42 protein-coding genes (1 of these 42 cut by a window edge) are annotated in these 44,680 nt (G+C 68.8%); 9 read left to right on the top strand and 33 right to left on the bottom strand.

Translation table 11 applies throughout. The features are described from left to right. Window positions 1-95 precede the first annotated feature (95 nt). Both VF632_RS11680 and VF632_RS11675 read left to right on the top strand, forming a co-directional pair. Complete coding sequence (locus VF632_RS11680) at window positions 96-308, top strand: hypothetical protein (protein WP_331023067.1); 213 nt, start codon at window positions 96-98, stop codon at window positions 306-308. 1,417 nt (window positions 309-1,725) lie between these two features. Beyond that, window positions 1,726-2,238, top strand: coding sequence for a hypothetical protein (locus VF632_RS11675; RefSeq protein ID WP_331023066.1), 513 nt, complete (start codon window positions 1,726-1,728; stop codon window positions 2,236-2,238). Between the two features lie 873 nt (window positions 2,239-3,111). On the opposite strand, the gene VF632_RS11670 is transcribed toward VF632_RS11675, so the two are convergent. Further along, window positions 3,112-4,494, bottom strand: a complete 1,383-nt coding sequence (locus VF632_RS11670; protein WP_331023065.1) for a M28 family peptidase — start codon at window positions 4,492-4,494, stop codon at window positions 3,112-3,114. 201 nt (window positions 4,495-4,695) lie between these two features. Here VF632_RS11670 and VF632_RS11665 point away from each other — a divergent pair, with 201 nt between their 5' ends. After that, window positions 4,696-5,613, top strand: coding sequence for an NAD(P)/FAD-dependent oxidoreductase (locus VF632_RS11665; RefSeq protein ID WP_331023064.1), 918 nt, complete (start codon window positions 4,696-4,698; stop codon window positions 5,611-5,613). 77 nt (window positions 5,614-5,690) lie between these two features. Here VF632_RS11665 and VF632_RS11660 read toward each other — a convergent pair whose 3' ends face one another. After that, the gene (locus tag VF632_RS11660; protein WP_331023063.1) at window positions 5,691-6,773 is read right to left on the bottom strand and encodes a serine/threonine-protein kinase; all 1,083 of its coding nucleotides are present in this window, start codon (window positions 6,771-6,773) and stop codon (window positions 5,691-5,693) included. 228 nt (window positions 6,774-7,001) lie between these two features. Between VF632_RS11660 and VF632_RS11655 the strand changes: the two genes are divergently transcribed. The 3 genes from VF632_RS11655 to VF632_RS11645 are packed head-to-tail and all read left to right on the top strand — an operon-like array spanning window position 7,002 to window position 8,078. Further along, window positions 7,002-7,481: a type II toxin-antitoxin system VapC family toxin gene (locus VF632_RS11655; RefSeq protein WP_331023062.1), complete on the top strand. Its 480-nt coding sequence runs from the start codon at window positions 7,002-7,004 to the stop codon at window positions 7,479-7,481. Further along, the gene (locus tag VF632_RS11650; RefSeq protein WP_331023061.1) at window positions 7,478-7,765 is read left to right on the top strand and encodes a hypothetical protein; all 288 of its coding nucleotides are present in this window, start codon (window positions 7,478-7,480) and stop codon (window positions 7,763-7,765) included. The genes VF632_RS11655 and VF632_RS11650 overlap by 4 nt, the downstream gene beginning before the upstream one ends. Before the next feature lie 28 nt (window positions 7,766-7,793). Further along, window positions 7,794-8,078: a hypothetical protein gene (locus VF632_RS11645; protein ID WP_331023060.1), complete on the top strand. Its 285-nt coding sequence runs from the start codon at window positions 7,794-7,796 to the stop codon at window positions 8,076-8,078. A gap of 200 nt (window positions 8,079-8,278) precedes the next feature. Here the strand turns inward: VF632_RS11645 and VF632_RS11640 are convergent, their stop codons facing one another. The 4 genes from VF632_RS11640 to VF632_RS28235 all read right to left on the bottom strand — a co-directional run bounded on the left by VF632_RS11640 (window position 8,279) and on the right by VF632_RS28235 (window position 10,190). After that, a complete protein-coding gene (locus VF632_RS11640; protein ID WP_331023059.1) occupies window positions 8,279-8,470 on the bottom strand; it encodes a hypothetical protein in 192 nt (63 codons plus the stop codon). 255 nt (window positions 8,471-8,725) lie between these two features. Beyond that, entirely contained in the window at window positions 8,726-9,229 is a 504-nt protein-coding gene (locus VF632_RS11635) for a hypothetical protein (protein ID WP_331023058.1), read from the bottom strand. Window positions 9,230-9,323: 94 nt separating this feature from the next. Beyond that, the gene (locus VF632_RS11630; protein WP_331023057.1) at window positions 9,324-9,809 is read right to left on the bottom strand and encodes a nuclear transport factor 2 family protein; all 486 of its coding nucleotides are present in this window, start codon (window positions 9,807-9,809) and stop codon (window positions 9,324-9,326) included. 162 nt (window positions 9,810-9,971) lie between these two features. After that, on the bottom strand, window positions 9,972-10,190 hold the full coding sequence (locus VF632_RS28235; protein ID WP_414682892.1) for a hypothetical protein: 219 nt from the start codon (window positions 10,188-10,190) through the stop codon (window positions 9,972-9,974). A 432-nt stretch (window positions 10,191-10,622) separates the two neighbouring features. Here VF632_RS28235 and VF632_RS28055 point away from each other — a divergent pair, with 432 nt between their 5' ends. Beyond that, window positions 10,623-10,946, top strand: coding sequence for a hypothetical protein (locus tag VF632_RS28055; RefSeq protein ID WP_349263993.1), 324 nt, complete (start codon window positions 10,623-10,625; stop codon window positions 10,944-10,946). Here VF632_RS28055 and VF632_RS11625 read toward each other — a convergent pair. From VF632_RS11625 to VF632_RS11595, 7 genes are all read right to left on the bottom strand, one after another. Continuing rightward, entirely contained in the window at window positions 10,907-11,719 is an 813-nt protein-coding gene (locus tag VF632_RS11625; protein WP_331023056.1) for an alpha/beta hydrolase, read from the bottom strand. The genes VF632_RS28055 and VF632_RS11625 overlap by 40 nt on opposite strands. 94 nt (window positions 11,720-11,813) lie before the next feature. Further along, window positions 11,814-11,972, bottom strand: coding sequence for a hypothetical protein (locus VF632_RS11620; protein ID WP_331023055.1), 159 nt, complete (start codon window positions 11,970-11,972; stop codon window positions 11,814-11,816). A gap of 91 nt (window positions 11,973-12,063) precedes the next feature. Next, window positions 12,064-12,486 carry a hypothetical protein gene (locus tag VF632_RS11615; RefSeq protein WP_331023054.1) on the bottom strand — a complete coding sequence of 141 codons (423 nt, stop codon included), beginning with the start codon at window positions 12,484-12,486 and terminating at the stop codon, window positions 12,064-12,066. A gap of 59 nt (window positions 12,487-12,545) precedes the next feature. Next, window positions 12,546-12,920: a hypothetical protein gene (locus VF632_RS11610; RefSeq protein ID WP_331023053.1), complete on the bottom strand. Its 375-nt coding sequence runs from the start codon at window positions 12,918-12,920 to the stop codon at window positions 12,546-12,548. A 220-nt stretch (window positions 12,921-13,140) separates the two neighbouring features. After that, window positions 13,141-13,278, bottom strand: a complete 138-nt coding sequence (locus VF632_RS11605) for a hypothetical protein (RefSeq protein WP_331023052.1) — start codon at window positions 13,276-13,278, stop codon at window positions 13,141-13,143. 108 nt (window positions 13,279-13,386) lie between these two features. Next, window positions 13,387-14,145 carry a hypothetical protein gene (locus VF632_RS11600; RefSeq protein WP_331023051.1) on the bottom strand — a complete coding sequence of 253 codons (759 nt, stop codon included), beginning with the start codon at window positions 14,143-14,145 and terminating at the stop codon, window positions 13,387-13,389. A 110-nt stretch (window positions 14,146-14,255) separates the two neighbouring features. After that, window positions 14,256-14,468 (bottom strand): hypothetical protein, encoded by a 213-nt coding sequence (locus VF632_RS11595; RefSeq protein ID WP_331023050.1) that lies wholly within the window; start codon window positions 14,466-14,468, stop codon window positions 14,256-14,258. Window positions 14,469-14,827: 359 nt separating this feature from the next. Between VF632_RS11595 and VF632_RS11590 the strand changes: the two genes are divergently transcribed. Next, entirely contained in the window at window positions 14,828-15,376 is a 549-nt protein-coding gene (locus VF632_RS11590; RefSeq protein ID WP_331023049.1) for a hypothetical protein, read from the top strand. A 16-nt stretch (window positions 15,377-15,392) separates the two neighbouring features. Here the strand turns inward: VF632_RS11590 and VF632_RS11585 are convergent, their stop codons facing one another. The 16 genes from VF632_RS11585 to VF632_RS11510 form a co-directional block, all read right to left on the bottom strand. Then, window positions 15,393-18,614, bottom strand: coding sequence for an error-prone DNA polymerase (locus VF632_RS11585; RefSeq protein WP_331023048.1), 3,222 nt, complete (start codon window positions 18,612-18,614; stop codon window positions 15,393-15,395). 58 nt (window positions 18,615-18,672) lie between these two features. Then, complete coding sequence (locus VF632_RS11580; RefSeq protein ID WP_331023047.1) at window positions 18,673-20,070, bottom strand: hypothetical protein; 1,398 nt, start codon at window positions 20,068-20,070, stop codon at window positions 18,673-18,675. Window positions 20,071-20,734: 664 nt separating this feature from the next. Further along, window positions 20,735-21,496, bottom strand: a complete 762-nt coding sequence (locus VF632_RS11575; protein ID WP_331023046.1) for a hypothetical protein — start codon at window positions 21,494-21,496, stop codon at window positions 20,735-20,737. 696 nt (window positions 21,497-22,192) lie between these two features. Beyond that, window positions 22,193-22,375, bottom strand: coding sequence for a DUF1540 domain-containing protein (locus VF632_RS11570; protein ID WP_331023045.1), 183 nt, complete (start codon window positions 22,373-22,375; stop codon window positions 22,193-22,195). 185 nt (window positions 22,376-22,560) lie between these two features. Next, window positions 22,561-24,879, bottom strand: coding sequence for a DUF2723 domain-containing protein (locus VF632_RS11565; protein ID WP_331023044.1), 2,319 nt, complete (start codon window positions 24,877-24,879; stop codon window positions 22,561-22,563). Window positions 24,880-25,025: 146 nt separating this feature from the next. Continuing rightward, complete coding sequence (locus VF632_RS11560) at window positions 25,026-27,533, bottom strand: MHYT domain-containing protein (protein ID WP_331023043.1); 2,508 nt, start codon at window positions 27,531-27,533, stop codon at window positions 25,026-25,028. 141 nt (window positions 27,534-27,674) lie between these two features. Continuing rightward, window positions 27,675-27,833 (bottom strand): hypothetical protein, encoded by a 159-nt coding sequence (locus VF632_RS11555; RefSeq protein WP_331023042.1) that lies wholly within the window; start codon window positions 27,831-27,833, stop codon window positions 27,675-27,677. Window positions 27,834-27,944: 111 nt separating this feature from the next. Continuing rightward, entirely contained in the window at window positions 27,945-28,550 is a 606-nt protein-coding gene (locus tag VF632_RS11550; protein ID WP_331023041.1) for a TetR/AcrR family transcriptional regulator, read from the bottom strand. 114 nt (window positions 28,551-28,664) lie between these two features. Then, complete coding sequence (locus tag VF632_RS11545; RefSeq protein WP_331023040.1) at window positions 28,665-31,838, bottom strand: hypothetical protein; 3,174 nt, start codon at window positions 31,836-31,838, stop codon at window positions 28,665-28,667. Between the two features lie 186 nt (window positions 31,839-32,024). Then, window positions 32,025-32,195, bottom strand: coding sequence for a hypothetical protein (locus tag VF632_RS11540; protein WP_331023039.1), 171 nt, complete (start codon window positions 32,193-32,195; stop codon window positions 32,025-32,027). Between the two features lie 134 nt (window positions 32,196-32,329). Then, a complete protein-coding gene (gene deoC, locus VF632_RS11535; RefSeq protein WP_331023038.1) occupies window positions 32,330-33,355 on the bottom strand; it encodes a deoxyribose-phosphate aldolase in 1,026 nt (341 codons plus the stop codon). Window positions 33,356-34,136: 781 nt separating this feature from the next. Beyond that, window positions 34,137-34,673: a GNAT family N-acetyltransferase gene (locus VF632_RS11530; RefSeq protein WP_331023037.1), complete on the bottom strand. Its 537-nt coding sequence runs from the start codon at window positions 34,671-34,673 to the stop codon at window positions 34,137-34,139. Further along, a complete protein-coding gene (locus VF632_RS11525; protein WP_331023036.1) occupies window positions 34,674-35,852 on the bottom strand; it encodes an acetoin utilization protein AcuC in 1,179 nt (392 codons plus the stop codon). After that, on the bottom strand, window positions 35,849-36,520 hold the full coding sequence (locus tag VF632_RS11520) for a CBS and ACT domain-containing protein (protein WP_331023035.1): 672 nt from the start codon (window positions 36,518-36,520) through the stop codon (window positions 35,849-35,851). Before VF632_RS11520 ends, VF632_RS11525 begins: the two co-directional genes overlap by 4 nt. 72 nt (window positions 36,521-36,592) lie before the next feature. Then, window positions 36,593-37,051: a DUF3293 domain-containing protein gene (locus VF632_RS11515; RefSeq protein ID WP_331023034.1), complete on the bottom strand. Its 459-nt coding sequence runs from the start codon at window positions 37,049-37,051 to the stop codon at window positions 36,593-36,595. Between the two features lie 3 nt (window positions 37,052-37,054). Further along, window positions 37,055-37,504 carry a hypothetical protein gene (locus VF632_RS11510; protein ID WP_331023033.1) on the bottom strand — a complete coding sequence of 150 codons (450 nt, stop codon included), beginning with the start codon at window positions 37,502-37,504 and terminating at the stop codon, window positions 37,055-37,057. A 247-nt stretch (window positions 37,505-37,751) separates the two neighbouring features. Here VF632_RS11510 and VF632_RS11505 point away from each other — a divergent pair, with 247 nt between their 5' ends. Then, complete coding sequence (locus VF632_RS11505; RefSeq protein WP_331023032.1) at window positions 37,752-38,876, top strand: RDD family protein; 1,125 nt, start codon at window positions 37,752-37,754, stop codon at window positions 38,874-38,876. A gap of 406 nt (window positions 38,877-39,282) precedes the next feature. On the opposite strand, the gene VF632_RS11500 is transcribed toward VF632_RS11505, so the two are convergent. The 4 genes from VF632_RS11500 to VF632_RS11485 all read right to left on the bottom strand — a co-directional run. Next, window positions 39,283-41,577: a LysM peptidoglycan-binding domain-containing protein gene (locus tag VF632_RS11500; protein ID WP_331023031.1), complete on the bottom strand. Its 2,295-nt coding sequence runs from the start codon at window positions 41,575-41,577 to the stop codon at window positions 39,283-39,285. Window positions 41,578-42,101: 524 nt separating this feature from the next. Continuing rightward, window positions 42,102-43,271, bottom strand: a complete 1,170-nt coding sequence (locus VF632_RS11495) for a PrsW family intramembrane metalloprotease (RefSeq protein ID WP_331023030.1) — start codon at window positions 43,269-43,271, stop codon at window positions 42,102-42,104. Between the two features lie 18 nt (window positions 43,272-43,289). Next, entirely contained in the window at window positions 43,290-43,748 is a 459-nt protein-coding gene (locus VF632_RS11490) for an SRPBCC family protein (protein WP_331023029.1), read from the bottom strand. A 13-nt stretch (window positions 43,749-43,761) separates the two neighbouring features. Then, window positions 43,762-44,680, bottom strand: the 3' portion of a protein-coding gene (locus VF632_RS11485) for a glycosyltransferase family 2 protein (protein ID WP_331023028.1). 242 nt of this gene lie beyond the right edge of the window; the window shows 919 of its 1,161 coding nt (coding positions 243-1,161); its start codon lies off the right edge, out of view — the gene reads right to left on this strand; its stop codon occupies window positions 43,762-43,764.

Here is a 44,680-nt window from a genome sequence, read left to right as displayed (position 1 = left end):
CGCGCGCGATTGGATTCGCGCGCGGCGCTTCTCCATCGGCACCCGCTCCGTCCATCGGTGTACCCGAACGTCCAACATCGGATTCAAGATACGGAATGACGGACGACGAGATCGGGGAGCGCCTCCGCGACCGCGGGCTGGAAGAGGACTACATCCGCGAGCTGCTGGCCAGCCTGGGCTTCGACCCGGCGGAGGGGTTCACGGTGGACAGCATCGACGCGCTGGATACGGCCACCATGCCGCAGCGGCGGAAGGCGGCGCTGCGGACCCTGGCGCTGGCGGATGATGCGGAGGGAGCGGGTGCGTGAGTGCGTTAGTGCGGAAGTGCGTTAGGTGTGGATGGCCCTTCTCCAGTGCGCTGGGGGAGGGTCTTTCGTTTCGTCCCTGGATCGTTGCGGATGTCGTTTTGGGCGGGACCTTCGTTTGCGTCCCCCTTATCCAGATCCCCATCCGCACCGGCTGGACGCCGCGCGGTCCGGAGGGTCCGGCACTCGGAGTAAGTGGAGCCTGTAACCGGTTCACCAAGGGCAGCTACGAATACTTGCGCAGTGACAAAACCAGCCCAATGTATCCAGATGGTTGTCGCCTCACGGGTGTTTGCCGCCCGCCGGGTGCTGGTGTCATTCAGCCCACCCACAGTGGACAATGACAAGCTTCAGCCCACCCTGGATATCCCACCACAGTCGGCTTTCCTCGTATCGGCGTGTCAGGACGCGGGCCACAGGCTTCCTACTGGAGCAGATCCTGGGGCTCGCAACTCAGTTGCTGCACGAGAACAGGCATCTGGCCCCTACGGCTGCTTCATTAGCCAGGCTGTGACCGGCAAACCTTACCCTTACAGCTACTCCCAGTTTGCCCTGGAATTTCCCCCCCGCAGCACTCCGGGATGACGGTGTTACTCTCAGGTATCAGTACCGTTTGCAGGAACCGGGCAAGGAAGCAGTACTTGTGGCCAACTGTACGATCCCACGCACCCGTCTGGCAGTGCGGTTGCTCGAGCAGCGCCTGAAGGTGCCTCGGAATGCTCGCTACGAATATGTTCGCGCTGGCGGGCAGACGGTAGGTACGATGTCAGCGGACGAGCCGTGTAACTCCAAGGTCGGAGACCAGTACGATCCGGATAAGAACTGCTTCATGCTTGAGGGTGTCACCGCGATCGGAACACCTGCTACCGGTCCAGGTACTGGGGAACCCTCGAGCCCGTCGACGGGGCCAATTGTCTCCGTCGATCCCAACTCGCCCGACCGCGGCTCCGGAGGCACCAGTCCTTGTTATGGCCCGATGCTCGTCTGCCCGGCGCAGGTCACGAGGGGCAGCGTGGTCACATGTTCGCTCACCACTGCCGATGAGCTCTCGACGGTTGTGAGCGAATGGGTATATACCGACACGGCGGGGCAGGGGGGCGGTCATCGGGAGCCATCATCCGATCACACGTGGAGCGGGACCGCCGTCCATGGAGGCATCGTTTCCGTCATCGTAGATACGGGCACCGGCCCACAAGAATACTTCTCTGGTTTTGCTGTGACGAACCGCGGGTGGCGCTGGGACTCCAGCAAGTGGAGTTTCCAGCAGGGGGGCGCGCCCGCGTGCTACGGCCAATCCGCGACGACAGCGGGATTTATTATCGGTTGGAACACGGCGGCAAACCGCTGCGACCCCCTGCGCCTCGACCCAGATCCAAACGGATATTCGGTGGCGCAAGTGTCCGGGGGGCCGAATCATGGTATGTGGTATCTTACGGGGGCGAGTTACCGGATGGACCGAGGTTCAAACCTCAATCCGAATGTGCTTCCGGGTGGTCCGCGGTTCCACGTTGCCGATGCGACCCAAGCCCAGGAGTGCCGTAACGGCGGGCTGACCGGGACTTCCATTCATGCGAATTTTTACGAGTTCAACCCGTACTGCAAGGGCGTTGCCATGGACGCGATGATCACTGCTGCGTGGGCGCATGAAGGGTTTGGATCAAATGGTAGCAATGGGCACGAATCTGTCGGTCGATACGCCGCCGGACAGTTGGCGTATGATCCCTACGCTGCGATGGAACCAATAGTCGCAACCCAGGAATTGTGGGTGCGGGAGGGGGCGCGCCAGCAAGCGCTCGATCGCGGCCGCGACCTTTCCAACTATTCCGCGAATCACGTAAACGGTATCAGTGGCAATTGGTCCGGAACCCTGTGGGCCTACAACCCGAGTGACGGCAGTTTCTATGCGATTGCTCCCAATCCCTTCGGCATCTAGTAATCTCATGCGTATCCATCTGCCTCGTGGTGCGGCGACCTCCCTGATCGGTGCTTTGTTGCTTGCCGCAGTCACCACGAAACCGGTCCAGGCACAGTCCGTTGAAGTGGTCCGTACTCCCAATGGGTGGTCGATCACCCACCATCAGAGCGGAGGATCCCGCTCCATCGTAAACGTGCCGTCGGTACCGATTCTCCTTGCCCGGATGGAGCGGGTTGCTCCTGAAGACCCCCCACGGGCGATGATGATCATGTCCAGTGTTTTGGGAGAGTCGGAGCACTTACCCAGTGCGGTGATCGACTCTATCTTCGACGGGCTCCAGCACCTTGCCGCAACATCGAGGTCAGCGGAGGTACGATCAACCTCGGTTAGTCTGTTGACCATAGCCGGAGCCCAGGACGAAGCGACGGGCTCCCGCGTGGCGCGCCGGCTGGTGAGGCTTTACCACCAGACGTCGGACACGGACATCAGGCAAAGACTCATATCTTATAGCTTCCCCGTCCTGGCCGAAGCGAGCTCAGCGCTCGGTTTGATGCGTGTGGTCGCGACTCAGAACGGCTTGCGAGAGGATTTTCCGAATGCCGCCGAGTGGGCAATCAGCGGGCTGTTGCACATGGACGAGGGTGGGCGTGCCGTGCTGAGAGATCTCCATGAGCGAGGCTTGGTAACGGATTCTAAGGCGCGAGGGACCCTAGCTGCTCTCTCGCGCAACGGTTTCCGCCTACCACACCGCAGGCCGTGAACGCAACAGGTGTCATCGGCGGTCGGCGTGCCGAGCTGCGATGGGAGTAGCGTTCGTCGGCAGGCCCGAGCGCGATGACGACGAGCCGCCAGGGGAAGCTCCCCGGCGGCTTCGTGTTTCCGGCAACGCGCCTACCTGCCTGGCACCGGGAAGACGGTGAGGCTCTCGTTGCCGTCGCGGTCCACGGCGGCGACCGCGAAGAACCAGTTGTCGATGACGATGTTCTCCAGCGTGGCCTCGGCCACATTGCCCACCCAGCGCGAGTGCGTCCAGTTGGCGTCCGTCGGCAGGCGCCAGTACACGCGGTAGCCCGCCAGGTCCGGCGCGTCCACCGCCTTCCAGCGCAGCACCGTGTGCGGCGTCACGGCCCCGCGGATGGTCACCGAGTCCGGCGCGGCGGGCGCCCAGGCCAGCGACGCCATGGAGGCGGTGTTCAGCGCCGTGACCTTGGCGTTGTAGACGAAGTCCATCGCGTCGGGAACGTCGCCGTACTCGATGCCGTTCTCCACACGCAGGTCCTGGTGCTGGCGCGTGTAGTCCTCGTACAGCTCCGTCAGCCGCACGGCAGGAAAGCCGGCCAAAAAGAACGGCGTGTGGTCGCCGCCACGGCCGAAGCGGTCCAGGCGGTAGATGATCTGCGCGTCGAGGTTGGGCACGTAGCGGTCGGCGATGCGGTCCACGTAGCGCGCCAGCTGGCGGGTGGGGACATCGAGCTCGCCGCCGCTGTACAGGTACTGGCGCAGCACGGCGGCCGGCGCCTCGGGCGGAATGCCGGGCGACAGGATGCGCACGACGGTGTTGTCGGCCGCGCCGTTGATGCCCCGCGAGTTGCCGATGATGTCGTTGTTCAGCACGCCGGCGATGCGCCAGTTGTTCGCCTGCGCGTGGCGGGTGAGGATCTGGGCTCCGTTCAGTCCCTGCTCCTCGCCCGCCAGCGCGGCGTACACCAGGGTGCCGTCGAAGCGGTGCTTGCTCAGCACGCGCGCGGCCTCGATCACCGCCGCCGTTCCCGACGCGTCGTCGTTGGCGCCCGGCGCGTCAGAGGTGTCGTTCATCACGTCCGTCACCCGCGAGTCGTAGTGCCCCAGGATCAGCACGTGGCGGTCGGGGTCCGTCTGCCCGCGCTGGATGGCGACGACGTTCACCACGCGCGTGTCGCGGGGAATGCGCTGGTTCTGCCCGCCCGGAATCACCTCGCTGACGTACTGCACGTCCAGGCACCCGCCGCACTCGCGCGAGATGCGCTGGAACTCGGCGAAGATCCACCGGCGCGCCGCCCCAATGCCGCGCGTGGCCGAAACCGTGTCCGACGTCGTGTGCCGCGTGCCGAATGCGGCCAGCCGCCGCACGTCGGCCTCCAGGCGCGCGGGCGACACCTGGCGGACGATCTCGTGGATGCGCGGGTTCTCGGCGCCGGGGCCGCTCCCGCCGGTCGAGGCCTGCGCGTTCAGGGCAGATGCGGACGCGGCCAGCGCGAACGCCGCGAGGGGGACGGTTCGGATGCAACGGAGCACGGCAGCCTCCAGACAGCGGTCAGGCACGGGCGGACGAAGGTCGGCCCGGCGGCGGCGGAATCGGTGGATCGTTCGGGAAAATGCAGTATACACGCCACCGCCCCCACGGCAACCGCCGGTGCGTTGGCGCGCACCCGGCCCGCCGATTGCACCCCCGCCGTCCCTCGCTTGCCTGGGTGAAAACGCGCGGAGGGATACCGGATGCCGTACGGCGGGATGTACGACGTGATCGTGGTCGGCGGGGGGCCAGCGGGGCTGGCGGCGGGGCTGTGGCTGGCGCGCTATCGCCGCAAAGTGCGCGTCTTCGACGCCGAAGACCCGCGCAACGCCGAGACCTGGGCTGTCCACGGGTACCTGGGCATCAAGGACCCGCCCCCGGCCGAGTTGAGGAAGGTCGCGCGCCTGCAGGCCATCGACGCCGGCGCCGAGTACGAGCCCGCCGTGGTCACGGAGATCACGGGCACGCAGGACGACTTCACGGTCACGGTGGAGGACGGCCGCACCTTCGGCGCGCGGCGCATTTTGATCGCGACGGGGCTGCGCGACATCCTCCCCGAAATCCCGAACTTCCACGACTTCTACGGCACCAGCATCTGGCACTGCCCGGACTGCGACGGCCCGGGCATCGCCGACAAAAAGGTGGGGGTGATCGGCTGGGGCCGCTCCATCGCCGCGTATTGCATGTACATGCTGACGTGGACGGAGAACCTGACCATCCTCACGCACGGCCACCCGCCCGACATGGAGGAACCCGCGAAAACGGCGCTGGAGCGGTGGAACATCCCGGTGCGGGAGGCCGTGATCGAGCGGCTGGAGGGCGAGGGCGGGCAGATCCAGCGCGTCGTTTACCACGGTGGGGAGACGGAGGAATTCGACGCGCTGTTCTTTCACATTGCGTCAGGCCCCGGCTCCAGCTTTCCCGCGGACCTGGGGTGCGAGGCGGACCTGGACGGGATCCTGGAGGTAGACAAGGAGCACCAGACCACGGTGCCCGGTGTGTACGCGGCGGGCGACATCATCCCCGGCTCACGCCTGGCGCTGCGCGCCGCGGCCGAGGGCGCGCGGGCGGCAGTGGGCATCCACAAGTCGCTGATTCCGGACGACCGTAGACTGAAGTAACTGCGGTCACAACGGTCAGAACGGTAACTACGGTTCGGTCGTGACCGTAGTTACGTTGGTTGCCGTAGTTACCTTCGTTACCGGGTTGCCGTATCCGCCCGGCGCTCGATGGGCGCGTTCTCCGGCCACATGCGGTGGCGGCCCTTGAGCATGGGGGCGAGGGCGGCCAGCATTCCCGAGACGGTCTGAAAGCGGTCGGCGGGGTCGGCGGCCAGGCAGCGCAGGATCAGCTTTTCCAGGTCGCGCGGCACGCCGGAGTTGTGGGCGCGCGGCGGCACGGGCGCCTGCGTGATCTGCGGATAGCGCTGCTCCAGCTCCTTCGTGGTCAGGTCGCGGCCCTCGGTGGGGGGACGGGCCCGCGCCACCGGCCGCTCGTCAGTCTCCTCGTCCTCGTCCAGCTCGTCCCAGAACGCCTCGTCGTCCTCGTCCTCGGGCTCCTCGGTCGGCCACTTGCCGGTGACGCACTCGTACAGCAGCGCCCCCAGGCCGTACACGTCGGTCGCGGCGGTCAGCGGCTGCTTCAGCACCTGCTCGGGCGCCATGTACGGCGCAGTCCCCAAACGGTCGGCGGGGCGGCGGATGGGCTCGATCTCGCGCACCACGTCGAAGTCCAGCAGCACCGGCACGCCCTCGCGCAGGTGCACGTTGCCGGGCTTCAGGTCGCGGTACAGGTAGCCGCAGCGGTGAAGGTAGTGGATGGCGGCGCCCACGTGCATGATGGCGCGGATGGCGTCGGGCACCTGCAGGCGGCGCTGCGTGAGCCCCTCCAGCACGTCGAACAGCGAGGGCCCGGCCAGGTACTCCAGCAGGATGAACGCCCGCCCGTCTGCCTCGCCGCTGCCGAACAGCCGCACGATGTTGGGGTGCTTGAGCTTGTCGAGCACCTCGGCCTCGCGGCGGAACGACACGGGCGCCACGCCGTTCACGCAGTGCTCGGGGAGCAGGATCTTTCCCGTGAGCGCGCACCAGTGGCGGTTGCTCCACACCTGGTACAGCTCGGTCATGCGCCCGCACGCCACGTGGCCGATCACCGTCAGCTCGCCCACGCGGTCGCCCACGGACAGCGTGAACTTTTCCTTCGGCCGCGCCGGCTCGTGCTCCCACCTGCGCGCCGCCGCCAGCCCCTGGTAGCGCGCCCGCGCAATCGCCGGAGATGCCATGTCTCTTTCCTGGAACAGGTTGCGGCTCCCGGGCGGGATGATCCCCGTCCGGCCGCGCCGTGACAGGATTTTTCCAACGCAACGGGCGTACCCTGCACATCGGGGAAAGGCGGCGGGACGAGGCCGTGACATGCTCCATTCCCGTCACAGGTGGACACTCCGCTACGCCTGTGGCCGCTTTGCAGCGCAGGGTTACGCATCCAATGTGGACGCTGTTACCTTCGCCGCATGCCGAAGCCCCGCGTCTACGTCGAAACGACCGTCCCCAGCTTCTACCACGATCCGCGCACCTCGCCAGCGGTGCTGGTCAGGCGCCGCTGGACGCGCCTGTGGTGGGCAGGCGCCGCGGAACGGTACGAACTCGTCACCAGCGAGTACGTGGTCGAGGAGCTCGCAGCCGGGAGTATGGACCTGGCACGAGAACGATTGAGATTGATCCAATCGCTTCGGCTGCTCGGATCGACGGCCCGTATGCTCGAGGCGGCGCAGATATACGTTGATCAGAAGCTGATGCCCGCGTATCCGCCGTATGATGCCTATCACCTCGCGCTTGCGTCGTGCCACGACTGTGATTTCATTCTCACGTGGAACTGCAAGCACCTGGCAAACCCCAGCAAGGCTGGGCGCGTGGAACGGATCAATCTGTCCCTGGGGCTCTACGTACCCCGGCTCGTGACTCCACAGGCTCTCCTCCGGAGGGAACCATGAGCGATGCTTTCGACGCCGAAGATTTCGACGCCATCCTTGAATGGGACGACGAGATAGACGCGATCATCGAAGAGATCTGGGAGGTCCGCCGGAAGATATGGGAGCGGTTCGATCATGATCCGCTCAAGATGGGCCACCACTACATGGCGCTGGAGCGGCAATCCGGAAGGCGCGTGATCTACGGTCCGCGGTTTCCCAGGGCGCGGATATCAACACCAGGAAAAGGGCTGCGCCGCTCGCGGACTACGCGTGCACGTCACCGATCGCCCGGGTTGAACTTGTAACTTCGCGTGACCTGCTCTGGAGGGAACGATGATCGACCCGGACTGCGGCTTCGAGTGGACTGAAGAGATTGACGCCACCATTGAGGAGATCTGGGAGATTCGCCGCCAGATGTGGGAGGAGTTCGACAATGATCCTCACAAGATGTCTGCCCACATGATGAAGCGACACGCCGAACGCGTCGCCCAAGGGCACCCTGAAATCAAGTCGTCGTCGTCGCCAGAAGAGGACGCCCGGATCATCGCCGCTTGCCAGGCGCTATTGAGAGAAATCGAGGCGCAGGAACAATCGCCAGAGGCGCACGCGCATCAGTGATCGTTCGGTGAGGAACGATCTGGCGCGAATCGTCGCTCCACGCGATCTGCCCCCGTGGCGAGATCGCTGCGGGGCCGTGCGCTTTCTCTCACCCTTGGGCCGCTGCCCGTGCGGCAGGAATGGCGAATACCAATGAGCCCGCGGGGGCGTGCCGATCCCCGCGGGCCGAAGGACATGTGGTGCTGCAGAGTCGTGGGATGTCAGCACCCGCCGTAGGTGAGCACCCCGTTGCAGTTGGCAACGTCGTACTTCAGCGTGCTTTGTACCCAGCTACCGTCGATCTTCTGGCAGAGCGCGGTCAGCGTTCCACCTCCACCCCCGTCGGGGGTGAACACGACGTTCTGGCTGGTCTGCTGGTAGGAACCGGGAGGGGGCGTGTTTCCGTTCGACATGATTCGATCCTTGATAAAGTGTTGGCGGCACGCATCAACCTATATAGTGTCCATAAATGAATTGCGCAAGCATCTTGGTATGAGTCTGTGGTTCCGCACTGTCCTAAGCTTCGCCGGTGAGCTTCAACTCGCTAAACGTGGATGCCAGGAGTGGCTACTGCTCATTCACTGACGCGAGCGCAGCCCGGTGCGGCTGAATCTGACCCGACCGATATCGTGGATGGATATGTGCCTGCGTGCGGCGCCCGGAAAAACCTATTTCATGGTAAAGCGCACGGTGCGGTAAACCTGGAGCTGTTGCAAGCGCACAGCCTGGCTCGTCGATTGGCCGAGCAGATAGACCGAAGGACGCGTCCACTGGGCACCGGTGTACAGCGTGCCCTCCAGCTCGTTGTCCCATAGTTCTGCGATGCTGCCCCCAATCGATTCAGAGAAGCGATTCTGGCGGCCCGCGGAAAGTGGCAGCTGACCCGCCGGAACATTCACCGTCGTGGTGGCAATGGCGGTTGGCCGGTACTGTCCCACTCCCCAGCGAATCCAGCCCCCCTCCCCCCTGAAGGTGTTCGCGCCACTCTGACGCCAGGTGGAGGGCACGCAGAAGGTAAAACCCTCCGCCGTGATTTGACGCCAGGTCTGCGGCGAGGAAGCAACTGGCACCTGGCAGGCGACGACCGGAGCATCCTCGTGCGATGAAGCTCCGCTCGACGCGCATGCGGTGAGCCCAATCAGTAGAACTACAGGCGGGAGGCGCATGAACATCCTCGTTAAGGTTAATGGTCCAGCTTGTTGCTGAGTGAACAGAATCGCATGCCGTAGCATCGGGTGCGCGCCTCCTGGCAGTGGCATCGATTCGTCAGGACGGCGGCGCGGCGCCACCCTGGCGCGCCGGCCGGCTCGAGTTATCCATGTCCGAGAAGATGAGCCACCGCCCGTCTGGCCCCCGGCGGAGGGTCAGCGTGAACTTGCCCTGGTCACCCGGCGCATCGCCGTAGCCGTACGCGCCGATGATGTAGCCCACCGTGTCCGCCGTCGCGGCCGCGAGCGCCCGCAGGCGGAGCGGCCCGCCCGCCTGACCGGCGTACGCCGCCTCGATCGCGGCCCGCCCGCGGATGGGCGCGCGCCCGCCCTGCAGGACGAAGCCGTCTTCGGCGAAGAGCGCGGCCAGGCCCGCTGCGTCGCCGCGCCGCCAGGCAGATTCGTAATCGCGGAGCACGCGATCCAGCTCCGGCGACAGTTCCACCGAGGGGAGCTCGGGGCGGGGCGCCGGCGTGGCCTGCGCCTGCGATTCGCCGGCGAGCGCGATCACGAGGAGGGACGTCAGGATGGCTGTGAGGCGCATAGGATGGGAGGTCAGAGGTGAGGGAGCTTCGATACTGCTTACCGTCGCCCAATTGGGCCGCTCCGAAGGCCGCGCTCGCCAAAGCTGCCCTGCTGGACAGCGCCAGTCAAGAAGATGGGAGACCATGATTCGCGGCGCTGAGATCACTCGTCGCCTTCAGGATTACGCGAGGATGCTGTTGCCGTTGATGATCCCGGAAGCAACGAGCCCAATCTCTTTTCTGAGGGGTTGCGGCACGTTCGTCCAGCGCGTGGCGCCCGAAATGTGAAGTTTGCACCCCTGCTCCTGGGCTGCGGCCAGAATCTGGCCGAACCAGCGGGCGTGGGTCCACTCGCGCGGAGGAGGCGAGTGAAGGGTTCGCCGGACCGGATCCCAATTCACCCCATCGCCTCACGCCAAACGAGCGGAAAGGCCACCGATCCCGGTGTCACGTGCAGCCGTCCCTCGGCGTCGATTTCGATTTCGGCAATCAGATCAGCGGCCATCGTCTATCGCTCGCCTCGCAATCTCACTTTAGCTGCGGAAGGATGCCTGAAATTACCAGTGCCCGCGCTGGCCGTCCGCTGCCGAGTTCGGTGGGCTGGCGGGCGATGCTTCCGGTGGAGTGCAACTCGCGCGTCCGAGCGACCCTCATCGAAGATCTGGCCCTGCAGGGACTTAGCGTGTGCCGAACTTGGCGCGTGGCGGAGTGCCCGCGGCCGCGAATTCCTCCCTCAGTCACTCGCCGCCACCTTGCGGAGCACCACGCGGGGAATGAACCCTGCTGACGGCCCGCCGGAGACGCCTGAGCTCAGCTTACGGGACACGGTGCGGATGCGCTACCCGGTCACCCCCGATGGAAGATACTTCGTGGTGCGGGGCCGTCTCTGGCGCTGTACCAACCCAGGGTTGAACCAGGACGAGCGCGGGCAGCTCACGCGGGAGCTGATGCAGGCGCGTGCCGCGGTGGGAAGGGCGAAGCGCGCGGAAGACGAGGAGGTTGTGCGCCTGGCTCGCGCCGCGGTGAACCGGGCGAAAGTCGCCCTGGGAGAGCGAGGGGCGGTCTGGTGGACGGACGGAGCCCCCGATTACAACCGGCACCTGGCGAGGAACACCCCCTATCGGGCGTGGTTCGCAAGCCTCCCGGCTCCGGAGTGACGCTGCGCCTCTGCTCGCGTGAGGTGCTCCCTCAGCAGGGTATTGATCTGCTCGGCATGCTGGATCGTCACTCCGTGCGAGGCATCGCTCACCTCGACGAATCGGGCGCCCGGCACCCCTTCCGCCAGCGCCCGTCCGTACCGCGGCGGTGCGATTGGGTCGTGCGTGGCGCTGACGACCAGTGTCGCCACTCGTGCCAGCCTGCCCAGCCTCGTACTCGCATTATACGCGCGCAGTGCCCGCAGCTGCCGCATCGCCACGGGCGGCTGATCCGCCAGGTCGTGCCCGAAGAGCGGTTCCAGGCGCGCCGCCAACTCCTCCGCCTCGCTCGCGACGACAGCCCCCGGCGGCATGACGATCTCCAGGAACGCACGCCGTCGCATCCGCCGCGTGCCGACCGAGGAGCGAAGCCCCAGCCACAGCATTCGCCGTGAGAGCCGGGTGGCATCGCGCCCGCGGGCCACGGTGCAGAGGAGCGAAAGGCTGCGCACCCGCTCCGGCGCCGAGAGTGCCAGCTCCAGTGCGACCGGCCCGCCCAGGGAGTGCCCGACCACGTGGGCGGAGTCCCACCCCTGGCAGGCGAGGAGTGCCCGCGCATCGTCCGCCATCTGCTCGACCGTGAGCGGCAGTGTGAGAGGCTGGCTGGCTCCCATGCCCCGGTTGTCGAAGGAGAGGCAGCGGAACCCGGACGAGAGCGCCTCGACCTGGGGTGACCAGCCGCCGCCGTGCACGCCGACGCCCTGGATGAAGAGTACGGGCGGACCTTCGCCCACCACTTCATAGGCGAGCCGGCACCCGCTGTGATCGAGAGTGTTTGTGCTCGTCAGATGAACCTGGTCAGGCCCCGGACGCCTCCTGCGTCTCAGGTCATTGGAAGGTCGAAAACAGGTCGTGCGCCGGAATCGACGTAACGCCGGCAAGCGCACTCCATAGCGCGGCCTCCAGCGCGGGCTCGGAGTTGGGCGTCAAGGAGCGGGCGTTGAACAGCCCAACCATCGAAAAGTTGTCATACGAGCGCACGAGCATGGCCGTCGTGCCGGGCAGCTATCCCCCGTGCCACCAGTTCGCGTCGCCCTGGGTCGGGCGGACGAACCATCCAAGTCCGTAGAAGATGACTTTATCTATAGCTGAAAATGATGCTGCTTTCCATGTTATGTAGGTCTACCGAGTTCTCCACACGCCCCCAGGAATAAAGGGCTGGAAGTAGATTCCATACTTTAAGCCATGTGTCATTCTGCTCTTTCTGCTGCGTCATCTTTTCCTCCGTCACATCGGCCCAAGAAGTGCCAAAGCGCGGATGTGCATCAGTCAAGGTCACGCGCTCCAGTTTTTGTGAATGAAAGTACAGCATGATGTAAAACCGTGTACCCGCCACTCCGACAGGAGCAAGGCAATACGAACACCAAGGCTCATTCTGCACCCCTATCTTCGCGCCTTGGGACAAAGAGGACACTAAAAAGCTTTCTCGTGTTAATTCCGGGCCGATCGGGCACTCGGATTCCGGCAGATAGATCTTGCCCGTTTCTCTCCTGATCATCATCGTAGCACCGTATAGTGATGGCAACACTGCGCGCAAAGGCGGAGCCAGAGTCATCCCCGTCAGCGTTCGTATGGGTCGGGTAGCGGCTCCCCCGCCTGCAGGTAATCGTACACGCGGCCGGGATCGACCTGCCCCCAGTAACGAACCTGGAATTCCGGACGCCTGCCCGGCCGAGCCAGGGCCGCGGCGGGCAACTCGGGCGCCACCAGCCACCGGGGTGCCGCCCACTCCTGCGCCACCACCGCCAGTGGCCGCGCTCCCTCCACGATCCACGTCGCATGCCCGCTGGCAACGCTTGCCAGGTAGTGCGCGCGCAGCACCGCCTCGACCAGCGCGCCGATCGACGTGTCGCTCGCCAGCGGGACACTCCACTCATGCGGCGCATCCACGTCGTCGCCCATGGCAACGCTGTCCCGCCAGACCACGATCGGCATTGGGGATCGGCTCCGTGCGCGTGAGAATGCCCTGCTCCGGAACGATGCCTGGCCGTGAGACGGGCTCGCCGACGTCCGCGAGAAGATCCGACCAGCCTCGAACGTGAACGGCCGGATAGCCATCCAATCCGGAGAGTAGTCCTGCTCGGCGGCGCGGGTCAAGATCATGGAACAGCAACGCCCGCCCTCGCCGATGCGGCTCCTGGAAATTGTAGGTTCGTCACGCCGTCCTTCTTGCCCAGCTTCCGCGCACGGCCAGGATGCCGTTGCCGTCGATGATCTCGCGCTCCTTTTCGTAGAGCTGGGGCGGGATGATCACGTCCAGGCGCCCCGTTTCGTCCTCCAGCCCCATGAACACGAGCCCTTCGCGTCACCGGCCGCTGGCGCACGGCTTACTACCCCGCGTCGTGACGCGCTCGCCGTAATCGGGATAGGGATGCGCGCCCGATACACACCTGCCACTCGTTCACAGCCGCCCGGCTTGTCCCCTTAGAGACACCAATACCTGATTGACGCGTGCGGCACGCATCAACTTTCCGGCCGACCACATGAAAAGAGCGCGCACCGAGGTGGGCGACCAATAGTCGGGATGAGTGAGCAGGTAGATGTGCGGGGGAGCAGTCGTCCCCCAAGATCTGCGTAACGCGGCCACGGTACCCACCCCCATGAAGCAGACGCCTACATCGGATATGTAGCTAAGCCCGGAGAAGTCTATCGACGCGTAAGCGTCGCCAACTAGCCCGTTCCGGGGAAGTAGTTCCGGCATACGCAGGATGAGATCTCCGTTCGTACGGTATCCCTGCTTGCGGATGCGAGGGTTGCCATGCGGACAAACGGTCGATACCGAGAAGCCCTCCCCCCGCATGATAGATAATTCGTCCTCAAAGTTGGCCGCTGCGCTCGTCAGGTCACCGCGGCAGCGGTCGAGCGTCTCATAGTGGTACCCAACCTCATGTCCCATCGAAGCGATGCGGTGCATCAGGGACAGGTTGTGCGAGCCAGGATAGTGCGATGATCGGAAGTAGTATGTCGCCCTTACGCCACGCTCTGCTTCAATCTCGGCAATTCGAACGGCCCGTCGAGCATCGTAGTCAACGTCGTGCCGAAGCAGCACCACGCGGTCTGGCTGCGGCAGGCTCAGATGCTCGTGTACTGTGGCTGTGCGATATCCGCGCTGAAACAGATCGTCTAGTAACTGGGCGTAGTGCCGGTGGGTAAAGTCCACAGATCAGAGCTAACGCGCGGGGATTTAGAATGCGGCACTCCAGATTGAGCCGCCGAACGACACAAGGGTTAGTGGTGCGGGGCCAGCGCGCAAGACTCTCGTTCCGTGCGTCAGTGATAGTCGTGTGAGCGGACGATCTCGCGGGCGTCGTCCAGGGTGAGGGGGAAGAACGTCTCGGCCTTCAGGTTCGTCACGCCGTCCTCCTTTTCCAGCTTTCCCCGCACGGCCAGGATGCCGTTGCCGTTGATGATGTCGCGCTCCTTTTCGTAGAGCTGGGGCGGAATGATCACGTCCAGGCGCCCCGTCTCGTCCTCCAGCCCCACGCGCGCTCGCCGTAATCGGGAGAGCGATGCGCGAGCGCCCCCCTTGCAAAATGTGGGAGCATTCGAACCCCAACATTCATCCTCTATTCCCGCCACAGGTGGACACTGCGCTACGCCTGTGGCCGCTTTGCAGCGCGGGGTTACGCATCCAATGTGGACGCTGTTACCTTCGCCGCATGCCGAAGCCACGCGTCTACGTCGAAACCACGATCCCCAGCTTCTACCACGACCCGCGGACCACGCCCGGAGTCGTCAAGATGCGGCGTTGGACTCGCCTCTGGTGGAGGGGTGCTCCCGACCGTTGCGAGCTGGTCACTAGCGATGTGGTACTGCAAGAACTCGCGGCTGGAACCCACGAAATGGCCCGCTCGCGAATGGCGCTCGCTGCGCCTCTCCTGCGCCTGGAAGCCGGGCCCGCCGTGGGCGCGGTCGTGGATGAATACCTGAAGCACAAGCTCATGCCCGCGGTACCACCGTTCGATGCGTGGCACCTTGCCCTTGCCTCGACGCACAAATGCGATTTCATTGTTGACGTGGAACTGCAAGCATCTGGCGAATCCCAACAAGGCGCCTCACGTGGCGCGCATCAACGCGTCGCTGGGATTGTACGTGCCGAGGCTCGCAACTCCGCGGGACCTGCTTTGGAGGGAACGATGATCGATTGGGACTGCGGCTTCGAGTGGACTGAAGAGATCGACGCGACAATCGAGGAGATCCGGGAGATTCGCCGCAAGATGTGGGCGGAGTTCGACAATGATCCCCATAAGTTTTCTGCCTCTATGATGGAAAAGCATGCTGAGAGCGTTCGGCAGGGACACCCCGAGATCAAGCTGCCTGAAGGAGAGGCCGCCCGAATCTCTGCCGCTTGCGAGGCCATGCGAAGAAAACGCGAGGCCCACCAGCGATGATCGAGGCGGTCTCGCGTCAATGATAGTCGTGTGAGCGCACGATCTCGCGCGCGTCGTCGAGCGTGAGGGGAAAGAACGTCTCGGCCTTCAGGTTCGTCACGCCGTCCTCCTTTCCCAGCTTTCCGCGCACGGCCAGGATGCCGTTGCCGTTGATGATCTCGCGCTCCTTTTCGTAGAGCTGGGGCGGGATGATCACGTCCAGGCGCCCCGTTTCGTCCTCCAGCCCCACGAACACGAAGCCCTTGGCCGTCCCCGGTCGCTGGCGCACGATCACCACTCCCGCGGTGGTCACGCGCTCGCCGTGGCGCCGGCCCTCCCCGCGCAGGTCGCCCAGCGCCACCACGCCCAAGCCGCCCAGCCGCTCGCGAAGGTGGCGCATGGGGTGCCCGTCCAGATCGAAGCCGGTCACGTGGTGCGCCATCAGCGTCCGCTCGGCGGGCGGCATCTGCGGCAGCCGCGCCGACGACTCCGGGGCGGGCGCCAGCGGTCCCCCGCTCCGGAGTGCCCGCAGCTCGCCCAGTACCGTCCACAGCGCCTGGCGCGGCCCGCCGTCGATCCACGACCGGAACGCCCCCGCCGCCGCCAGCGCCCGCAGCCCGTGCTCCGACGGGAACCGCTCCACCACGTCGGCGACGGAGGTGAACGGCGCCTTTTGCAGCTCGGCCCGGAGCCGGCGCCCCGTCACGCTGCCGAGCCCGCGTACGTATCGGAGCCCGACGCGAACGGCGGGGGGATCAAGTGCCAAGTCCCCAGTACCAAGTACCGGATTCTCTTGGTACCGTGCACTTGGTACCTGGTACTGCCGTTCCAACCCACAGTCCCACCCGCTCACCGCCAGGTCGATCGGCAGCACCACCACCCCGTGCTGCCGCGCGTCGTGGATCAGCGTCGACACGGGGTAGAAGCCCATCGGCTGCGCGTTCAGGATGGCGCACAGGTACTCGGCCGGATAGTACAGCCGCAGCCAGGCGCTCGCGTACGCCAGCAGCGCGAACGAGATGGCGTGGCTTTCGGGAAAGGTGTAGCTGGCGCACGCCTCCAGCCACCCCAGCACCTTGTCCGCCGCGTGGTCGTCCACGCCGCGGGCGCGCATCCCTTGGCGGATGCCCTCGGTGGCCTGGTGCATCTCGTCACGCGTGCGCTTGCGGCTCATGGCGCGGCGCAGGCGGTCGGCCTCGCCCGGCGAGCAGCCGCTGACCACGATGGCGCACCGCATCAGCTGCTCCTGGAAGAGCGCCAGGCCGTGCGTGCGCCCCAGCACCTCTTCCAGGTCGGGATGCGGATACTCCGTGGGCACCTCGCCGCGCCGGCGCGCCAGCATCTCCTTCACCTGCCCGCCCAGCATGGGCCCGGGACGGATGGCGCCCACGGAGATCACCACGTCGTAGAAGCAGGTGGGCTTCAGCCGGGGAAGGAAGTTGGCCTGCGCGCGGCTCTCGATCTGGAAGAGGCCGATGGTGTCGGCCGCCCCGATCTGCGCGAACACGGCGGGGTCGTCCATGGGCAGGCGGCCGATGTCCACCTCCACTCCCCGCCACTCGCGCACCAGGCGGATGCACTCGCCCAGCAGCTTCAGCATCCCCAGCCCCAGCAGGTCGAACTTGGGAACGGCGCGGTCGGCGCAGTCGTCCTTGTCCCACTGGATCACCGTGCGCCCCGGCATGGATGCCGGCTCGATGGGCACCGACTCGCCCAGCGGCGCGCCGGACAGCACGAACCCGCCGCTGTGAATCCCCCGGTGCCGCGGCAGCCCGTTCAGCCCCGCCACCAGCTTTACCAGCGCCTTGGCCTTCGGTTCCGCCGGGTCCAGCCCAATCGACCGCAGCGCCTTCCCCTCGCCCATCTCCAGCCACTCCGCCGCCGTCTTCGCCGACGCGTAGCCGTCCAGCCGCTTGGCCAGCAGGTCCGCCTGCGCCACGGGAAGCCCCAGCACGTGCATGGCGTCGCGCACGGCCGAGCGGCCGCGGTACTCCACGTGGGTGCACACCATGGCGGCGTGGGCACGTCCGTACTTGGTGTAGACGTACTGCAGCACGCGCTCGCGGTCGTCCAGCGCGGCGAAATCCACGTCGATGTCGGGGGCCTCGGGACGCTCGACGGAAAGGAAGCGCTCGAAGAGCAGCTGGTTGGCCACGGGGTCCACCGCCGTCACCCGCAGGGCGTAGCACGCCAGCGAGTTGGCCGCCGAGCCGCGTCCCTGGCACAGGATGCCGCTTTCGCGCGCGAACCGGCAGATGTCCCACACCACCAGGAAGTGGTCGGCCATCCCCACCTGGCGGATGATGGCGAGCTCGTGCTCCACCTGGCTCCAGTGGCGCGCCGAGGCGTCCGGCAGCCGCTCGCGAAGCCCCTGGCGCACCAGGTGCTCCAGCAGGGCGTCCGCCGAGTCCCAGCCGGGGAGCAGGGGAAAGGAGGGACGCGGGGCGGGCAGGTCCAGCAGCTGAAAGCCCCCGCAGCGCTCCGCGATCTCGCGGGTGCGGCGAATGCCTTCCGGCGCGTGGCGCCAGCGGCGCGCCATCTCGGATGGGGGCTGCAGACACCACTCGGCCGAGGGGCGCAGCCAGCCGCGGCGGTGCGCCTCGTCGAGCGTGGTTTCGCGGCGGATGCAGGTGAGCAGGTCGTGCACGGCGCGCGCGGCGGGGTCGGCGTAGTGCACGTCGTGGGTGACCACCCAGGGCACGCCCACGTCGCGCGCCAGGTCGCGCAGGTCCGCGCACAGCGACGCCTCCTGGTGCGTGCGGTGATCCCACAGCTCCAGGAAGAAGCGGTCGCCGAACACCTCCTTCATCTCCCCCGCCCTGGTGCGCGCCTCGGCGTAGCGCTCTTCGGAGAGCAATTGGGGGATGCGGCCGCGGGGGCAGCCGGACAGGGTGATCAGCCCGGTGGAGCGTTCGGCGAGCGTTTCCCAGCGCAGCGACGGCGTGCCGCGGGGGCTCTCCATCCGGGCACTTGACAGGAGCCCGCAGAGGCTTTTCCAGCCGTCCGGGTTTTCCACAATCAGCGTGAGGTGCGACCCGTCATCCAGAGTAGCTTCCGCGCCCAGCAGAGGGGTGATCCCCGTGTCCCTGCACGCTTTCGAGAAGCGGACGGCGCCCCCCAGATCGTCGTGATCCGTCAGAGATAGATGCGTATAGCCCAGCTCGGCCGCCCGCGCCGCCAGCATCTCCGGCGTGGACGATCCGTCACACAGCGAGAAGGCGCTGTGACAATGCAGCTCGACGTAATCTCCAGCATTCACAACGACTTACCTCAAAATCCGCGCGCATCGCGCCATCGTGATCCCCACCCGAGCCGCCTCAGTCGTACCACCCTTCCAGGTGCCACGAAGCGGTAACGGCATCCCGGTATATCAATCCAAGCCACCCCTCGGGAGACTCCACCCGCCAGTACTCGCGCGCCTCTCCCTGGGCCCACCACCCCCCCGAAATCCTCTCCGGACCTTGGACAACAGTTTTCCACAATCGGGGTGGAAAACCCTCGATCCCCACGCCCGGCAATGCATTTTGCCCCGCAGGAATGTCCACCTGTACGGGGCGGTGTTCCGGGTCTTCGCGAACGCCGATGTCAAGGGGTTCGGGAAGACGCCGAAAGCAGAGCGGCAGGGTGTTGCGAAAGCCGATGGCCCCGTCGCGCGCGGAGGGTTCGGCCGGCGGGCGTGCTCCGGCGAATGGCGCGATCCCGTCGCTGCCGCGCGCCACCCAGGCGGCGTTCTCGCCCGGCAGGTGGGCGCCGTGCAGCACGGCCTGGCTGAGCGCGCCCGCGCCCCAGCGCGCGAACACGGGAAGCAGGGCCGCGTGCAGCGCGCCAGGGTCGGGCGCGGGGGCCTGAAAGGCGTCCAGCTGATCGGCGCGGGCGGCGCCCTCCTCTTCCGCCAGCAGCGCAATGCCGCTCACCGGGCCGGCCAGGGGGTGCTGGTCGATGGCCCGGCGGCACAGGTCGGCCAGGACGCGCACGTCCGCCGTGGGGCGGGCGGGGCGCACCTCCCTCGCGTCTTCCGCCGCGTCGGGCACGCGCAGCGTCAGCCGCAGCCGTGCGGGAATGCGCTGGCGCCGCGCCAGCTGCGCCGCCACCTGCCCGATCAGCCCCTGCAGCACGAAGCGCAGCGGCTCGGACGAGTCCACCGGCGGCTCGAACTCCGCCTCGGCGCTGGCGAGCCCCGGCTCGGGGGGGCGGAAGGGCCAGCGCGCGTCGTCGCCGCCCGCCAGGCGCCATGCCCGCAGACCGTCCGCGCCGAAGCGGAGTTCCACGTCGGCGGGGACCAGCGCGCCCAGGTCGCCGCAGGTGCGCAGCCCCAGCAGGTAGAACGACTGCCGCAGGTCGGGGGTGATGGGCAGCAGCGAGAGCGAGCGGCGGCGCAGGTAGTCGGCCTCGCCGCCGGGCGGAACGACGCGCACCTCGTGGCGCCGCTCGCGCGTGGCGGCCGCCGCGGCGATGCACGAGCCGGCGATGCCCACGCGGGCTTCCCATCCCGCCTGGCGCGCCGCCTCGGCCAGCCGCCGCGCGACGGCCGCGTCGCCGCCCAGCCCCGCCATGCCGCTGGCGTCGGCCCAGAAGGCGCACGGGTACTCGCGGACGGGGACCACGCGGGGCGCGGCGGCCAGCAGCGCACCCGCCAGCGCGGCGCGCGCGCTAGCGTCCGGGGCGGGCGTGTCCGCGGGGACGGGCACGCGGATGCACGCGATGCGGCGGCTCACGTTCCCCCGCCCCCGGCCCCTCCCACGCAAACCGCGCGGGAGAGGGGAGAACTTCGATCGCGGTTCGACGGGACGCCTCGCACGCCGACGGTGCGCCGATGCTCACCCGCTCGGATGGGCTTCGAGAACGGCCGTGCATGCCGCGGCCGCCCTCTCCCCCCGGCCCCCTCTCCCGCAAGCGGGAGAGGGGGAGAATTCACACCGGGTGAGGCTGGGTTTGGCTCATGCCGCGGGGTGGCCCCTCCCCCGGCCCCTCCCCCGGCAAACTGCGCCGGGAGAGGGGAGAGGTTCGATCGCGGGGCGGCTGGCTGCCTTGCATGCCGCGGCAGCCCCCTCTCCCGGCCTCTCCCCCGCAGACTGCGCGGGAGAGAGGTGCACTTCGAGCGCGTCTCGAGTTGCTGCGGGTGCATGCCGCGGCAGCCCCCTCCCCCCGGCCCCCGTCCCCCGCTTCGCAGGGAAGGGGGAGAATTCGATTGCGCTTCGGCTGGCGTTACGCGCCGGACTGGCTCCCTTCCCCCGCGCAGTTTGCGGGGGAAGGGTTGGGGATGGGGGGCGCCGGCCCGAGCACCGGGCCCATGGTCACGCACCACAATTCGAAGTGTACCCCCTCTCCCACACTGTTTGTGGGAGAGGGGGGCCGAGCCTAGGCGAGGCCGGGTGAGGCCTACGCGTCCCATGCGCTGCCTCCGCGGCGTGCGCCGGCGCGGCGGTCGGGGATGCTGTCGGGGCGAAGGCGGACCGCTGGCTCGTGCACCAGCTCCACCTCGCGCTGGCCCGTGCGCGCGCCCCAGCCCTTGGCCATCCCCACGGCCGAGGCGCGGCGGAAGCGCCCACCCTCGCGCAGCCCCACCCGGCCCACGCCCGTGCGCCGGAATTCCAGCTTCACGTCGGCGCGCCAGCCGGGGCCCGCGCCGTCGGTGGAAAGCAGCAGCGCCGCGTCCGTCTCCCGCGCCAGGGCGCGCAGCCGGTGCGCCTCTACCGGCTCGGGTGCCGGGCCGTCGAGCACCACCAGGCCAAAGGCCCCGGTGCGCAGCAGCGTCTCGGCCACCCACGCGCCCTCCATCGCCTGCCCGGCGCTCGGCGGACGCGCCACCCACAGCCCCGGCGCGGAGTGCCCATCATCCCAGCACCACGAGGCCGGGTCCAGTGTGCGCGTGGCATCCACCAGCGCCACCAGCACCTCGCGGCACGCCGCCTCCACCAGTACGCGCAGCGCGGCGGTGCGGCCGGCGGTGGCCTCGCCCGCCCACACGGTCAGCGCGCGCCGGGGAACGCCTCCGGGCACCAGCGCATCCAGCGCCGCCACGCCGGTGCGAAAGCCGGGCTGCTCGCGCGAAGGCGCCTGCCCTGGCAGCGGCACGATGGCGCTGCCGAAGCGCTGTTCCAGGTTGGCGCGAAGCAGCTTGAGGTCGGGTGCGGCACTCACGTCCAATGGTCCTGCCTGGGGGGGTGACAATTCACGGTTCCCGTCACCGGGCAAGCAAGAGTAATACCGAATAAATTCCGAATCAAGGCTCTGCTATGATTTCTCTAAGTAGTTGCCAAACGTGCATTTAAGATGAAGTAAACGGAGTGCGCCGCCGTCCACATTGCAAAAGTTCACGCCCGGCTATTCCGTCCATCTCGCAGGCGTAATGCGGACTGGTTAGCGGCACGTGAACAGGGTGCGCGGGCAGAAGTGGGCGGGTGCGTCCACGAGGGAGATGTTTTCTCCTCCCCCTTCCTGCCGATGCGGAAACCGCCACGGCGGGGGCAGCAGGAGCACTCGGCGGGAGGACAGAAGCCGGGGCGCGCCCCCTCATGGAGGCCACACGACAGCAGGCCAGTCCACGAAGGTGGACATCGTGTGGTCGTTGCAGCGAATTCATTCGCCCGCGGAGGCTTGGGCCGCTCCCCCAGGCGAGGACCAGGACCGAGGCTCAGGGTTCCGTGTCGCTGCCGCGCTCGGGTGAAGTGGCTCCCGCGGCAAGATCCCACGGCCCTGCATGGTATGCACTGCGGGCCGGTTCAGTGCGCTCGGGCCTCTGGATGACAGGCGACGGTGTGGCCGGAGTTGGTGCAAAAAAAAGCGGGCGCCCCTCGCTGGAGGGGCGCCCGGCTCGTGAGGCAGGTCCGTCGCGAACTACGGGCGCGGACGGGTGTTGCCCTCGGGCGTGTAGGTGCCGCACTCGGCGCCGCTGCCGCTCACGCGCACCTCGATCTGCCCGGCGTGGCACTCGTGGTGCTCGTTGAACTTGCAGTCCGTCACGGTGCACGCGCCCACCACCGACGTCTGCGCCTGCGGCCTCTCCAAGGGATTCTGCATGGTGTGACCTCTCCGGTTGAGTATCGGTGTCGTGCCCGGCTTCCCACTCAGGCAAGCTGCGGGCCAGAGACCTCGCAAACTTCGTTCTGGCAATAGCTTGCGAATGATTCTCAATCTGCGGGGATACGAAGCGCCCCTCCGGAAGGTCCGGAGGGGCGCTTTGGGCAGAGCGGGAGCGGGCGCGCTCAGCGCTCGGCGAGCGCCTGGAATTCCTGGGCCCGGACCTCGTCGCGCGCGGCCTGCTGTTCGTTGCGGCGCACCCGCTCGGCGGTAGCCAGCGCCAGCCAGGCGTAGGTGTACTGCATGGGAATGTTGCGCGTGGCGTCGTCGGCCCAGACGGCCTTCTGCGCAAGCCCATGGTACTGCGCCTCGCGCTCCAGCATCGCCCGGTTGCGGTCGATGTCCATGTAGCCGCCGGTGAACTGCATGATGTTGGGGGCCGCCGGCATGGGCGTCAGCTGGGCCGCCTGCGCCTCCTGGGGCGTCACCAGCTTGAACGACATCCCGGTGCGCGCCACGTGTCCCAGCAGCCCCAGCTCGGCATGCGTGTAGGTGGTGGACGCAAAGTGGATGGGACGGTCGCCCCAGGCGTGGTTCAGCATCACCGCCAGGAACTGGTGCGCGGGGCTGAGCACGGTGCCCGGCTCGATGGTGAACGTCTGCCCGCGTGCCTGGTACGTCATCCCCTCGCCCGCCTGCTGGGCGTATCCCGCCGCCACCTGGTCGATCTGCACGTCCGTCAGGGGCACGATGGCGCGGGTGGGCGCCCGGTTGGCCGTGGCGTAGAACGCGGGCGCCTTGGACGCATCGAAGGGGCGCTGGCAGATGATGACCGTGGGATCCGCCTCGGAGGCGCCGGGGCGCGGGCACGCCTGGGTGAGGTCGCGCAGCTGCTTGACGTACCATCCCGTGTTCAGGTACGACATCACGATCACCGTCACGTCGCGGCGGATGCCCTCCACCTCCTGCACGTACCAGAGCGGGAAGGTGTCGTTGTCGCCATTGGTGATCAGCACCCCGTACGGCTCCACCGACTGCAACAGGTTGTACGCGAAGTCGCGGGCCGCGTAGTCCCCCGCGCGGCTGGCGTACTTCCAGTTGAGGCCCAGCGGGATCAGCGCGATCAGCATCACCGGCGCCGCAGTCAGGATCGCCTTGCGGCTGCGCCCGAGGGTGTCGGCCAGGCGCAGCCACAGCGACGTCAGCCCCACGCCTACCCACAGCCCCCAGACGGAGAAGGTGCAGATGTAGAAGTAATCGCGCTCGCGCACCTCGGTATCCAGTTGCCTCTCCTGCCCCTGCACGTAGCCGTACTTGAAGTTCATGTAGAACACCAGCAGGAATGACAGCGAAAAGAACAGGGTTCCGATGTACCAGAAGCTCTTCTTGTCGCGCCGGTAGTGCTCCATGGCGCCCCAGATGCCCAGCCCCAGGAACAGCAGCGTAAAGGGAACCCGCGCCGGCGGCAGGTAGCCAAGGCGCCCCTGTAGCGACCGAGACCACTGCCAGTCGAAATACTGGTAGAAATTCGCCAGCTGCATGCCCAGCGGCGCCATGCGCTGGCTGACGGGCGGCTTCTGGTACTGCTCGCGGCGGAGCACCGAGCCCAGCATTTCGCAGCCGGCGTCGGACCTGCCGTCGGTGAAGATGGTGGTCAGGGCGGCGCCCAGACCGGCATCCTGCTGGCAGGTGGGCGAGGCCTCGTTGATCACCGGGTTCAGCCCCGCCCGGATGGGGAGGTACAGCTGCATGGAAAGCCCCAGCAGGATCACCGGCAGGCCAAGCGCGTACAGCTTCCAGTTGAGCAGCGAGCGGGCCTTCACCAGCAGCACGAAGATGAACAGCGCCGGCGCGGCCAGGAACGCCATCTTGTGGTTGCCGATGGAAAGCGCCAGCACGTACAGCACGAACAGCATGGCGTTGTCGTCGTGCCAGCGGCCGGTCTTCTGCCCGGAGTGCGCCTCTACCCGGTCGCGCCAGCGGAACGCCACCCACGACATCAGCGCGATGGTGAACAGCGTGACGGTGTACACCTTTTCGTTCACGTTGCTCTGGTTCCACACCGTGAACGCCGTTCCCGACACGAACACCGCCGCCGCGGCGCCCACCCGGCGCACCAGCTCGCTGGGGGTGAAGTACGCCAGGATGCGGTGAACGACCAGGAACCAGAAGAACGAGGCGCCGGCCGTCATGAAGGCCGAGAACAGGTTGATGCGCACGGCCACCGGCAGCCCCAGGGGCGACAGCAGCAGCGACCACGCCTTGGCCAGCAGGACGAAGGTGGGGTTTCCCGGCGGGTGCGGAATGCCCAGGACGTGCCCGGTGGCGATGTACTCGCTGGTGTCCCAGAACGCCGTCGTGGGCGCCAGGGTCACGGCGTACAGCACGAACAGCGCGGCGGCCGCGGCGGCCGCCCACAGGAAGGGCGGGCGGTACGTCTCGGCTGCGAAAACGGGCTCCGTCCGCGTCGGGAATACCCGCGCGGTCTGGGCGGCTTGGTTCATCGGGGGCGCTCGTGTGGGACAGGGTGCCTGCTGGGGCAAAATCCCTGCAAACTAAGGGACCGTGCCTGAGTGCGGAAGTGCGTCAGTGCGTCGACGATGCCTTCACACACGCATAGGACGTGGCGGGGCCGAAGATGGTTGCCCGCTCACGCACTCCCCCGCGGAAGGATGAGGGTGAACACGCTCCCCTCGTCCTCGCGGCTGGTGACGCGCAGGTCGCCGTTCATGGCGCGGGCAAGGTCGCGGCTGATGGCCAGCCCCAGGCCGGTGCCCTCGGCAATGCGGGTGAGGGCCGGGTCCACCTGCACGAACGGCTCGAAGATGGCGTCGAGCTTGTCCGCCGGAATGCCCCGCCCCGTGTCGCGGACGTGCACGCTCACCGTGCGCCCGTCCGCCTCCCACCCCATCTCCACCCGCCCGCCGGGCTCGGTGAACTTGATGGCGTTGGTCAGCAGGTTCAGCACCACCTGCTCCATCCGCTCGCGGTCGGCGCACACCGTCACCCCCGGGTCGCCGGGGCGGTAGACGTACGTAAGGCCCCGCGCGCGGATCTGCGGCTCCACCAGCGGCTCCACCGCGGCCAGCACCTCGTCCAGCGGCAGCTCGCGCAGCTGGTACTGCACCTGGCCGGCCTCGAGCTTGGCGAAGTTCAGCACGTCGTTGATCAGCCCCAGCAGGTGCATCTGGTTGCGGCGGATCTTGGCCAGCGCCTCGGCCTGCGCCCGGGTCACCTCGCCGTGGATGCCCATCTCCATCAGCTGCGCGTAGCCGGCGATGGCGTTCAGCGGGGTGCGCAGCTCGTGGCTCATCGTCGCCAGGAACGAGCTCTTGGCGGCGTTGGCCTCGTCGGCCGCGGCGCGGGCGCGCTCGGCCTCCATGGTGCGCGCGGCAAGGTCTTCGTACGCGTGCTGAAGCTCGTCGTGCGCCATCTCCATCTCCGCCTGCGTCTCCTCCAGCTCGGCGGTCTGCTGTTCCAGCGCGTTGCGCGCGTCCTCCATCTCGCCGAACAGCCGCGCGTTGTCGATGGCCACGGCGGCGCGGCGGGCCAGCTCCTCCGCCACGTCCAGCTCGGTGCTCCCGTAGCGGCGGCCGGATTCGGCGTAGACCACGGTCAGCGCCCCCAGGGTGCGGCCGCGGGCGCTGAGGGGAATGCACAGGTACGAACGCAGCCCCAGCGCCAGGATGGCCTCCAGGTGCTCGGAGTCCTGCGCCGCGGCGCGCAGCATGTCGGTGGGGATGTCGGCCACGAACTCCGTCTCGCCCGTCTTCAGCACGTGATACAGCCCGTGGGGCGCGTCGCGCGGGGCGGGCCAGCGCTCCTGGATCTGCGCGACCAGCCGGATCTTTTCGGGATCGGTGTGCTCCACCGCGATCCGCTGCACCTCGCCATCCACCGTCAGCACGTCCACCGCGCACCAGTCGGCCAGGGCGGGAACGGCTAGCTGCGCCACCGTGCGCAGGGTGGTCTCGTAGTCCAGCGACGACGCCAGCAGCCGGCTGGAGTCCGCCAGGAGCTCGCGGCCGCGCTCGGCGGCCCGCCGTTCGGTGACGTCCGCCGCCGCGAACACCCATTCGCGGACGCCGCCGCCGGGCTCGAACACGGGCACGGCGCGCACCGCCATCGTGCGCCACTGCCCGTCGGCCCGGCACAGGCGGTACTCCAGTTCCACCACGCGCGACGCCTCCAGCGCCTCGCCCAGCGCCTGCTCCGTCGGGGGCCGGTCGTCGGGATGGATGCACTCCAGCCAGCCGCGGCCGCCGTAGCGCTCGAAGGGGACGCCGCTGTACGCCGACAGCTCCGCCTGGGGCTCCACGACGTGGCCCCGCGCGTCGGTGGTGAACACCACCCGCGCCGACGCGGCGACGAGAGAGCGGAAACGGGCCTCGCTCCGGCGCACCGCCTCGGTTTCGGCGGAGCGGGCGCGCATCCGCCGGTCCACCATGGCGCCGGCGACGGTAAGGGTCAGCAGCACCAGCGTGCCCACGATCACCCCGGCCGCCAGCCCCTCCGTCCTCAGCACGTGGTCCTGGGGAACGGTCGCCCGCCCGCCGTCGCCCGAGAACACGGCGGCCGCCATGGCCGTGTAGTGCATCCCCGCGATGGCGAAGCCCATCACCACGGCCGCCGCGCCCTTCATCCACCGGCCGTGCGCGGAATCGTCCGTGCGCCAGCGCATGGCCAGCCACAGGGCCAGGATGGACGCGACGACGGCGATGGCCACGGACGCGGCCACCAGCCCCGGCCGGTAGCCGATGCGCCCCGGAATGCGCATGGCGGCCATCCCCACGTAGTGCATTCCCGAGATGGCGGCGCCCATCAGCACCCCCGCGGCGGCCAGCGCGCCGGGGCCCACCCGCGCGCGGCTGGCCACCCACAGCGCGAGCAGCGAGGCGGCCACGGACACGCCCATGGACGCCAGCCAGAGCGGAACGTCGTAGGAGATGGGAACGGGAAGATGGAACGCCAGCATGCCCACGAAGTGCATGCTCCAGATGCCGATGCCCAATGCCACGCTGCCGCCGGCCAGCCACGCCAGGCGAAAGCGCCCCTCGGCGGCGGTCACGCGCGCGGCCAGGGCCAGGGCGGTGTACGACGCGAAGATGGCGATGAGAACGGAAAAGACCACCAGGGCGCTGTGGTACGTGCCCGTCATGAACGGATGTTCGGGAGGAGCGGAGAAGCCCGGATTCAGGGCGGCGTTTCGCAAGAAGGGCGCCGGGTGCGCCGAAACGCGGACGGCCCCGCTCGCGAGCACGCGAGCGGGGCCGTCGGGCGTACGCCGGAGGGGCCGGGGCTACAGGCCGCTCCAGGGGGTGAACGCCACCACCATGATGATAGGCACCATGGGAATGCAGAGGATGCCGACGAGCCAGAGAGCGATCTCCCAGTTCTCGTAATCCTCGCCGTCCACGTCGGTGGTGGCGGCCGTCGTGTTCGGGTCCAGGTCTGCCATCGGCCTCAGCTCAGCTGCCAGGGCCCGCGGAGGCGGGCTCGTTCCGGGTTTCGCCGCGCGGGGGCGGCCGCGGCACAAGCTATCATCCCCGCCCCGCGCTGTCCAGCGGGGCTAGCGGGCGGGGGCGATCCCCCGGTAGAAGGTGCCGGCGAAGTGGTCCGCCCGCGGCGCCAGGGGGCGCGAGCGGTCGCCCAGCAGCCATTCCAGCTCGATCTCCTCGAGCGCGCCGATGAACATCGCGCGGACGAAGGGGATCTCGGCGTCGGCGCGCACCTCGCCGCGCTCCACCCCGCCCGCCAGCAGCCGGTCAATGGCCTGCGCGTACAGCCGCATCACGGGACGCACCGCGCCGCCGAAGAACTTGGACGACTGGCGGGACTCCAGCAGCAGCACCGTGGCCAGGGGCGGATCGGCCTCGATGCTTTCGAACTGCAGGCGAACGAAGCGCGCCAGCCGCTCCTGGAAGGGCGCCTCGGCCTCCATCACCGCCCCGGCCGACGACACGAACTCGTTCACCCGTTCGCGGAACGCCGTCAGCAGCAGGTCGTCCTTGCCCTCGAAGTACAGGTAGATGGTTCCCTCGGCCACCCCCGCCCCCGCCGCGATGTCGCGGATGCGCGCGGCGAAAAAGCCGTGCTCGGCGAACACGCGCACCGCCGAGTCCAGGATGGCCCGGCGCCTGGCTTCGCGGCTTTCGGTGAGTGGGCGCTCATTCATGGCGGAAAGATAGTGGACGGAAGTACCGAGTGCCAAGTACCGAGTGCCAGGAAAGGCAAACGGCACTTGGCACCTGGCACTTGGCACTTGGCACTTGGCACTTGGTACTGCCGTTCAGAACCCCGGCTGCAGGGCGAACTGCCAGTGCCAGCCGCGGTCGCGCTCCAGCGGGTTCACGTACACGGCCTCCAGCACCGCGTACCCGAACAGGTTCACCCGCCCGCCCACGCCCATGCTGGTCATCACGCCACGCTCGTCCGCGCCCGGGGCCACGCCCCGCTTGAAGTTGGGCGAGCTGCGAACCACCTGCTGCTGCCCCGTGCCCAGGTTCTGCAGCGGCGTGTTGCCCCACGCGGTGCCCGCATCGAAGAAGGCGAAGCCCTCCACCGGCGGCAGGCCGAAGGAGCCGCCCAGCACCACCTGCTGGAACACAGGCACACGCAGTTCCACGTTGGCCACGCCCACCCGCGTTCCGATCAGCTCGTCGCCGTACAGGGTGCAATCGTTGCCCTGGGCCTCCTCGCTCTCCACGCAGCTGTTGCGAACGTCGCTCTGCGAGTACCCGCGCATCAGGAACGGCCAGCCCAGGTACAGGTTGCCCACCAGGGCCTCGTCGCGCCCGTAGCGCCCCACGTGAAGGCCGCGGAACGCCAGCGTGAACGGCCGCAGGAAGAAGTAGCGGCGGTAGTCGCCCGTAACGCTGGTGAACTGCGCCGTTCCCAGGGTGGGCGCCACCTCGAAGCGGTACCGCTGCCCCGCGAACGGCGACGTGTAGCCCTGCAGCGCGTTGTCGTACACCAGCGCGGCGGAACCCTCCGCCAGGTTGAACGCATCTCCTTCGTCGCGGCGCTCGTCGTAGGCGGTGACGCCGGTGGTCACGTCGGTAACCAGCTCGCGCACCAGCACGTCAGACGCGAACCGGCGTACGCCGCCGGAAAACTCCATCCGCTGCACCTGCGAGATGGGGTACTGGGTGATGCCCGCCAGCCGCGTGTCGAAGTAGCGGTACCGAACCTCCTGCTGCACGAACTCGGTCTGGCTGCGGTAGCCCTGGGCCCGGCCGCCGTACACGTACGGCACCCGCTGCGCCGACACGCCCCACGTCCAGCGGCTGGCCTGGTTCAGGTACAGGGTGCTGAACCCGATCTCCTCGATCTGCCCCTGCGCCTGCACCGTTCCGAACACCGTGTGCCGCCCCAGCACGTCGCTGAAGATGCCCGTGATGCCGCCGTACAGGCCGCCGCGGTTGAAGCCGCCCCCCGTGTTGGCCGACGCGCCGATCTGCGGCTGGCCCAGGTAGTCCAGCGACAGCCGCGGGCTGTACGGCCGCACCGTCCAGCCGGCCACGTTCGCCGCGTCGGGAAGGCCGAACTGGAACTCGTTGAGGGACAGCAGCACGCGGTTGTACGGCGCGTCCTCCGGGCGCGGCACCGGCGGCAGCAGCGCCGGCAGCGGCACGCCGGGAATTCCGGCCGCCGCCACCTGCACCGGCTCGGGCGCCGTCCCCGCCAGCTCGGTGGGGTTGCTGATGGAGTAGATGTTGAAGCCGCCGCGCTCGTACGCCGCGAACACCAGCCGGTCCATCCGCGACGCGCTGCTGATGGCCGGGCTGAGGTCGGTGATGCCGCTGACGCCGGTGAACAGGTTGGTCACCTGGGTCAGCGCCCCCGTGGCCACCTCGATGCGGTAGATGTTGTTGATCCCCTCGCGGTCGGAGATCACGTACAGTCCCCGTCCGTCGCTCGTCCACTGCGGGTTGATGTTCTTGCCGCCGTCCGCCCGCTGCAGCGTGCGGATCTCGCCGGTGGCGAAGTCCATCAGCCCGATCCGGTATTCGCCGAACGAAAGCTGGTCGAAGTCCGTCTCGCCGCGGTCGGTGGTGAACGCCACCGTCCGCCCGTCGGGCGAGAAGCTGGGCTGCATGTCGGCGAAGCGGTCGTTGGTCAGCCGCCGCGCCACGCCGGTCCGCGCGTTCACCGCGTACAGGTCCGTCACCCCCTGGCTGAGCCCCGACACCACGATGGTCGTGCCGTCGGGCGACCAGGTGGGGTTGGCGATCTCGTCCACGTTGGGAATCTCGAACTCTTGCAGCCGCCCGCCGCGCACGGCGTTCATGATCACCAGCACGTCGCGCCCGCCCCGCAGCGCCGAGAAGGCGAACATCCGCGAATCGGGCGACCAGGTGCCCGCCGAGTTGATGTAGCGAAGGCTGCCGAAGTGCGGATCGAACGCCGTGCCGCGCACCAGCCGCCGGATGATCTCGCCCGTTTCGGCGTTGGCGATGTACAGCTCCACGTCCAGGAACTCCAGTTCCGACAGGAACGCCACCTTGGTGCCGTCCGGCGAAAGCGACGGGGCCAGGTTGATGCGGCCGCCCTCGGTGCGAAGCGTGATCAGCGGGCGGGCCTCCTCGCGCGCCTCGCGCCGGTCGGCCAGCAGCGGCAGGTAGGTGCGGCGGATGGAGGTGCCCCAGTCGTCGACGATGTCTTCCAGCGGCACGTTCAGGATGCGCTGGAACGCCTCGGGGAAGGGCACGCCCTGGCCCACCTGCTTGAGGATCTGCCCGATGGCCGCGTCGCCCCAGCGGCCGCCCACGTAGGCCCAGAACGCCTGCCCCCAACGATAGGGGAAGAAGCTGGGGTCGTACGTCAGCTGCTCCAGCGTGGGAATGCGCCCGGTGAGCGCCGCGTCGCGCAGCCACATGGTGGTGTGCGCATCGACGGGGCCGATGGTAAGGTACTCGGCCATGCCCTCAGAGAACCACAGCGGGACCTGGTACCGCTGCGCGGCCTGCTCCAGCCCGCCCCCGGCGCGGCCCAGCCCCGAGATGTCGTACTGGAAGGCGTGCACCAGCTCGTGGCCCACCACGTGGTCCGTTTCCTCGTACGAGTGGGCCATGGGCAGGATGATGCGCTGCTTGAACGCCTCGGTCACGCCGCCCGTGCCCTCGCCGATGTCGCCGGAAAGGGTCGACGTCTGCTGGAAGTGCGGGTGGCTGGCGTACAGCACGAAGGGCTGGCGGTCCTCGAACTCGTGCTCCAGGATGCGCGACAGCCGCGCGTACCAGCGCTCGTTCATCCGCCCCACGTCGCGGGCGGCCTGCTCCTCTTCGGGATAGTAGTAGATGTCGAAGTGCGTCGTGCGCAGGATGCGGAAGTCGAAGGTGCGGTACTGCACCTTGTTCCTTCCAAAGTACTGTGCCTGTACGGGCGCCGATGCCAGCGCCGTGGTGCCGGCGCACAGCGCGAGCAACGCGGCCGCTGCCCGGAACCGGGTAACTGCGGACATGAGAGACTCCCTCGACCGGACGGAGGTGGATGTAGATCCGCGCTGCGCAGCTCCCCGGGCCGGGAAGCCAGGGATGGCCGCCGGGACTGGAACGCTGCGATGGATGCCGATGGAGACGAATGCACTTCCCGTTCCCACCGGCTGAACAAGGCTTCTACGCAAATGCCAACGCGCGGAGGGCCCCGCTCAGGACACCCGCGCCGCGGCCGCGCGGCCGGAGATGCTGTCCAGCGTCTTGTCGTCGGCGCGCTCGTCCAACAGCCAGAAGGCCAGCGCGGCCACCAGGGCCAGCAGTACGATGCCAATGATCCACGGGCGCGGCCCCGGCCCGCGCGCGCGAAGGTCGCCGTTCTCCATGTAAACGAGTCTCCCGGATGATGGTGGGTCCCTGCCGGGCGGGAACGGGCAGGACGTGTGCCGGACGGCGTCGGACGCAAAAACGCTCCGGCCGTGGGGCCGGAGCGTTCAGGTGCGGGTACCGCGAAGCCGGATCAGGCCATCGGGTGCCGGAAGGCGGCGGAGTAGCGGCCCGTCAGGTGGTGCTCCAGCTGGCGCTCGATGTCGTTGAGCAGCGAGCTGGCGCCGAAGCGGAAGAGGTTGGGCCGCAGGTAGTCGGTGCCCAGCTCCTCCTTCATCATCAGCATCCAGTCCAGCGACTGCTTGGCCGTCTTGATGCCGCCGGCGGGCTTGAAGCCCACCACGTGGCCGGTGCGCTCGCGGTATTCGCGGATGGCGCGCACCATCGTCAGGCCGACCGGCAGGGTGGCGTTCTCCGCCTCCTTGCCGGTGGAGGTCTTGATGAAGTCGGCGCCCGCCATCATGCACACCAGCGAGGCCTTGTGCACGTTGCGGAGCGTCGCCAGCTCGCCGGTGGCCAGGATGGTCTTCAGGTGCGCGGGGCCGCACGCCTGGCGGAAGGCGCGCACCTCGTCGTACAGCGCCTGCCAGTTGCCGGTGAGCACGTGGGCGCGGGTGATGACGATGTCGATCTCCGCGGCCCCGGCCTCGACCGAGGCGTGGATCTCCTCTACCCGCTGCTCCCACGGCGAAAGGCCGGCGGGAAAGCCGGTGGACACCGCGGCCACGGGGATTCCCGATCCGTACAGCGCCTCGACGGCGGTGGGCACCAGCGAGTGGTACACACACACGGCGCCGGTGTGGATGGGCAGGTGCGAAACGCCCAGCCCCTCCAGGATTTCGGGGCGCACGGGCTGGCGGGCCTTGGCGCACAGGCGCCGGACGTTGCCCGGGGTGTCGTCGCCGGCCAGCGTGGTCAGGTCCATCAGCGTGATGGCGCGCAGCAGCCAAGCCGCCTGCCACTGCTTCTTGACGGTGCGGCGGGCGGGGAGCGAGGCGGCGCGGCGCTCCACGGCGCTGCGGTTGACCCGGACGGCCTCTACCCAGTCCAGGTCCAGGGCCGTGCCCGGGTTGCGGTGCTCGTCGTGCCCCGGCTCGGGCTCGTCGGCGGGCCCGCTGGCGGGCACGGCGATCAGTCGGTTGTGCGGTAGCGTTGCCATCGGGTGCTGCGGGTACGCGTGAGCCGGACAATCTAATGCGACGCGGTGCGAAGGGCGAGACGTGCGACTGCCCGGCTTGCGGGAGCGAGTGAACCCGCCGCTTGGAAAGCGGACAGCCCCGGCTCGGCCCGCTCTCGCGTCCCGCTCGGGGCTTCACCTGCACCTGCCGAAGCGCCACTTGTCATCCCGATGGAGCGACCTCGGAGAGCCCTGCCCCGACACCATCGACGGCAGCGACTGAGGGATCCGCCACACACAAGGCGACCCTGCTCCGGAACGGCAGACGCATCATCGCCCAGGTGCCGTTCGCGCATTAGCGCGCATTGGCGTTACGCGCCCGGAAAACAGCGGACCGGCGCATTCCAAGGCCGGCAGCCGTTTGGCCAAGTGTGTGGCGGATCCCTCGGTCGCTGCAGTCTACGTCGCGGAGGCCGATTCGTCGTGGCCGCTCCGTCGGGATGACAGAATGCGCGCGGCACTGGCCGAAGCGCGGTCGAATTCTCCCCTCTCCCGCTTGCGGGAGAGGGGCCGGGGGAGAGGGCAGCCGAGGCATGCGCCGGAGCCCGTCGAACCACACCCAAGCCCGCCAGGGGACCCGGCCCAAGCACCGGTACCGCGCCTCGCGCACGGAACTGGCTCCCTTCCCCCGCGCAGTTTGCGGGGGAAGGGCTGGGGATGGGGGGCGCCCGCCGCATGCGCCGAGCCGTATCGACCCGCGACTGAAGTTCTCCCCTTTCCGCACCGCAGTACCGTGCGGGGAGGGCCCGGGGGAGGGGCCGCCTCAGCCCAGGTCCAGCTCCATCTCCACCTCCGGCGAGTACAGCGTCGGCGCGCGGAAGCGGAAGCCGGCCTTCTGGTACGAGCGCACGGCGGGGCGGTTGTGCGGCTCCACCGAAAGCCACAGGCGCCTCACGTCCATCGTGCGCGCCACCTCGGCCGAAAAGCGGTTGACCTGCGTGCCCACGCCCCGTCCACGCACCCCGTGGTCCAGGAAGATGGCGTACTCGCGCACGTCGTCGTCGCGGGTGGGCATCAGCATGGCATGGCCGGCCAGCTGGCCCTCGCTTTCGACGACGAGGTGCGTCCCCGTCGGCAGAATGGCGTCCAGCCAGCGCGCCACGCGCGCCGCGCCCTCGGGCGGAAGCCCCTGCGCCGCGCGCTTGGGGTGAAAGGCCTCGTAGAACCGGTCCAGGGCGGGCCGGTCTTCGGGGGTGTAGGCGCGTACTGTGAACACGCGGCCGTCCCGGTCGTGAAGGGTGGCGGGAGTAAACGCCGGATCCGGGTCCGGCGCGGGGGGATGCAGCGGGGGAACGTCCATCTACCAGCCCAGGCCGTACCCGCGGATCAGCGGAAGGGCCTGCCTGCGCAGCGACTCCAGCGTGCGCCGGTTGGTCGCCTCGATTTCTTCGCGGCGCGGCACCGGCGCATGGTCCTCCCCCGGGTCGCGCACGCACTCGGGAAGCAGCACCGGCGCCTCGCCCTGCCAGCGGTCCAGCCACTCGCGGGGAACGCGGTTGGGCACCTGCTGCCCCGAAAGGCCGCCCCAGATCAGCGTCCACGCCCGAGGCACCACCTGCCAGATGGCGTACCCGCCGCCGCCCGTCGCTACCACGCGCCCCCCGCAGACCGAATCGGCCACCTCGCAAACGATGCGGATGGTTTCCTCGTACAGCCGGGTGCTGGCGCGCAGGTGCGTGAGCGGGTCCAGCGAGTGGCCGTCGCAGCCGTTCTGCACCACGATCACGTCGGGACGGTACGCCTCGATCACCTCCGGGAGCAGCTTCCGGTGGATGTCGAGCCAGGAGCCGTCCTCGGTGAAGGGCTCCAGTGGCAGGTTCAGCGAGTAGCCGTACCCGTCGCCCTCGCCCAGCTCGTCCACGAAGCCGGTGCCCGGGTAGAGGTAGCGCCCCGACTCGTGCAGCGAGAGGGTGAGCACCTCGGGGTCGGCGTAGAAGATCCCCTGCACGCCGTCGCCGTGGTGCGCGTCGTAGTCCAGGTACAGCACGCGCGCCTGGTGCTCGCGGCGGATCCACGCAATGGCGACGGCCAGGTCGCTGTACACGCAGAAGCCCGATCCCCGGTCGTGGTGCGCGTGGTGAAGCCCGCCCGCGATGCTGAACGACCGCTTCACCTCGCCCGACATCACCAGCTCCGCGGCGCGCAGGGTGGCGCCGGTGACCAGGGCCGTGATGTCGTGCATCCCCGGAAAGATGGGCGTGTCGTCCGTCCCCAGCCCGTAGCGCGCCGCCCCCTCCGTGCTTCCGCCGGCGCTGTAGCGCTTCACGGCGTCCACGTACTCGCGCGAATGGACGGCCAGCAGTTCCTCGTCGGTCGCCATCCGTGGCGCCACCATCCGGCAGGTGGTGCCGTCCAGCAGCCCCAGCGCCTCGATCAGCGAGATGGAAAGGTCCAGCCGCTTGGGGTTGAACGGGTGGTCGGGGCGAAAGCGGTAGCCGGTGACGGCCGGGTCCCACACCAGGGCCGAGGGTACGCTCACGCGCCACCCGCCCGGCGGAGGTCCGTTTCCAGCGACGGCCAGCCCACCTCGAACCCCGCCGACTCCAGCGCCTGGATCACCTCGCGCGGGTCGATGGTGTTCACGTGAAGGATGGCCACGCGGCGGTCGCCGTGCTTGCCGGGGGGCACGAGCATGGAGCAGACGTTCACCTTCAGCTCCTCGCCGACCACGTGCATGGCCCGCGCAAGCTCGCCCGCGCGGTCGGGCATGGACACCTCCAGCCGCGACGACGCGCCCGCGGGGCCCAGCAGCTCCACGAAGGCACCCAGGACGTCGGTCTCGGAGAGGATGCCCAGCAGGCGGCCGTGCGCGTCCACCACCGGCAGGGCGCCGATCCGGTGGCGGTGAAGCAGGCGCGCCGCGTCTTCCACTGCGTCCCAGGGACCGATGGTGATCACCTCGCGCGCCATGATGGCCGACACGGGCGTTTCGCTCACGAAGGCCGTGCTTGCCGGGTCGGCCGCGGCCAGGGGCGAGGGCATGGCCAGGCGGATGTCGCGGTCGGAAACGATGCCCACCAGCTCGCCGCCTTCCACGACGGGAAGGTGGCGGATGCGGTGCTCGCGGGTAAGCCGAAGGGCCTCCGCGAGCGACTGGCCGGGGGAGACGGCGACGGGGTCGCGCGTCATCCGCTTGCTCACCAGCATTGCTGTCTTGTGACGATGAAAGAGGCGCGGGCACGGCGGGCCGCCCGGTGGGGCGGCGCGCCCGCGGTTCGGCTAGAGGTCGATCTTCTGCCCCGGAAGGCGCCCGGCAAAGCCCGCCCGGGTGCACACCAGCGACACCTGCCCCGTGGTGTCGATCCATACCACGGCGTTCTGGCCGAACACCAGCCCCAGCTCCACCAGCAGCGGGCGGACGTCGCCGGTCAGCAGGAACCCGGGCTCGTCCCACGAGCCGTCGCCCCCGCCGTGTGCGTGGCTGCGGCGAAAGGGCACGCCCAGCGAGCGGACGTGCTTCAGCAGCTCCTGGTCGGCGGCGCGGTTCGCGTCGGCGTCGTGCTCGATGGACGCCGGGTTGTAGGCGGTGACGATGCCCCCCGGACGCAGCGAGGCGTCGGGCGAGGTTCCGTCCAGGCGCACCTCGAGCGTGCCGTTCGGGCCTTCGACGGTCCAGACGGTGCGGCCGTAGGCCTCCAGCAGGTCGGTGTCACTCAAGATGGCCGGTGCAGTGGACACGGTTCAGTAGCGCTGTTCACGGGCGAGCTCGCCCGAGGCGTCGTAGACGCGGAGTACGTTGGCGCCGCCGTCGTAGTCGGCGTCGATCAGCTGGTACGCGACGGCACCGTCGCGGTACACCTCGATCATGTCGGCCCGGCCGTCGCCGTTGCGGTCCGTCCACGTGGCCACGGGCCGCGCCCCGCCCACGAAGCGCACCAGGCGGGTGCGCGCGCCGCCGGGACGGGCGCTGCTCACGCCGTCGCCCACGGCGCGAACGCCGTCGAGGGCGCCGGTGCCGCGGAACCACGAGGACAGCGTCCCACGCCACTGGCCCGCCAGCGACGACGGGGCCGGCATGTCGGGCATGTCGCTCGAGGGCGGCGACCAGCTGTCCTGCGCCCGCAGGGTGGCTACCGCCACCAGGGTAAGGCCGACCGCCGCGGCGGCCGCCACACCAATCATGCGTCGCATGCGTCACCTCTTTCGGTTGAAGGGGAACGATAATTCGCTACACGCCCCGGACGCCAGTGTTCCGTTTCGCCCCTCGTCCGGTGCGGTTGACGAGTGCCGGGGCCGAGCGTCACTCCGGATCTGCGGCCCGGCGCGGAAGCGATCTGGTGGACTGGACGCAAGTCGTGACGCAGGTTAGCTTTCAGCGTTCCGGGCCACGTTCGTCCGCAGTTCCTCTCCTGGCTCCCCCGCTTTCCTCAGAAGTGCCATGGCTCGCGACAAGCCCTCGTACGTCATCACTCCCGATTCGTTCTCGCTGAGCCCCGCCGTCATGGGGCTGCCCCTGGCGCGCCCGTCGCGACGGCTGGCGGCCATGCTGCTGGACCTGCTGCTGGTGGGCATCCTGGTGAACCTGGGCGGCGTCCTCCTGGCCGTCGCGGCCGCGTTCGTGGCGTTCCGCCTGGCGGCCCGCCTCGCGCCCAAGGGCGCGGGACGGCTGGCGGGGCTGGCGCGCGTAGGCGTCCGCTCGTTCGGCGCGATCGTGCTGTTCATCGTGGCGCTGAACCTGTGGGACGGCGTCGGCGACTGGTTTCGCGGCTGGGGCGACAACGTCACCGTCACCACGGGTCCCGCCGCCGGGGCGCAGGCCGGGGTGAGCGCCCTTCGCGTGGCCCCCGAGCTGGTGCGCCTGCAGAACGCCCCGAGCGAAGCGGAGGCCCGCCGCATCGCACCGCAGGTGGTTTCGGGGCTTCGGCAGGCCGGCCTGTCGGAGGAGGATGCCGGCGAGGCGCTGCGGGACATCGTGGAAGACGCCGAGCAGCCCTGGATGGGCGCCGTCGTGGACGACGCGCTGAAGGCCGGAGCCCCGGCCAGCGTGGGGGCGCTGACGCTGCGAACGGACTCCCTCGCAAGCAGCTACGCGGCGGCGCTCGCCGCGGGCGACACGGAACGGGCGGAGCAGGTGGCGCCCCTGCTGGCGGCGCGCCTGGCGAAGGATACGCTCGGCCGCATGGACGAGCGCATCGACGAGTTGGGGAACGAGCTGGCCCAGGCCCGGCGGGAGCTGAAGGAGCACCAGAACGAGGGATTGGTGTCGCGGCTGACGGGCTTTCTGGACGAGATGGGGATCGGGTTCGGCTGGACGGGCCTGTACTTCACCGCGTTCCTGGCGCTGTGGAAGGGGCAGACGCCCGGAAAGCGGCTACTGGGACTTCGCGTGGTGCGCCTGAACGGTGAGCCGATGACGCTGTGGACGGGCTTCGAGCGCTTCGGCGGATACGCCGCCGGGCTGGTGACCGGCCTCCTGGGCTTCGCGCAGGTGTACTGGGACCGAAATCGCCAGATGATCCACGACAAGATCGTGGAGACGGTGGTGGTGCGGGAACAGCGGTAACGACGGTCACGACGGTAACTGCGGTCACTACGAAGAACGCGCCTCGGGGCTGGATGCCCGGGCCGAGTATCGGCGCTCGGCCGGGCTGCGCTGGAGGGCTTGGGTGTGGTTCGACCGGCTCCGGCGCATGCCTCGGCCTCTCCCCCGGCCCCTCTCCCGCAAGCGGGAGAGGGGCGAATTCGACCGTGCTCCGGCACATGCGGCTCATGCTGTCATCCCGACGGAGCGGCCACGCCGAACCGGCCCTGGCGACGTAGACCGCAGCGACCGAGGGATCCGCCACACACCCCGCGTGACGAACCGTAGCGGCGGCCCGCTCGAATCCATCCACGTCAGTCATCCAATGAAAATCACCCCCGGCAGGCCAGGCGCCCGCCGGGGGTGATGATGTTTCGCGATCCGCGCGTCAGTCGGCGGCGGGGATGGCCAGGCGCTGTCCGGGCTGGATCTGCGCGTCGGAAGCCAGGTTGTTGGCGCGGCGCAGGGTATCCACGCTCGTGTTGTACTGCCGCGCGATGCTCCACAGCGTTTCCCCGCTCGCCACCGTGTGATGCCGCCGCGCGGACCGGCTCCCCGATTCTGCCGCGCGCGCACTCGATGCCGTCGAGTTCGCCCGCTGGCCGGATGCGGCCGTCGAGGAACGGCGCTCGGACGATCCGGCCGACGACGAGCCGCGCTCGCCCGAAGCACTCCCCGATGCCGAAGTCGAAGCCCGGCGCTCCCTGGAGGCGGAGGAATCCGCACGAGAACCCGTGCGGCGTTCGCCGGAGCTGGACGTCGAAGCCGAAGCCCGTCGCTCGGCCGACCCGGTGGACGGCGTGCGCGCGGACCCGCTGCTGGCGGACGAAGCGCGGCGCTCACCGTCCGAGGCACGTGTGGAGGTGCTGGTGGACCGCCGCGCGGAATCCGGCCGCGACGTGCTCGCGGTGGCGGATGACGATGCGCGCGGGATGCGGAGCGTCTGGCCGGGCTGAATGGATTCGCTTTCCATGTCATTGGCCGCGCGCACGGCTTCCACCGTCACGTCGTACTTCCGCGCGATCCCCCACAGCGATTCGCCGTCTTCTACCTTGTGGGTGCGGCTCGGCGAGGCGCCGCTGGACGATGATGCGTTACGCGCAGACGGCGAGGAAGTGCCGGACGTCCCAGTGCGCGTAGAGGACGCGCCGCTGGACGACGATGCACCGTTACGCGACGACGATCCGCTCGAGTTCCGGGACGAGGCGCCGGACGACGAGTCTGATCGCGTCGTGGAGGAGGCCGAGCGCCCCGGCCGCGACTCGCCCGACTCCGTCCGGCGCGCCGACGACGAGCGCTCGCTGCTCCGCTCCGCCGAATTGCTGCGTTCGGGCGACGAGCGCGAGGCGGACGCGTTGCGCGACTCGGCGGAGCGGCCCTCACGATCCGAGCTGGCGGAGCGCTCGCCCCGGCTCTCCGACGACCGGCTCCTGGACGAGCGGCCTTCCGTGCTCGCCGAATCGCGCTCGGACTCGCGGCTCTCGCGCCGTGCCACACGCTCCGCGGGGCGCGCGTTCAGCGTGCGGGCGGCGTCGGCAAAGAGGCGCAGGCGCTCGCCGGGACGCAGGGCATCCAGGTTCGTGGACAGGTTCAGCGAGCGGATGCGCTCCTGCGAAACACCCGAAAGATCGGCAAGGCGCTGCAGTGAATCGCCCTCGCGGACGCGGTAGTACGAAAACCCGCCGCGCCGCCGGAACTCCGAATCGGCGTAGGCCTGCCGCAGGCCCGCGGCCTGCCCCGCCGGCACCCACACGAAGTAGTTGGCGGGCGCCACCTGCCGAAGCATGTGCGGGTTCAGATCCACCAGCTGCTGCACCGGAAGGTTGCCGGCCTGGGCCAGCACGGAAAGCGGCGTGGCCAGGTCTACCCGAATGCTGTCGTACGAGAAGCGCTCGCCGGGGCCGCTGGGCGCGGGATACCCGAAGCGCGCCGGGTCCTTGGCGATGATGGTGACGGCGTACAGCCGGGGAACGTAGTGCCGGGTTTCCTGCGCCAGGTCGCCGCGCTGCGCGAGGTCCCAGAAGTTCGTCGCATTGAACCGGCCCAGCCCGCGGTTGATGCGGCCGGAGCCCGCGTTGTACGCCGCCGCGGCGAGCGCCCAGTCTCCCCGGAACTCGCGGTTCAGCTGGCGCAGGTGGCGCGCGGCTGCGTGCGTGGCGCGCACCGGGTCCATCCGCTCGTCCACGAGCGAATCGATGCGCAGGCCCATCCCCCGCCCCGTCGCGGGCATGAACTGCCACATCCCCACGGCGCCCGCATGGCTGCGGACGGTGGGGCGGTATCCGCTTTCCACCATCCCCAGGTGGTGCAGGTCGCGCGGAATGCCGTACGATGCAAAGACGTCGCGCACCCACTCGTCATAGCGGTCCGCCTGCCGCAGCCAGCCGGCGACTACGGACTTGCGCTGGTTGACGAGGAAGTCCACCTCCAGACGCACCCACTCGTTGGCCACCACCGGCAGGTCGTACTGGGCCGTGCCCAGCAGGTCGCCGCCGATGGCCTCGGGACGGGTGCCCTGCAGCCCGAACCCCTCGCCGATGGGACGCAGCGTGTCGGCCGGGGGCGGCGGCGCCTGGACGACGGCTGGCGCGGGTGCCGGCGCGGCGGGCGGGCGCCCCCCGGTGCACGCGGCGGCACCGAGCGCGCTCAGCACGACGAGGCCGGTGGAGATCTTCCGGTGCATGTGGACTTCGGTACTGGGGAAAGCAGGAAAGCGAAAGCGCGGCCGGCGCACAACGCCGTCCGCCGCCGAAAGTAGTGCGGCCATTCGACTTCGGCCAGAGTCTTGACGCACTTCTTTGCATCGCAAGCCCCGACACGGGCCGCTGTCGCGACCCGCTCAGGGCTTCACCCGCACGCCCACGCGAAGTCCGGACGCGCCACCCAGACCGCCTCACACCGAAACAAGCCAGTCCGCGCAGGCGTTGACTTCGTGTGGTTGTTGCAGCGACGCAGCGACTTCAGTCGCCCGTGCCGGGGCCGGTGCCAGGCTCTGCTCTGCGGGGCCCCTTGCCGCCGCATTCGAGTCCTCGGGGTCCGTGACCGCTGCCGCGCGCCGGTTGAGAAGTGGCGCCTGGCTAGATCCTTCGGCCCGCGAAGGGGGTGCTGCGGGCAAATTCGGCCGCGCTTGGGCCTCAGGATGACAGGGCTCGGTGTGGCTTCGGGGTCAGGATGACAGGGCTCGTTGCGGTCTGACAGGATGAGCTTTCAGGACGGCAGAGCCCCGCCCGGACCCGCATCACGCCCGCCCTGCAGGGTTCGGGCTACGGCGCACAGCTCGCAGAGGCGGCCCAGGTATTCCGCCTCTCGCTCGGCGTCCGCATCCGGCCCCAGCGAAAGCCCGCGCAGCACCCGCCACCGGTGGAACGCAAGCTCACTCGCGATGCGGTGCATCTCGCGGCGGTCGCGCCAGTGCGTGACCCCGCCCCGGCGCCACGCCGCCATGCTGGCCTCCAGCCGCGCGCGCACCCGGCAGAGTGCCTCCAGCTCTTCACCGGTCAGCACGCCGTCTCCCACAAGCGAGGCGAGGTGCTGGCGCAGCACGCGTCCCTCGCGCAGCAGAGACAGGTAGATCAGCCCCAGCACCGCCAGGAACGCGGGCAGCATCACCGCCAGGTACAGGGCCAGGAACCAGCCCTCGAAGCTCGCCGCCAGGTTCCACAACGAGTGCAGCAGCACGGCTACGAGCAGCCCCAGCAGCGGCGCCAGCCAGCGCGTTCCCTGGCCGTGCCGCTCGCGCACGTACCCCAGCCCGATGCCGAACATGCTGGTGAACAGCGGATGCGCGAATGGCGACATCATGCCGCGCAGAAAGAACGTCAGCACCGAGCTTTCGTCGCCCCGCGCGATGGCGTCGCCGTAGTACTGCACGTTCTCGATCATCGCGAAGCCCAGCCCCACCATCGACGCGTACACCACGCCGTCGATCACCCCGTCGAACTCGTCCTTGAGCTCGCGGTACAGCAGCAGCAGCGCCACGCCCTTGGCCACCTCCTCGATCACCGGCGCGGTCACCAGGCTGCCGAACAGCTCGCCCGCGTCGGGCCCCAGCACCCCGCCTACCGCCTCTTCCGTCACCGAGTTGACGATCAGCGCAACGAACACGGCCACCGTGGCGCCCCACGCAAAGGTCTGCGCCAGGGTACGCGCCGGCTCCGGCTCGAACCTGTCCAGCCACAGGACGAGCACCACGTAGATGGGCACCGGCAGCGCCGCGACGGCAAAGCCCAGCAGGAACGCCCGCGGCCCCAGCTGCGACGCGATGATGGCAAGGCTCAGCACGCCGCAAAGCAGCGCCCCGCGCGTGAGCATGGGGTGCGGCTGTGCCTCGTGCACCAGGCGGGGGAACGCGGGAAAGCCCGTTTCCTGCGAGTTCATCGGATGCGGGAGGGGGGATCAGGCCAGCAGGCCGAACCGGTCATGCAACACCTTGCGCCGGTAGTCGAAGATCTGTTCCAGCTTGGGCGTCACCAGCCAGCGGCGCGCCACGCCGCCGCCCGGCGGCAGCGCGTAGTGCACGATGTCGCGCATCTCCACGCCGCCCGGAATCGCGCGGAACAGGTGCTGGTGATGCCAGAAGCGGTACGGGCCGAAGCGCTGCTCGTCCACGAAGCGCACCTGCTCTTCCACGTGCGTGATCTCCGTCACCCAGGTGACGGGAACGCCCAGCAGCGGGCGGACGCGGTAGATGATGATCATCCCCGCGTACATGCGCTCGGGCAGCGGCGACGTGACCTCGAAGCCCATCTCGGGCGGGGTGATCGTCGCCAGGTTGCGCGCGTCGGAAAAGAAGTCCCACGCCTGCTCCAGCGGAATCGGCACCCGCTGGGTGCGGTCGAGCACGTGCAGCTTCATCGTCGGCCCTCGTTCATCCCCGCGCGGCGGCCGGCGCGTATCGCCGGCCCTTCCACGTCACGCGCCCGCCGCTCAGCAGGCTGCGGATGATGATTGCCGCCATCACCAGCGCACCCAGCGGCGCCAGGGCCGCGTAGAGCGGGTTTTGCCCCTCGCGCCGGTACATGGCCGCCCAGAACCCGAGCGACACGGCCTGCGCCAAACCGGCCGCCGGAACCCACGGCGCGCCCACGATGCCCAGCGCGCCGCGAACCAGCACCAGCGGCGGCAGCAGCCAGAAGAAGAACAGGCCGCTCACCAGCAGCCAGGGCACCAGCACGGCGAGCGGACCCGGCGCCGTCCGCGTGGACGAGCTCGCCAGGTTCTTTCCCCACCCCTCCACGATTTCCGCCAGCGAGCGGTACATCCTCACCCGGAGGTACGGCTCGGCGTGCACCAGCACGGGCGCGTGGCCGGCCGCGTGAAAGCGCTGGGCCAGCGCCATGTCTTCCGACACCTCGTGGCGCACGGCGCGGTGTCCGCCCACGGCCTGGTACGCGTCGCGCCGCACGAGAATGTATCCGCCGAGCGCGATCTTGTCGCGGGTGCGGGGGGAACGGTTGACGCGCCCGGCGTCAGGGTAGCGGGCAAGGAACAGCATTCCCACCTGCGCCATCACCACGCGCTCCCAGAACCCGCCCAGCACCTGGCGCGGCACCGCCGACAGCAGCGCCGCCCCGTGCGCCCTCAGCGCCGCCACGCTCCGCCCCACCAGTTCCGGCTCCACGCGCATGTCGGCGTCGCAGAAGGCGATCAGCTCGCCCTCCGCCTGCCGCACCCCTTGCTCGCACGCCCACGGCTTGCCGAACCACCCGGCCGGCAGCGGCGCGGCATCGATCACGAGCAGCCGTGGATCGCCCTTTCCCGCCCCCAGCGCGACTGCCGCCGTGCCG

This window comes from Longimicrobium sp., from assembly GCF_036388275.1.
Classification (GTDB): Bacteria; Gemmatimonadota; Gemmatimonadetes; order Longimicrobiales; family Longimicrobiaceae; genus Longimicrobium.
Note: the sequence above shows the minus strand (reverse complement) of the source record. Positions and strands in the feature narration are given on the sequence as shown.

Coding starts and splice junctions, on each gene's coding strand:
- VF632_RS11590 (WP_331023049.1), top strand. CDS start 14,828: ATGGCCCGCTCGCGAATGGCGCTCGCTGCGCCTCTCCTGCGCCTGGAA.
- VF632_RS11505 (WP_331023032.1), top strand. CDS start 37,752: ATGGCTCGCGACAAGCCCTCGTACGTCATCACTCCCGATTCGTTCTCG.
- VF632_RS11555 (WP_331023042.1), bottom strand. CDS start 27,833: ATGGCAGACCTGGACCCGAACACGACGGCCGCCACCACCGACGTGGAC.
- VF632_RS11570 (WP_331023045.1), bottom strand. CDS start 22,375: ATGCAGAATCCCTTGGAGAGGCCGCAGGCGCAGACGTCGGTGGTGGGC.
- VF632_RS11530 (WP_331023037.1), bottom strand. CDS start 34,673: ATGGACGTTCCCCCGCTGCATCCCCCCGCGCCGGACCCGGATCCGGCG.
- VF632_RS11665 (WP_331023064.1), top strand. CDS start 4,696: ATGCCGTACGGCGGGATGTACGACGTGATCGTGGTCGGCGGGGGGCCA.
- VF632_RS11545 (WP_331023040.1), bottom strand. CDS start 31,838: ATGTCCGCAGTTACCCGGTTCCGGGCAGCGGCCGCGTTGCTCGCGCTG.
- VF632_RS11620 (WP_331023055.1), bottom strand. CDS start 11,972: ATGCTCGTGCGCTCGTATGACAACTTTTCGATGGTTGGGCTGTTCAAC.
- VF632_RS11540 (WP_331023039.1), bottom strand. CDS start 32,195: ATGGAGAACGGCGACCTTCGCGCGCGCGGGCCGGGGCCGCGCCCGTGG.
- VF632_RS11565 (WP_331023044.1), bottom strand. CDS start 24,879: ATGAACCAAGCCGCCCAGACCGCGCGGGTATTCCCGACGCGGACGGAG.
- deoC (WP_331023038.1), bottom strand. CDS start 33,355: ATGGCAACGCTACCGCACAACCGACTGATCGCCGTGCCCGCCAGCGGG.
- VF632_RS11675 (WP_331023066.1), top strand. CDS start 1,726: ATGTGGTATCTTACGGGGGCGAGTTACCGGATGGACCGAGGTTCAAAC.
- VF632_RS11645 (WP_331023060.1), top strand. CDS start 7,794: ATGATCGACCCGGACTGCGGCTTCGAGTGGACTGAAGAGATTGACGCC.
- VF632_RS11635 (WP_331023058.1), bottom strand. CDS start 9,229: ATGTTCATGCGCCTCCCGCCTGTAGTTCTACTGATTGGGCTCACCGCA.
- VF632_RS11560 (WP_331023043.1), bottom strand. CDS start 27,533: ATGACGGGCACGTACCACAGCGCCCTGGTGGTCTTTTCCGTTCTCATC.
- VF632_RS11500 (WP_331023031.1), bottom strand. CDS start 41,577: ATGCACCGGAAGATCTCCACCGGCCTCGTCGTGCTGAGCGCGCTCGGT.
- VF632_RS11520 (WP_331023035.1), bottom strand. CDS start 36,520: ATGCTGGTGAGCAAGCGGATGACGCGCGACCCCGTCGCCGTCTCCCCC.
- VF632_RS11550 (WP_331023041.1), bottom strand. CDS start 28,550: ATGAATGAGCGCCCACTCACCGAAAGCCGCGAAGCCAGGCGCCGGGCC.
- VF632_RS11640 (WP_331023059.1), bottom strand. CDS start 8,470: ATGTCGAACGGAAACACGCCCCCTCCCGGTTCCTACCAGCAGACCAGC.
- VF632_RS28055 (WP_349263993.1), top strand. CDS start 10,623: ATGCGCTACCCGGTCACCCCCGATGGAAGATACTTCGTGGTGCGGGGC.
- VF632_RS11680 (WP_331023067.1), top strand. CDS start 96: ATGACGGACGACGAGATCGGGGAGCGCCTCCGCGACCGCGGGCTGGAA.
- VF632_RS11655 (WP_331023062.1), top strand. CDS start 7,002: ATGCCGAAGCCCCGCGTCTACGTCGAAACGACCGTCCCCAGCTTCTAC.
- VF632_RS11610 (WP_331023053.1), bottom strand. CDS start 12,920: ATGCCGATCGTGGTCTGGCGGGACAGCGTTGCCATGGGCGACGACGTG.
- VF632_RS11660 (WP_331023063.1), bottom strand. CDS start 6,773: ATGGCATCTCCGGCGATTGCGCGGGCGCGCTACCAGGGGCTGGCGGCG.
- VF632_RS11615 (WP_331023054.1), bottom strand. CDS start 12,486: ATGATGATCAGGAGAGAAACGGGCAAGATCTATCTGCCGGAATCCGAG.
- VF632_RS11510 (WP_331023033.1), bottom strand. CDS start 37,504: ATGCGACGCATGATTGGTGTGGCGGCCGCCGCGGCGGTCGGCCTTACC.
- VF632_RS11630 (WP_331023057.1), bottom strand. CDS start 9,809: ATGCGCCTCACAGCCATCCTGACGTCCCTCCTCGTGATCGCGCTCGCC.
- VF632_RS11490 (WP_331023029.1), bottom strand. CDS start 43,748: ATGAAGCTGCACGTGCTCGACCGCACCCAGCGGGTGCCGATTCCGCTG.
- VF632_RS11650 (WP_331023061.1), top strand. CDS start 7,478: ATGAGCGATGCTTTCGACGCCGAAGATTTCGACGCCATCCTTGAATGG.
- VF632_RS11495 (WP_331023030.1), bottom strand. CDS start 43,271: ATGAACTCGCAGGAAACGGGCTTTCCCGCGTTCCCCCGCCTGGTGCAC.